This is a genomic window from Yoonia sp. (assembly GCF_036770585.1).
In the GTDB taxonomy this organism is placed as follows: domain Bacteria; phylum Pseudomonadota; class Alphaproteobacteria; order Rhodobacterales; family Rhodobacteraceae; genus Yoonia.
In genome coordinates this window covers 7,180-60,940 of sequence record NZ_DAIPIW010000005.1, presented here as the reverse complement: position 1 = coordinate 60,940, position 53,761 = coordinate 7,180, and the positions used below count along the sequence as shown (strand labels likewise).

Below are 53,761 nucleotides of genomic sequence, written 5' to 3'. Positions count from 1 at the left end.
TCGCCCGCGGTCATGGCGATCACATTCCCGATAGCGACGATCAGGACATGGCCCATCACCGCCGCTCTTTCGACCTCTTGGCCTTTTTTGCCTTGCGGGCGTCGCGCGCCTCGCGCAGGCGGCTGGAGTTGATCATCCAGATCACCAGCCCGCCCGCCACGACAAGGGCGGCGAGGAAGCCGGACAGATTGCCCAGAAGGGTCGAGATCGCGGCGATGTTATCCGCAAAGAGATATCCCAGACCGACATAGGTGCAGACCCAGACAATCTCGCCCGCCATGCTCCAGACGACGAAGCGGTGCCATGGGAAACCGGCAAGACCGGCGGCGTAGTTCATATAGGGCCCCAAGGGGGCGACCAGCCAGCGCGTGAAGAACACGCTGACCCCGCCGTAGTGATCCATATAGTCCGCCGCCCGCTTGCGCAGTGCGGCGCGTTTGGGGTTGCGATCAAGCAAATCGGAAAACCGCACGTTGAAGCGATAGGCGATCCAGTAGCCAAGGTTGTCGCCAAGCACCGCGCCCACGAAGGCCGCCAGCATCACCGCCCAAAGCTGCAGGTCCCCCGCAGCCGCGAACCCGCCCGACGCGATCATCAAGAGCGACGACGGCACCGGCACCGCAAGGCAACTGAGAAACGTCACCACCAGCAAAAGCGGGATGCCGTAGTCGGCGGCGAATTCGAGGATCAGTTCGGTCATGGGCGGCGCGTCGATCGAAAGTCCGCCACGGCGGCATCAAGGCGGGCCTGCAATTCTTCCAGTGTGGACCCTTGCGCATCCATGATCGCATCAAGCGAGATCCGCTGCGGCACATCCGGACGTTCCAGACCAAAGGCGCGCTGCACGACTTCGGCCGGGACACTGTAGGACCGCCCCACATAGCGTGGCGTCATCCACTCTTGCAGCGGCTGGTCCGCTCTTGCGGGGTTCGACCAGTAGATCATCTGCGAGACGGACCGCGTGCCGAAGACGCCCGCGAGCGTGCCCACGATGACAAGGGCCATCACGGCGATCTTGTGATGCCTCCAGATATCCTTGATCCGATGCCACATGGCTTTTCACTTTCCATTGCGCTTCCGCGACCGCTACCGCCAAACTGTGACGTCTGTGCGATGATCACACGCATTTAGCGGCCCAGCACCCGCATTCCCGCGTCGATACCCGCAAGCGTCATCGGGACCATCCGGTCGGCCCCGAAAATCTGACTGATCATGCCAATGCTTTGGGTGTAGGGCCAGTAACGTTCCTGTAGGGGATTGATCCAGAGGTTGTCCGGCCACTGGTGACGGGCGCGTTCCAGCCAGACCTGTCCGGCTTCGGGGTTCCAGTGTTCATTGGCACCGCCTGCAAAGGCGATCTCGTAGGGGGACATGCTGGCGTCGCCCACAAAGATGCATTTGTAATCCGCCCCATAGGTCCGCAACACGTCCCAAGTCGGGGTCTGCGCGTTCCAGCGGCGCCGGTTGTCTTTCCAGACGCCTTCATAAAGGCAATTGTGAAAGTAGAAGTGTTCAAGGTGCTTGAACTCGGATTTGGCGGCGCTGAACAATTCCTGCACCACCTTGACGTGCGGGTCCATCGAGCCGCCGACATCGAGAAACAGCAGCACCTTCACGGCGTTGCGGCGCTCGGGCCGGGTTTGTACGTCCAGATAGCCCTGTTCGGCGGTGGCGCGGATCGTGCCGTTCAGGTCCAGTTCCTCTTGTGCGCCATCCCGCGCCCAGCGGCGCAGGCGTTTCAGGGCGACCTTGATGTTGCGCGTCCCCAGTTCGACCGTGTCGTCGAGATTGCGGAATTCGCGCTTGTCCCAGACCTTGACCGCGCGCTGGTGGCGGCTTCCGCTCTGGCCGATGCGCACCCCTTCGGGATTGTAGCCATAGGCCCCGAAGGGCGAGGTGCCCGCCGTGCCGATCCATTTGTTGCCCCCCTGATGGCGGCCCTTTTGGTCCTCTAGCCGCTTCCTGAGGGTCTCGATCAGCTTGTCGAAACCGCCCAAAGCCGCGATCTCGGCCTTCTCGGCATCGGAAAGGTGTCGCTCTGTAAGCTTTTCCAGCCAGTCGGCGGGGATATCGACCGCGGTCAGAACCTGATCGGCGGCGATGTCTTCAAGACCGGCAAAGCTGGCGGCGAAGGCGCGGTCGAACTTGTCCAGATGCCTTTCGTCCTTGACCATGACGGTGCGGGCCAGAAAGTAGAAAGCGTCCACATCATAGGTGGCCAGCCCCGCCTTCAGGCCTTCGAGAAACGACAGAAACTCGCGCAGCGAGACCGGAACACCGGCTTTGCGCAGATTGTCGAAGAAGGGCAGGAACATGGCCTAGACGACGGACCTCTGGATGAAGATCAACACGAACAGGCCGATCAGGCCGAAGATGATCGCAAAGACCGCGGCCCATTGCACCATGTCCTTGCCCTTGCCGCCATTCGATCTGGCGCGCCAGGCCCCCAAGGCGGCCCCGAACAACATACCGGCAAGAGGAAAGATCATCGGGTCACCCTGGATTGGATATTCGCCGCAAGTGGCGGCAACGAGGCGATTTCATTGAGGCGCGCAACCACCTCTTCGCGGCTGCCGAAGCCATAGAGCGCATAGCCCAGACTGTCCAGCCGCAGCGCCATGCCCGCGTCGGTCTGTCCCTTGAGGTCCAGCGCCTCGGCCTGGAACATCATCAGCAGCGACAAAAGCGCTGCATTCTCGTGGCGGCGCGCCTGAGGGATCGCGGCCTGCGTGATCGCGATGGTGGCGTCGGCATCGCCCGAAATCAGGGTATAGGCGGCAAGCTGCATCGCGATGAAGGCGCGATGGATGCGCGTGTCTGGAATCGCATTGTAGATCCGGCTGGCGGTATTGAAGGCCTGCAATGCGCGCGAGGGGTCGTTTTCGATCTGCAAACGGCCATAGGCATAATGCGCGAAGGCAAGCCGGATATCCGTCCAGCCCTGATCCTCGGCAATGGCGATGGCGCGCTGCGCTGCGACACGCCGCACCCGGTTGGGGCGACCGTCCGAGAGGGCGCGCTCGATCTCGGCTTTCCACAGGGGGGTGGTGCGGGGCACGATCTGCGCCGGCCGGCCCTCGCCTGCGGGGTTGAGACGGCGCAGGATCGCCGGAAGCCGCTCGGCCACGGCCGCGCGCGTCATGCCGTTTTGCAGTTCGGGTGCGTAGTAGACCCGCAGCATCAGCATGTCGAAACCGGTGAGGATCGTTTGGATGTTGTCGTCGTTGAAGACGCTGTCGGGCAGGCGGTAAAGGTCATTGATCGGCCCAAGCGCCTGTGCCAGTTCCTCGTGCAGGCAGTCCCGCGTCTCTTGTGGGGTGACATCGAAAGGGATGAACATCGCGACGCGGTCGCGGCGGTCGAGCGTCGCCCAGTCCAGCGTGGGGGTCCCGCGTGCCGCGCGCAATTGGGCCCATGTCTGGACGCGCGGCACGACAAAGCAGGCGGCATTCGGGGCCAGCCGTTGCAAGGCATCGGTCGGCACGGCCTGCACCACGATATTTGCGCTTTGCGCGGTGGTCAGGCGAATGTCGATGCCCGCCTCGTTGCGCAGGCGCGCCAGCAGCCGGTCCAGATCGCGCCGCGAAATCGGGTTGATCGGCCCCGAGACGCGCACGGTGATCGGCCCCTCGAACCGCGTCAGGATCGGCAGCGACCGGCCATTTTCCATCTCGAAGGCCAGATCGAGAAAATCCCGCGCCATTTCCGCATTCGACCGTGTCGCAGGGCCGGGGCTTGCGCCCGCAAACCCTTGCGGCGCCGGAAAATCAAGCCGGACGGGGGTGACCGCCGCACGGTCCACCTGCGGCGGGGCGGCGCAGGCCGTGGCGACGGCAAGCAGGAGAAAAGCAAGAGCTCTCATGCGGGCTGGAAGGGTTTCATGATCTGGGAGGTCGTCATGGTGCGCTGGCTTTCGTTGTCATGCCGGGACTTTAGCGCCCCGCGCGGTCCATACCAGTCACTTCGTCGTTTGTGTGCGATTATCGTTGCGCCCGCGCCATGAAGGCCAGCCGTTCGAAAAGATGCACGTCCTGTTCGTTCTTCAGCAGCGCCCCGTGCAGCTTGGGCAGGGCGTTGGCGCCATCGCGCCGCAGGTCTTCGGGTGACAGATCCTCGGCCAGAAGCAGTTTCAACCAGTCGAGCACCTCGGAGGTCGAGGGTTTCTTTTTCAGGCCCGCCGTCTCGCGCACCTCGTAGAACTGGGTCAGGGCTGTGGTCAGCAGCGCCTCTTTGATGCCGGGGTGATGCACCTCGACGATCCGGCGCAGCGTGTCGATATCGGGAAAGCGGATGTAGTGGAAAAAGCAGCGGCGCAGGAAGGCGTCGGGCAATTCCTTTTCGTTGTTCGAGGTGATGATCACGATGGGGCGGTGGATCGCGCGGATCGTCTCGCCGGTCTCGTAGACGTGAAACTCCATCCGGTCGAGTTCCTGCAACAGGTCATTGGGAAACTCGATGTCGGCCTTGTCGATCTCGTCGATCAGCAGCACGACCTTGCCCTCCGCCGCGAAGGCCTGCCAAAGTTTGCCGCGCTTGATGTAGTTGGCCACGTCATGGACCCTTGCATCACCCAGCTGGCTGTCGCGCAGACGGCTGACCGCGTCGTATTCGTAAAGGCCCTGCTGCGCCTTCGTGGTCGACTTGATGTGCCATTCGATCATCGGCAGCCCAAGGGCGGCGCTGACCTGCCGGGCAAGCTCGGTCTTGCCGGTTCCCGGCTCGCCCTTGACCAGCAGGGGACGTTCCAGTGTGACGGCGGCGTTCACGGCCATCGTCAGCTCTTCGGTCGCGACATAGCTTTCGGTGCCGGTGAATTGCATGTGCTTTCCTTGCAGTTTTGCAGGACACTATCAGGTCGCAAGGTATCATCAACCTTGCGTTTTCGACGATTTATTGGGGGGTGACAGCCTTGTTTGGACAGAGTAAACCCCGCCCTACAAAGGGGATGTCGTTTATGGCCCGATTCCTTAAGCGACATGAGCGAAAGGAAAAAAGAATGAAGGCAGAGACCTTTCTCGCCGATGATTATCGTCCGGCCGACGATGAGCCATTCATGAACGAGCGCCAGACCGAATACTTTCGCAGAAAGCTGTTGAACTGGAAAGCCGAGATCCTCGAAGACAGCCGCGATACCGTCGCCGGCATGAAGGACACGACCCGCAATATCCCCGACATCGCCGACCGCGCCTCGGAAGAGACCGACCGCGCGCTGGAACTGCGCACCCGTGATCGCCAGCGCAAGCTGGTCAGCAAGATCGATGCCGCCCTGCGCCGCATCGAAGAGGGTGAATACGGCTATTGCGAGATCACGGGCGAGCCGATTTCGCTCAAGCGGCTGGATGCACGCCCGATCGCGACCATGAGCCTCGAAGCGCAGGAACGCCACGAGCGCCGCGAGAAAGTCCATCGCGACGACTGAGGTGCAGCGCAACGCCCATCGTGATGTCGCCATTATCGGCGGCGGCATCGGCGGGCTGACAGCCGCGCTGGCCTTTGCCCGCATGGGCGCTGGCGTGACCGTCTATGAACAGGCACCTGCCCTGACCGAGGTCGGCGCAGGCCTGCAGATCACCCCCAATGGCGCAAGGGTGCTTGACCGCTTGGGCGTGGGCAAGGCCCTTGCCGCATCAGGGATCGCGGCCGAGGCCGTTGTGCCGATGGACGCGCTGACCGGTCATCAGATCGCCCGCTTCGATCTGACCCGCCAATCCCCGCGCTACCGCTTTTTTCACCGCGCCGTCCTGATCGACATTCTGGCGCGCGGCTGTGCGGCGGCTGGCGTGAAGGTGGTGCTGGATGCAAAGGTGTCGGCTCTGCGCCCCGATGGCGGTTTCATCGTCAACGGTGAAGCGCGCGGGGCCGATCTGACGGTCGGGGCCGATGGGCTGCATTCCATCGTGCGGCCTGCGATGAACACCCCCGGCAAGCCTTTCTTTACCGGGCAGGTCGCATGGCGCGCGCTGACCTTTGTAGAGGCTGCCGATCCCGTCGCGCGGGTCTGGATGGCCCCGGGGCGGCATCTGGTGACCTATCCGGTCGCGAAGGATCGCCTGAACATCGTCGCCGTGCAGGAACGCAGCCAATGGGCGGACGAGGGCTGGCACCACGCCGATGATCCCGGCAATCTGCGGCGGGCCTTCAGCGACTGCGGATGGCAGGTGAAGGCGATCCTCGGCGCGGTAGAGCGGGTGAACCTCTGGGGTCTGTTCCGGCATCCCGTGGCGCAACGCTGGCAGACGGGATCGGTCGCGATCCTGGGCGATGCCGCCCATCCGACGCTGCCGTTTCTGGCACAGGGGGCGAACCTCGCGATCGAGGACGCCTATGTGCTGGCGCGCTGTTGTGATGAAAGCGACGACCTGCCGACAGCCCTGCGGCGGTATCAGGATATCCGGCGCCCGCGCGTGGTGCGGGCCATCGAAGCCGCCAATGCCAACGCCCGCAACTACCACCTGCGCGGCATCAAGAGGCAGGTCGCCCTTCTGGGTCTGCGCGGGATGGGCCGGCTGGCCCCCGATGCCTTCCTGAACCGGCTTGGCTGGCTTTACGATCACGATGTGACGGCCTAGGGGGAAGACGACATGAATGCTCCGACCAGTGTCGCGACACTCGATGCGCTTGGGCGCATCCGTCTTTCGCCATCCTTCTGGATGCGCGAGTTTTTGTATTCAGAAGTCGCGAACTTCCATGGATTGTCAAATATGCCGGATGATCCCGAACTGGCGATAGAGGTAGGGAAGCGGCTTTGCGTGGACTTGCTTGAGCCGCTCCAACAGACCTTTGGCAAGGTCCTTATCCGCTCTGCCTACCGCTCACCCTTGGTCAACGGGTTCTGCAATGAACAACAACGGACGGGGAAGGCCGGATACAGCTGTGCAGCGAATGAAGCCAATTTTGCGGGCCACATCTGGGATAGGCGTGATGCAAACGGACATATGGGGGCGACAGCCTGCGTTGTAATTCCTTGGTTCGCGGATCGTTACGCGGCTGGTGAAGACTGGCGTGCTCTCGCATGGTGGATACACGACCATCTGCCTTACTCCGAAATGTATTTCTTTCCGAAACTCGCCGCCTTCAACCTCACCTGGCACGAGAGACCTAGACTCCGGATCGACAGCTATGTCGCGCCGAAAGGTTGCCTGACCAAGCCCGGAATGGATAATCATGCTGGCGATCATTCCGAGTGGTATCCGCACTTCCCTGGGATTTCTCGATAACCTCCTGATCCTGACGCTCACACGACTTCGCTTGTGACAGTTGCCTTTACGAACGCCCCCTGTTGAGGCGCACCCTCTATGGCGATCCTTGCCGCCCCCAGCCGCGGGTGCAGCCTTGCCGCCAGTCCGAGTGTCGCCAGCAGACCCGCTCCGCCTGCGATGAAAACCCCCGAGAGCGGCGCCACCAGCAAGACCAGCCAGGCAACCCCCGGCGTCACGATTCCCGAGACATCGCGGAAGCTGGAATAGATCGCCGACATCTCGGTCCGTTCCGACGGTTTGACCGCCAGCAGGAAGGGCAAGCCTGCCGAGACATCCAGCAGGATCAGAAAGAAGGACCCGCACATCAGGCTGACCACCGCAACATAGGGCACCCCATGCGGCGCGCCTGCCAGCAGGAACAGCACTCCCGACATCACGAACCCCGTCATCACGGCAAATCGCACCGATGTGCGCTGCATGAAGCGCAGCATGACCGGTGTGAGAAACAGCGCCCCGTTCGAGAGCGACAAGGCGATCCCGCCCAGCGTATCGCCCAGCCCGTTCTGCACCGCATAGATCGGCAGGTAGACCACATAGACCCACCAGCCGCAGGACCGGACAACGGCGAAGGTCCAGCCCGCCACAAGGCGCGGCTGGGCGAAGAAGCGCGGGAAATAGGCGAAGGGGTTGGGCGGTGGGCGGCGGCTTTTGGTGATCAGCTTGCCGTTGCCCAGCCGCAGATAGACAAACAGCCCCGTCATCGCCAGCGCCGCCATCGCGGCAATCACGAACGGTGCCGGCGGCCACCAGCGATAAAGAAAGACACCCGCCATCGGCCCGATGGTCCAGCCCGCCGCACTGTAGAACAGGCGCGAAGTCTCCAGTCGGCCCAGTTCGATCTTGGCGATGTAATCCAGCACATAGGCATTGAAGCAGACAAAGGTGATGACAACGGCAAAGGTCGTCAGCGCAAGGCCCGCCGCCACGGCAAGGGGCGAGGATGTCGCCGCAAGGATCGCGCCGCCTGCAAAGGTCAAGGTGCCCGCCACATAGACGACCCGCCGCGGAATGAAGCGGATCACGTAGGGCACCAACAGCCCGATCAGCAGTGAGACAACTCCGATGCCGAAGTAAATGGCCGAGACCACCTGCGCATCGCGCAAGGCCTGATACATCGCCAGCGGAAAGACCGAGATCAGGATGCCGCGCGCGACCGCCTCGGTGCCTGCGAGAATGGCAAAGCCGCGCACGCTTGGCGCTGGGGCGTGGCGAAGCCATTCGGGGATGCGGCGGTCATGCATGGGGTGGTCAATTCCTTGACCCTAACGACACCAGCTTGGCACGAATGTCTCATCCGTGACCGACGCGGCGTGTCGATTTTGGCCGAAAGCCTGCAAGGCGCGCGCCATCGGACTTACCAGTTCCGGCCCGCCTGATCGGTGACCCGTTCCAGAACGGTATGCGTGCGCCAGTCGACGCGGTAGATATCATCCGCGATCCGCATGTAGACCCAACCATCGCTGACCGGCGGCAGGCCGTAGTAGGTGGCGTTCATCAGCATCTGATACTGCCCGCGTTCCAGAGTGTCGCCCGCCTGCACGGGGTCGGCCTTGGGCGCAGAGGTCTGCGGGACGGTGACACAGGCCGTGCCCGCGATGGCGACGCGGCACTGGGCCTGCGCGGCAAGGGGCAGGGCGGTTGCCAAGGCGGCGATCATCCATAGCTGGCGCATCTGCTGGCCTGATCAGTGATCTACCGCATCAGTCTGCCCGGGATCAGGCCGCCAGGTCAACCCAGACCGGCACGTGATCCGAGGGCTTGTCGCCCGCGCGTATGTCCTTTTCGATCCAGCACGACCGCAGCAGATCCGCGCATTGCGGCGTGAGCAGGAAGTGGTCGATCCGGATGCCGTTGTTGCGCTCCCATGCGCCGGCCTGATAGTCCCAGAAGGAATAGTGGCCCGCACCGCCCTCGCAGGCGCGGAAGCCTTCGGTATAGCCGAGATTGGCGATCCGGCGGAATGCGGCGCGGGTCTGGGGCAGGAACAGCGCATCCTCGCGCCATGCGTCGGGGCGGGCGGCGTCTTCGGCCTGCGGAATGACGTTGAAGTCGCCGGTGATCAGGGCGCAGGTTTCGTCGGCGATCAGCCCGGCCGCGCGGGCGTGCAGGCGGTCCATCCAGCGCAGTTTGTAGTCGTATTTCGGACCGGGTGCGGGGTTTCCGTTGGGCAGATAGAGGCCGCAGATGCGCACGGCCTTGTCCCCGACCACCGTGGCCTCGATATAGCGCGCCTCGTCGTCGTCCGCACCATCGCGGCCCGCACCGGCACCGCCCGGCAGGCCGCGCGTCACATCCTCGAGCGGGAGTTTCGAGATCAGGGCGACGCCGTTGAAGCTTTTCTGCCCGTGGGTTTCGACATGGTATCCCTTGTCCTCGAAAAGATCGCGGGGGAAGTTTTCGTCCTGCGACTTGATCTCTTGCAGAACGGCGACATCCGGTTGCGCGGCATCGAGCCAGTTCAGAACGGTCTCGATCCGCGCCTTGACGCCGTTGATGTTGAATGTCGCTATTTTCATGGGCGGCCCCGCTGTCTGGCAAGCTTTGTGCCGCAGCCGCGGCGGGGGCGCAAGCTTACATCGAAAACGACGTGCCGCAGCCGCAAGAGGATGTGGCGTTGGGGTTGTTGATCACGAACCTTGCGCCGATTAGTTCCTCGCTGAAATCGATCGTGGCATCGGCCAAAAACGGCAGCGAGACACTGTCGATCACGACGGTTTCGCCCTGTTCGGACAGCACCAGATCATCGTCCTTCGGGTCATCGAGGTCGATTTCATACTGAAAGCCGGAACAACCGCCGCCCTCGACCGCGATCCGCAAGGCCTTGCCTTGGGCTGCGGCGCCGATCTCGGCAAGGCGTTCGAAGGCGCGCGGGGTGACTTTGGGGGGGATGGTGAACATCGCTGGCCCTATCGGTTCTGTTACAATTCGAATATAGGGATGGAAGGCAAAAGCGACAAGACAGGCAAATCGATGGCAGCGCCTTACGCGACCGATCCCGCGAACCCGCGGGGGCGGCTATACCCTGAGGAAGAAAGCACCTTCCGCTCGCCCTATCAGCGCGACCGCGACCGGATCATCCATGCAAGCGCCTTTCGGCGTCTGAAACACAAGACCCAAGTCTTCATCGAGCATGAGGGCGACTATTTCCGCACAAGGTTGACCCATTCGATCGAGGTGGCGCAGGTGGCCCGCACGGTGGCGGCGGCGCTGGACCTGAATGTCGAACTGACCGAGGCCGTGGCGCTGGCCCATGATCTGGGTCACACCCCCTTCGGCCATACCGGGGAAGAGGCGCTGGATGCCCTGATGCAGCCTTACGGTGGGTTCGATCACAATGCGCAGGCTTTGCATATCGTGACCAGTCTTGAACGTCATTACGCCGAATGGGACGGTCTGAACCTGACATGGGAGACGCTGGAAGGCATCGCCAAGCACAATGGACCGGTGACGGGCGATATCCCCTACGCGCTGGCGGCCTATAATGCGCGCCATGATCTGGAACTGCATACCCACGCCAGCGCCGAGGCGCAGGTCGCCGCCTTGGCCGACGACATCGCCTACAACAACCACGATCTGCATGACGGTCTGCGTGCCGAGCTGTTCAGCACCGACGAACTGGCCGAATTGCCGATCCTCAAGGGGTGCTTTGCGCGGGTCGATGACAGATACCCCGGTCTCAACTACTATCGTCGCCGCCACGAGGCGCTGCGCCGCTTCTTCGGTATTCTGGTCGAGGATGTCATCGACGTCAGCCGCGCCAACCTTGCCGCCTTCGCGCCCAAGACCGTGCATGACATCCGCCATGCCGGCCGCATGATGATCCAGTTTTCGCCCGATCTGTGGACCGACCTCAAGGTGATCCGGCAGTTTCTGTTCCAGCGCATGTATCGCGCGCCTGCCGTCGTGCAGATGCGCGAGGTCGTCACACAGATGATCAACGAACTCTTCGTCTTCTTTCTGGAAAACACCAACGAACTGCCCAAACAGTGGCGCAAGGATGTCGAGGACGCACCGGATCAGACGGCTCTGGCGCGGATCGTCGCGGATTACATCGCAGGCATGACCGACCGCTTCGCGATACAGGAACACAAGCGCCTGATCGGCGGGGCCGAGGTTCCTGACGGCGTTCTGGCGGGCAACTAGCGGGGGCGGGGGGTCAAAAAGTCTGCTTGCCCCTTTGGCAGAGGGTGGTAAACCGCAGCAAACCTTAGTTGGACGCCGAAAAATGAACCTCTTTGCCGATATCCGGACCCGTGTGCTTGCCTGTCTTGATGCGCTTGTCGCCGAGGGCGCGCTGCCTTCCGGCCTCGATTTCGCGCAAGTGGCGGTCGAGCCGCCGCGCGATGCGGCGCATGGCGATATGGCGACCAACGCGGCGATGGTCCTGGCGAAACCGGCGGGCATGAACCCGCGGGAGATTGCGCAAGCGCTTGCGGCCAAGCTGATCGAGGATGCCGACATTCTGGTGGCCGAGGTCGCAGGCCCCGGGTTTCTGAATATGCGCCTTGCACCCGCGCTTTGGCAGGGCGTGGTGAAAACCGCACTGTCCGATCCCGCTTTCGGTCGGTCGACCATGGGTCACGGGCAGAAGGTCATTGTCGAATATGTCTCGGCCAACCCCACTGGTCCGCTGCATGTCGGCCATACGCGCGGGGCGGTCTTTGGCGACGCGCTGGCGCGGCTGCTGGACTACGCGGGCTATGACGTCACCAAGGAATACTACATCAACGACGGCGGCGCGCAGGTCGATGTGCTCGCGCGGTCTGTCTATCTGCGGTATCTCGAGGCCCATGGGCAAGACGTGGCATTCGAGGACGGAACCTATCCAGGTGACTACCTGATCGACGTGGGCGAGGCGCTGAAGGCCAAGGTGGGTGACGCCTATGTCGGCAAGCCAGAGCAAGACTGGCTGGAAGAGGTGCGCGATTTCGCAACCGACGCGATGATGGACCTGATCCGCGCGGATCTGGCCCAGTTGGGCGTGGTCATGGACAGTTTCTTCAGCGAAAAGTCGCTTTATGGCACCGGATTGATCGAGGCGGCGATTGCCGAATTGGATCGCAAAGGCCTGATCTATCGCGGCGTGCTTGAACCACCCAAAGGCAAGATGCCCGAAGATTGGGAACCGCGCGAACAGACGCTTTTCAAATCCACTGCCCATGGTGACGACGTGGACCGGCCGGTCAGGAAATCGGACGGATCATGGACCTATTTCGCCCCCGACATCGCCTATCACTATGACAAGGTGCAACGCGGCTATGATCAGCTGATCGATATTTTCGGCGCCGACCACGGCGGTTATGTCAAACGGATGAAAGCGGCGGTTTCGGCCCTGTCGGATGGCCGCGTGCCTCTCGATATCAAGCTGACGCAGCTTGTGAAGCTTTACAAGGACGGCGCGCCGTTCAAGATGTCCAAGCGGGCAGGGACCTTCGTGACCTTGCGCGATGTGGTCGATCAGGTCGGCGCGAATGTGACGCGGTTCCACATGCTGACGCGCAAGAACGACGCCCCGCTGGATTTCGATTTCGACAAGGTGCTGGAACAGTCCAAGGACAATCCGGTCTTTTACGTCAATTATGCCTATGCACGGGTGAATTCGGCGCAAGCCAAGGCGGCCGAGTTCACGGATGTCTCGGATGCGACGCTGGCGGGGGTGGACCTGTCGGGCCTGACCCATGATGCGGAACTGGCACTGATCAAGAAACTGGCCGAATGGCCGCGTCTGGTCGAGATTGCCGCCTCGGGGCATGAACCGCACCGGATCGCCTTCTACCTCTATGATCTGGCATCCGCGTTTCACGGGCTTTACCATCAGGGCAACAGCGACGACAGACTGCGGTTCGTCCAAGAGGGTGACCCTGAAGTCACACAGGCGAAAATCGCGCTCATTCGGGCCGTAGCGATTGTCATTTCGCACGGTTTGGGTATTCTCGGCGTCACTCCGGCAGAAGAGATGCGCTAACGCACGGGACTGCCGGCGCCGACAAACGACAGACCCCGAAAAGCCATCAAGGCATGGGGCGGAGTGAGGCAGAGATGGCAGTATACGAAGAGGGCTATGGCCCCGACGCGACGCAATCGCGTCTTTCCCATGTGATGAACTACGCGGGCGCGGCCTTGTCGCTTGCGCTGATCCTCGGCGTCGGTGTCTGGGGTTACAAGCTGGTCGTCCGCGACGTCAGCGGCATTCCCGTCGTGCGCGCCATGGAAGGCGAGATGCGGGTCCTTCCCGACAACCCCGGCGGCGCGGTCGCCTTGCATACCGGACTGGCGGTGAACGAAGTCGCCGCCTCGGGCGAGGCTGGCGGCCCCGAGGATGTGCTTTTGCTTGCCCCGACCGATGCCGGTCTGGCGCAGGAGGACCTTGTGGTGGAACTGGCCCCCGAGGCCGCGCAACTGCCCGATGCGGTTGCAGCCCCGCTTGACGACACCGCCGCCCTCGATGTGCTGGAGGATGGCGCCGCCGCGACCTCTGCCGAGGCAGCAGAGGTGGATGAGATCGCACTTCTGACGCAGATGCTTGCGGCCAATCCGGCCAGCCTTCCCGAGGGCACGGTGACCGACAGTCTGCCCGCCTCGGTTCCGGGGGTCAGAACCTCGATCCGGCCGATCGGGCGGCCTGCGGGCTTGTCGACACTTCAGGCAACGCCGGTGTCCCTGACCACCGACGAGGTCATCGTCGCCGCCACCGAATTCCCGCCGGGGACCAATCTGATCCATCTTGGCGCCTATGCGACACCGGCCGAGGCGGCGGAAGCCTGGACGCTGCTGGAAGGTCAGATGGGGCAGTATCTGTCGGGCTATGGGCGCGTCATTCAGGTCAGCAACCAAAGCGGCGGCACATGGTATCGCCTGCGGGCCAGCGGTTTTGCCGATCGCGCCGAGGCGCGGCGTCTCTGCGCCGTCCTGCAGGCGGAAAATGCCGAATGTATCGCGGTGGTCACACCCTAAGTGCAGCGAACAGCCGCGATTTTCGGGGTCGAAGGTATCGCCCTGACCGATTGGGAGCGCGGCTTCCTGCATGAGGCACCGCCCTTCGGCTTCATTCTTTTTGCTCGCAACATCGACATGCCCGACCAGTTGCGGCGTCTGACCGACAGCCTGCGCGAGATCACCACAGCGGCCACGCCCATCCTGATCGACCAAGAGGGGGGGCGCGTCCAGCGCATGCGGCCACCGCATTGGCGCGACTACCTGCCTGCGCTGGATCAGATGGCGCGGGCGCGCGATCCCTTGCGGGCGCTGTGGGTCCGCAACCGTCTGATTGCGGCGGACCTGATGGCGGTCGGGATCACGGCGAATTGCGCGCCTCTGGCCGATATCGCCACGCCGCAGACGCATCCGGTCCTGCGCAACAGGCTATACGGCACCGATCCGCAAACCGTGATTGCCGCAGCACGGGTCTGCGCCGAGGCGCATCTGCACGGCGGTGTGCTGCCGGTGCTCAAACATATTCCGGGCCATGGCCGCGCGACGATGGACAGCCATCTGGACCTGCCGCGGGTGGATGCGTCCCGCGCCACGCTCTCCCAGACGGATTTCGCAGCCTTCCGTGCGCTGGCCGATCTGCCGATGGGCATGACGGCGCATGTTGTCTTTTCGGACATCGACCCGCGCGGACCGACCACGACCTCTGCCAGCATGATCGAAGTGATCCGCAAGGACATCGGTTTCGATGGTCTTTTGATGACGGACGATCTGTCGATGCAGGCGCTGTCGGGCACGGTCACGGAACGGTCGCAGGCGGCATTGGCTGCGGGCTGCGACGTGATCCTGCATTGCAACGGCGATCGGGCGGAGATCGAGGCGGTGACGGTCGCAGCCGGCCCGCTGTCACCGCAGGCCGAGCGCCGCGCAACACATGTCCTGACCTATGCAAAGGCACCCCGGCACATTGACATCCCCGCGCTGGAAGCCGAACTTGAGACGCTACTAGCCTAGGGGCCCCATGCAGGACGACGCATTTCAGGAAGACACGGTCAGTGTCAGCGAACGTATGGCCGCTGAAGCCTTGATCGTGGACGTCGGCGCCTTTGAAGGGCCGCTTGATCTGTTGCTGACCCTGTCGCGCACGCAAAAGGTGGACCTGCGCCAGATTTCCATTCTGGCGCTGGCCGAACAATATCTGGCCTTCGTCGAAAAGGCCAAGCAGCTGCGCCTTGAACTGGCGGCTGACTATCTGGTCATGGCGGCCTGGCTTGCCTTTCTCAAGTCGCGGCTCTTGCTGCCGCCCGACCCTTCCGAAGAGGGGCCCTCGGGCGAGGAACTGGCCGCGCATCTGGCGTTCCAGCTTGAACGCCTGCAAGCCATGCGCGAGGTCGCGGCGAAGCTTATGGCCCGCGACCAGTTGGGGCGTGATTTCTTCGCGCGCGGCATCACCGAAGACGTGCAGCGCGTGCGCCGTGTCAGCTATACCGCGACGCTGCTGGACCTGATGCAGGGCTATGCGCGCATCCGCACCCGCGACGATTTCCGCCCCTTCGTTTTCGACCGCCAGCACGTCATGACGATGGACCAGGCGCTGGAACGGATGCGCGGGCTGATCGGCTTTGCGGGCAACTGGACCGATATCTCGCAATATCTGCCCGACGGTTGGGACAGCGATCCGCAGCGGGTGCGCTCGACCACGGCGGCGACCTTTGCGGCGTCATTGGAACTGGCCAAGGAAGGCAAGATCGAGATCCGGCAGGGCGAGACATTCGCCCCCATCCAAATCCGCAGGAAAGCCCCACGCGATGAGTAAACCCCAGAACGACAGCCTGTTCGAGGCCCCGCCGATGGGCGAGCAGGAACGCATGGTCGAAGCGATCCTCTTTGCCACCGCCGATCCGGTCACCGTGACCGAATTGATCGGCCGTATGCCGCATGGCTGCGATCCGGCCGAGGCGCTGGCCCACCTGCGCAAGCGCTATGAGGGGCGGGGGGTCAATATCGTCAAGGTCGGCGACGCCTGGGCGATCCGCACCGCCCCCGATCTGGGTTTCCTGATGCAGAAGGAAACGGTCGAGACGCGCAAGCTGTCCCGTGCCGCCATCGAAACCCTTGCGATCGTCGCCTACCACCAGCCCGTTACCCGCGCCGAGATCGAGGAAATCCGTGGCGTCAGCGTCAGCCGTGGCACCATCGACCAGTTGATCGAACTGGAATGGATCCGCTTCGGTCGCCGCAAGATGAGCCCCGGTCGCCCCGTGACTTTCGTTGTCACGCAAGGGTTCCTTGATCACTTCGGCTTGGAAAGCGCCCGTGATCTGCCGGGGCTGAAGGAACTGCGCTCTGCCGGATTGCTCGAAAACCGCCCACCGCCGGGGGCGCTGGCACAGGGCGAAGACCCGGAGGACGGCGAAGAGGATGACAATCAGACCGAGATGTTTGAAGAGTAGCCCGCAACGATTATCTAAGCAGCAGTGCAAACGGGGATCGCATCATGAACATGAACAGACTGATCAACATGGGGCTGCGGATGCTGACCGACAAAGGCGTCGCACTGGCCGCGCGCAAGGGCAAACGCCCCGAAGACATGACGCCGGAAGAACGCAAGGCGTCCAAATCCGCGCAGCAGACCGCGACCAAGGCGCGGCGCGGACTGGGGCTGGCGCGCCGCTTCATGCGCTGATCGGGTCAGGCTTGGCGGAAATGCTTTGACAGCTTCAGCCCCTGTCCTTGGTAGTTCGACTTGATCTCGCGGCCATAGAGCGCCTCGGGCATGGCGGCCATGTGTTCATAGACCAGCCGACCCACGACCTGCCCATGTTCCAGCACAAAGGGCGCTTCGTGACAGCGCACCTCAAGCACGCCGCGTGATCCGGCACCCCCCGCATCGGCATAGCCGAACCCGGGGTCGAAGAAGCCTGCATAATGCACGCGGAATTCGCCGACCATCGCCAGATAGGGCGCCATTTCCGCAGCCTGCATTGGCGGGATCGCAATCGCCTCGCGACTGACAAGGATGTAGAACGCGCCGGGATCGAGGATGATCCAGCCTGCGTCGGTGTGCACCGGCTCCCAGAACTCGGCCGGGTCGTAGTGGTTCAGCTTTGACAGGTCCACAACACCGGTATGGGGCTTGGCGCGATACCCGACAAGACTGCCCTGCGCAGGTTTCAGATCGACCGAGAAGCCCAGACCATCGGAAATCACCGGCGTGCCCGAGACGATGGGCGTGACGGCATGAAGCGCGCGCAAGGCATCATCCGACATGAAGGTCTTGCCTTGCCGGAAAATGATCTGGTTCAACAACTGCCCGGGCTGGGCCACGACCGAGAACGAGCGGGGGCAGATTTCCACGTAGAGCGGACCGTCATAGCCTTCGGGCACGCGGTCGAATTCGACGCCCTGATCGGTGATGATCCGTGTCAGCAGATCAAGCCGCCCGATCGAGGATTTCGCACTGGCTGCCGCCGTCATGCCTTTGGGCAGAGCCAGCCGTTCCATCAGCGGCACAACATAGACGCAGCCTTTTTCCAGCACGGCACCGCCGGTCAGATCCACCGCATGCATCTGGAAATCGGCCAGCCGGTCCCTGACGGTGCGGTTGCGTCCGGCAAGGAAAGAGGCGCGGACGCGGTAGGCGTTTTGCCCCAGCCGCAGGTCGAGCGAGGCAGGCTGAATCTGCTCTTTGGTGATCGGGGTCGCGGCGGTGATCTGCCCGGCGGCGATCATCGCCCTGATCTGATGGTCGGCCTGAACGCCCGGACCTGTCATCGCACCCCTCCGGATAGCAGAACGCCCGCTGTGCTGACGCACAAACGGGCGATTGTGTTTGGTCGGGCTAGCAGGACTTGAACCTGCGACCTTCCGTCCCCCAGACGGACGCGCTACCAGGCTGCGCTATAGCCCGACTGAAGCCGTTCTTACCGGATTCCCCTCTGGGGACAAGCCCGAAAAGCAACGCTCTCACCCCGCCATCCGCGCGCGCAACACCTCGAGCCGTCGGACCAGCGGCGCGATCTCGGCGGCTTTGGCGCGAAGTGCGGTCATATCGCTTGGCAGAAGGCCCAGCAAGCGCGCCGCAGCGGGGGCGGGGGCGGGCGCCGGGGGCGGCGCATCGAAGGCCATGGCGGTCTGTGCAGGCTGGACTGGTGGCACCGGCTGCGGTTCTGCCGCAGGTGTCGGTGCGGCGGCCTTTGGCGGCGGTGCCTCGGTCGGTGCGGGTGTCTCTGCCAGCGTCTGCCCCAGGGTCGCGACGTATTTGACGCCCTGCTCGCGCAGGATCTTCTGCGTGCCTTTGATCGTCAGCCCGTCCACATGCAAAAGCTGTTTGATCCCCCCCAGCAGTTCCATATCCTCGGGGCGGTAATAGCGTCGGCCGCCGGCACCCTTGACCGGCTTGATCTGCGCGAACTTGCTTTCCCAGAACCGCAGGACATGCGTCGGGGTGTCCAGCCATTCGGCCACTTCGCTGATGGTGCGGAAGGCGTCCTTGGCCTTGGCCATGGTCTAGCGTTTGTTGCCCGCGGCAACACGGTCTTTCATCAGATGCGACGGGCGGAAGGTCAGCACACGGCGCGGCAGGATCGGCACCTCTTCGCCGGTCTTGGGGTTGCGGCCCACGCGCGCGGCCTTTTCACGGACCGAGAACGTCCCGAAAGATGAAATCTTGACGGTATCGCCGGAAACCAGACTGTCAGAGACATGCGACAGGACACTTTCCACAAGGTCGGCGCTGTCGTTGCGGGAAAGTCCGACCTGATTGTGCACAGCCTCGGCAAGATCCATACGGGTCAATGTCTTGTCAGTCATTCCAGTTCCCCTCAGCATTGCCCGTGACAATAGGCGCGGGGCAGAATTGGAGTCAATAACAACAGACTGGACGCGGCTTTGCGCGCAATCCCAGACCTGCCTACCAGCGGATCACCACCGCACCCCATGCCAGTCCGCCGCCGATCGCCTCGGTCACCAGCAGGTCGCCCTGCTTGATCTGGCCGTTTGCGACCCCGACCGACAGCGCAAGGGGAATCGATGCCGCCGAGGTATTGCCATGGTCCTGCACCGTCACGACAACGCGGTCCATCCCGACACCCAGCTTCTTGGCCGTCGATTGGATGATCCGGATATTCGCCTGATGCGGCACGACCCAGTCCACGTCATCCGCGCCCAGCCCGACCTTCGCCAAGGCATCATGCGCCGTCTGGGCAAGCTTTTCGACCGCGTGGCGGAAGACCTCTTTGCCCTCCATGCGCAAGACGCCGGTGGTTTGCGTCGCAACGCCACCATCGACATAGAGCAGGTCCTTGAAGCGCCCGTCGGAATTGAGATCGGTGGACAGGATACCACGGTCGGAACTGTCGCCCTTGCCCTCTTCGGCCTGCAGCACAAGGGCACCGGCCCCGTCGCCGAACAGCACGCAGGTGCTGCGGTCGGTCCAGTCCATGATGCGGCTGAAGGTCTCCGCCCCGATGACCAGCACGCGGTCGGCCTGACCCGACACGATCAGCGCATTGGCCGTCGACAGCGCATAGACGAAACCGGCGCAGACCGCCTGCACATCGAAGGCAAACCCCGAGGTGGATCCGATGGCGTTCTGCACCATGGTCGCGGCGGAGGGAAAGGTCAGATCGGCGGTCGATGTGGCGACGATGATCGCGTCCACCTCTGCGGCGTCCATATCGGCCATGGCGAGCGCCGCCTTCGCCGCATTTGCGGCAAGTTCGGATGTGGTCTGGCCTTCGGCTGCGAAATGGCGGCGTTCAATACCTGAGCGGGCCCTGATCCATTCGTCCGAGGTGTCCAGCGTCTTTTCGAATTCGATGTTGGGGACCACGCGTTCGGGGAGGTAATGTCCCACCCCTTTCACCACTGCGCGCCGTGTCATTCTATTTGCCCGTTTCCTGTCCGAGGCGGTCTGCCTCGACCTGACCTGCCGCATCTTGGGCAAGGGAGGCAGCAGATGCAACCCGCGCTGCAAGTTTATCGGAGAAGCCGATCTTCGCAAGCCGGTAGGCAAGATGCAGCGCGGCGGCGACACCGGTTTCGTCAGCCGAGCCGTGGCTCTTGATCACGGTCTGGTTCAGGCCCAGAAAAACGCCCCCGTTGACGCGGCGCGGGTCGATGCGCTTGCGCAACCGGCCAAGCGAGCCGCGCGCGAAGAAGGCACCGATCATCGACAGCGGATTGCCAAGCAGCGAGGCGCGCAACAATTCCCCGATCAGCGTCGCGGTACCTTCGCCGGTTTTCAGCGCGACATTGCCGGTAAAGCCGTCGGTGACGATCACGTCCACCTTGTCCGAAGGCAGATCACCGCCTTCGACAAAGCCCACATATTCGAAATCGCCGATCGCGGCCGCGCTGGCGATCAATTCATGGGCGACCTTCAACTCGGCCCGGCCCTTGTGTTCCTCGGTGCCGACATTCAGTAGGCCCACGCGGGGGTGAGCGATTTCCAGCCCGTTGCGGGCATAAGAGGCACCCATCAGCGCGTAGGTCAGCAGATCGTCCTGATCGGCCCGGATATCGGCGCCCGCGTCCAGCATGACGTTGAAACCGGCGGCATTGCGCGACGGCCAGAGACAGGCGATGGCGGGGCGGTTCACACCTTCGGCCTTGCGCAGGCGCAGCATCGACATCGCCATCAGCGCGCCGGTGTTGCCGCAGCTGACCGCGACCGAGGCCTCTTTCTCGCGCACCGCCTCGATGGTGGACCACATCGAGGTCGTCTTGCCGTGCCGCAGCGCGTGGCTGGGCTTGTCGGACATCTGCACGACATCATCGGCGGCGCGGATCGTCACGCGGTCGGCGATGCCGAATTTCTGGACGTGTTTTTCAAGCTTGGCCTGCGGCCCGTGCAACAGCACATGCGCCTCGGGCACCTTGCGCAGGAACTTTGCGACGCCACCGACAATCGTCTTGGCGCCCTTGTCGCTGCCCATGGCATCCACGGACAGCACATGCTGGATGTTTCCCGATGGCGGCACTTGGGTCACAGATCGCGCCTCCGGCATGCCTCGGGCCCCGCGCTTGGCTTAAGCCGCGTCCTCGTCGAGATCGATCTCGGTCGTGTCGGCAACCACTTCTCGGCCTGCGTAGTGGCCGCATGAGGGGCACACGTGGTGCGGACGCTTGAGTTCGCCGCAGTTCGCGCATTCGTTGGGGTTCGCCGCGACAAGCGCGTCATGCGCGCGCCGGTTGTTGCGACGTGATTTCGATACTTTGTTCTGCTGGACAGCCATGTCTCAACCCTATGATTCCAAGGGCCCATGGCCCGATTTCCTTGCATCTGGCGGGGTCCTACGCCATTGCGGCAGCCCTGTCGAGACGCGATGTAAAAGAGGCCGCGAACATACTGCGATTCCCCATATGTGCAAGCCTTTTTCGGGCCGTCTGCCGGATGGGTTATTCGTCTTTCATTTCAAGGTTTTCGCGCAGTCCGGCAAGGCCCGCGAAGGGCTTGGCATCTTCATCGCGCATCGGCACGACGCCGCCTTGCGCGAAAACCGCCTCGCCCAGGGCCGCACCTTCCTTGCGCGGATAAAGGGGCAGGGCAAGCGCCAGCGCCTCGATCATGACCGCCGCCAGATCGAGCGTTTCGGGCAAGGCATCCTGGGTGTCGTCCTCGGGCATTTCGATCTCGCCGGTCAGGTCGTCGGGCATTTCGGCAAGATAGGACCGCGTGACCGTCTCATCCAGCCGGGTGGTGACCGGATCAAGTGTCACGACACAGGCCTGCACCACCGTCGCCCCCAGATCGGCCGTCAACCGCCAGTCGCGTTTGCCCAAAGGCGCAAGGCTGCCCGCAAAGCGCAGTTTCCTGATCCCCTCGATGCCCAGTTGCGCCGCGACCGCCGCCCGCTCTGTCGTCGAGGGCTGAAGATCGAATGTGGTCTCTCGTCTGTTCGGCAGGTCAGCCAACCGGATGAGGTGATGTGGCAAATCGGTCAATGTGTGATCGTTTCTTGAACAGGTATGTCAGGTGATATACTCGGGATAAAAGGCCCGCGGGGCCAAGGCAAGAGGGTGGATTGATGGGTGTCGGGCCGGTGAGAAATGGCAAACTGCGCGTGACAATGGCAGGGTTGGTCCTCGTGGGGGTCGTCGGGGCCTGTTCACCGATCGTGCGTCACCATGGATTTGTCCCCCCCGAAACAGAGGTCGCGGCCCTTGAGGTCGGCGTCACCACCAAGGATGAGGTGATCAGCCTCTTTGGTGTCCCCGCCGCCGAGCGCGCCTTGCAGAACAACACGATCTACTATGCGGCCAGCACCTTCGAAAGGCTGGGGCCTTTCGCGCCCAACGAGGTGGAGCGGCAAATCCTTGCCGTCGCCTTTGATGCCGACGACCGCCTGCGCAACGTGTCGCGTTACACGCTTGCCGACGGGCGCGTTGTCGCGCTGGATCGGCGCGTCACGGATGACGGGATCGCGGATGTGTCCTTCCTCAGCCAGTTGTTCGGCTCTTTCGGGCGGATCGATGCGGGGACGCTTTTGGGCCAGGAGCCGTAGCGTCCCGCGCAGAGATCAGTCTTTCGGGGCGAATTCCAGCGCCACACCATTGATGCAATAGCGCAAGCCGGTCGGCTGTGGTCCGTCCGGAAACACATGGCCCAGATGCGCCTCGCAGCGGTTGCAGTGCACCTCGGTGCGTTTCATGAAAAAGCTGCGATCGACGCTTTCGCCGACCATCTCGGGGTCAAGCGGCTGGTAGAACGACGGCCAGCCGGTGCCGCTTTCGAACTTGTGGTCCTGATCAAAGAGCGGTGCACCGCAGCAAACGCAGGCGTAGGTGCCCGCCTCCTTGGGAAAGTTATCATGCGTGCCCGCGCGTTCCGTCCCATGCTTGCGGGTGACCTTATAGGTCAGATCGGACAGCTGCGCGCGCCATTCGGCGTCGGATTTCACTACTTTTTCCATGTCGTACCTTTGTCACGTTGATGCGCTTTACCTCAGGTAGTCGTATTATGCCTTTGCGCCAGTAAGGATAAAGATGACAATTCCGTTCACAGCCGGGTGCCTGAGCGCCAGACTTGCCGAGACCCCGGCAGATATCCTTGCCTGTCAGCGGCTGCGGCAAAGGTGCTTTTTCGGCACCGAAGGCCTCGATCAGGATCGCTTCGATCTGCGGTGCAAACACCTGATGGTCCTTGATGGGCATGGCGCGCTTGTCGCCACGGCGCGCGTGATGCTTTTCGCCAGCGGCGCCGAGATCGAAGCCAGCTATGCCGCCCAATACTATGATCTTGCGGGACTTGCCACGCAGCGGACCCCGATCATGGAGGTCGGGCGCTTCTGCATTGCCCCGACCGCGCAGGGTGCCGATGTCTTGCGTCTGGCATGGGCGGTGCTGACACATCTTGTGGACAAGGCCGGGGCCACGGTCCTGTTCGGTTGCACCAGCTTTCAGGGCATCGACCCGCAGCCCTATGGTGCGGGCTTTACCCGTCTCTTCCAGCGCTATCAGTCCCCCGCAGACCTGCGCCCGCGCGCCCGCGCCAAAGAGGTGATTCCCTTCGCCACGATGACGGACACCGGATCGGCACCTCTGCCGCCGCTTTTGCGGACCTATCTGGCGATGGGGGGCTGGGTCAGCGATCATGCCGTCGTGGACCGCGCCATGAACACGCTGCACGTCTTTACCTGCGTGTCGCTGGATCAGATCCCGCCCGCCCGCGCCCGCGCGCTGCGTGCCCTTGCACAAGGCATCGCCGTGGCCTAGCAGGCGGTATGGCCAGACCTCCGCTTTTGCAGCTTTCCGATATCAGCCTCACCTTTGGTGGAGACCCGGTCTTCGCCGACCTCTCGCTTGTGGTGCAGCCCGGCGACAGGGTCGCGCTGGTCGGGCGGAACGGATCGGGCAAATCGACGCTGATGAAGGTGATGGCCGGTCTGGTGCTGCCCGACGCGGGGACGCGTGTCGCAACCCCCGGCGTGCAGGTCGGCTATATGGAACAGGACCCCGAGATGGCCGGTTGCGCGACCTTGGGCGACTATGCCGCCAGCGGCCTGCCCCCTGAAGAGGCCTATAAGGTCGAGATGGTCGCCGAGGGTCTGAAATTCGATCCCGCAGGCGATGTCGCGACCGCATCGGGCGGCGAACGCAGGCGCGCCGCGCTGGCCAAGCTGATGGCCGAAGCCCCCGAACTGATGCTGCTGGACGAGCCCACCAACCACCTCGACATCGAGGCGATCGGCTGGCTGGAAAGCGAATTGAAACAGACCCGCGCGGCTTTCGTGCTGATCAGTCACGACCGCAGCTTCCTGCGCAACCTGACACGCGCGACGCTTTGGATCGACCGTGGCGAGGTGCGGCGGGTCGAAGAGGGATTCGAACATTTCGAAAGTTGGCGTGACAGGCTCTGGGAAGAGGAAGACGCGCAACGTCACAAACTCAACCGCAAGATCAAGGCCGAGGCGCGATGGGCGGTCGAAGGCATTTCCGCCCGCCGCAAGCGCAACATGGGGCGCGTGCGCGCGCTACAGGACTTGCGGGCGGAACGGGCCGCACAGATCAGGCGGCAGGGGACGGCCGCGATGGCCTTCGAGGGCGGGGCGACGTCCGGAAAGAAGGTAATCGAGGCGCAGGGCCTGTCCAAGGCCTTTGGCGGCAAGGACATCCTTCGCGATTTCGACCTGACCGTGCAGCGCGGCGACCGGATCGCGCTGGTGGGGCCCAATGGCGTCGGCAAGACGACGCTGGTCAAGATGCTGCTGGGGCAGCTTGCACCGGACGCAGGAACGGTCAAGCTGGGGACCAATCTGGACATCGCCGTCTTCGATCAGGCCCGCGCGGCACTGAACCCCGAGATGTCGCTCTGGGAAAACCTTGCCAATGACCCCGAGATCGGGGCCTCGGGCAAATCCGATCAGGTCATGGTGCGGGGCAGTCCGCGGCATGTGGTCGGCTATCTGAAAGATTTTCTCTTTGACGAAACGCAAGCCCGCGCGCCGGTGCGGGCGCTGTCGGGGGGTGAAAAGGCGCGGCTTTTGCTGGCGCGGCTGATGGCGCGGGAAAGCAACCTTCTGGTGCTGGACGAACCGACGAACGATCTGGACATCGAGACGCTGGATCTCTTGCAGGACATCCTTGGCGATTACGACGGCACCGCGATCATCGTCAGCCACGACCGCGATTTCATCGACCGCGTCGCAACGACCACCATCGCGATGGAAGGCAACGGCCGCGCCACCGCCTATGCCGGCGGATGGAGCGACTATCAGGCACAGCGCGGGGCGCCTCCGACACCAGAGAAAGAGACGCCGAAACCGGCCACAAGGGCCGAAAAGCCGCCCTTGCCCAAGGCGGGCAAATCGGGCCTTTCCTTTACCGAAAAGCACCGTCTGGACGCACTGCCCGGGCTGATCGACCGCCTGACCGCCGAAATCGGCAAGCTGGAGACGCTGCTGGCGGACCCTGAGCTGTTTTCGCGCGAACCCCTGAAGTTTCGCAAAGCGACCGAAGCACTTGCCCAGCGGCAGCAGGCGCTGTCCGAGGCCGAGGATGAATGGCTGATGCTGGAAGAAAAGGCGGCGGAATAACGCAGCCTAGGCGCCCGCTTTCTCTGCCGCTTTGACCTGATCCCAAAGTGCATCCATTTCCGCCAGATCGCTTTGCGCCGGGGTTTTGCCGCGTTTCGCCAGCGCATCCTCGACCGCTGCGAAACGCCGCGTGAATTTGGCGTTGGCGGCGCGCAGCGCCTCTTCGGGGTCGACGTTCAGATGTCGGGCGAGGTTGGCCACGACGAAAAGCAGATCACCGAATTCTTCCGCGATCTCGGTCTGGCCGAGGGTTTCGCGCGCTTCGACCAACTCGCCCGCTTCCTCGACGATCTTGTCGAGGACGTGGCCGGTGTCGGGCCAGTCGAACCCCACCCGTGCCGCGCGCTTTTGCAGCTTGACGGCCCGCATCAGCGCAGGCAATCCGATCGCCACACCGTCGAGTGTGCGTATCTGTGCCTTGCCCGCGCGCTCGGCGGCCTTGATCTTTTCCCAGTCCTGCACCTGATCGGCGGCACTCTTGTCGCGGGATTCGTCGCCGAAGACATGCGGGTGCCGCGCGACCATCTTGTCTGCGATGTTCCGCACCACGCTGGCAAAGCTGAAATGCCCCGCCTCTGACCCCATCTGGGTGTGATAGACCGTCTGCAACAGCAGATCGCCCAACTCGCCCTCCAGCTCGGGCCAGTCCTTGCGGGCGATGGCATCGGCGACTTCGTAAGCCTCTTCAATGGTATAGGGGGCGATGCTGTCAAAATCCTGTTCGATATCCCAAGGGCAGCCGGTGGCGGGGTCACGCAGGCGGCGCATGATCTCCAGCAGGCGCGGCATCCCGCCATTCGGATCGTGGATCAGCGCATCATCAGCCATTGCAAGCCCCTTGGGTTTTCGTGTTCACTGCCACCCTAAGCCGACCCCAGCCGGAGTGCCAGTGATGCCCGTCATCAACCGTATCGCAGAGTTCGCCGAGGATATGACCGCCTGGCGCAGGCATCTGCATGCGCATCCCGAACTGGCCTTCGATTGTCATGAAACGGCGGCTTTCGTCGTCGCACGTCTGCGCGCTTTCGGGGTGGACGAAATCCACCAGGGGATTGCGACCTCCGGCATCGTGGCCATCATCGAGGGGCAGGGCGCAGGCCCGACCCTGGGCCTGCGTGCCGATATGGATGCCCTGCCGATGCAGGAAACGACGGGGCTGGACTATGCCTCGACCGTCGGGGGACGGATGCACGCCTGCGGCCATGACGGGCATACCACGATGCTGCTGGGGGCCGCGCGCTACCTTGCCGAGACGCGGAAATTCGCGGGGCGCGTGGCGCTGATCTTTCAACCGGCCGAAGAAAACGGCGGTGGCGGGGGTGTCATGGTCGATGAGGGGATCATGGACCGCTTCGCCATCCGCGAGGTTTACGCCCTGCATTGCGCACCGGGGGCGCCGGTCGGGTCGTTCTATACCACGCCCGGCCCGATCATGGCGGCGGTCGATTCCTTTCACATCCATATCAAGGGCAAGGGCGGGCACGGCGCCTTTCCGCATGAGACCGCCGATCCGGTGGTGGCCGCCGTCGGGATCGCCAGCGCCATCCAGACGATCGTCAGCCGCAACACCTATGCCGAAGACGCGCTGGTGATCTCGGTCACGCAGATCCACACCGGCTCGGCCGACAACATCATCCCCGATACGGCCTATATCAACGGCACGGTGCGCACCTTCGATCCCAAGGTGCAGGCGCTGGTGCAGCGGCGGTTGCAGGCCATCGTGGATGGTCATGCGGCGGCCTATGCGGTGAAAGCCGACCTCGACTACGAGATCGGCTATCCCGCGACCGTGAACGACGCCGCCAAAACCGCCTTTGCCGTCGATACCGCGCGCGAGGTATCCGCGCATGTGACGGGTGACGCCATGCGCGAGATGGGCGCCGAGGATTTTTCCTATATGCTGAACGCGCGCCCCGGGGCCTATCTGTTTCTCGGGATCGGCGAGGGGGCCACATGGCATCACCCCGATTTCGATTTCAACGACGCGGCGGCGCCAGCGGGTGCCAGTTTCTTTGCGCGGGTGGTCGAACGGGCCTTGCCGCTTGGTTGATGCGCCGGATGCCTTCGGCGAGAGTTTCTTGGGAGAAAGAAGAGGTGGGCGATGACGCTCGATAAAGCGAAACAGGCGATTGACCGCGCCTTTACCGCGACCGAGAGGCGCGGGCTGGCCTATGAAAACGCCTTTGCGGGGGCGACATCCTTTCTGCGCCGGACCTATACCAAGGATCTGGCGGGGTTCGATCTGGCGGTGACGGGCGTGCCTTTCGATCAGGCGGTCACGCACCGGCCCGGCACGCGATTCGGCCCGCGCGCGATCCGCGAGGCCTCGGCCCTGCAACCCTATGATCCGCCTTACGGCTGGGACGGGTTCGATCCCTTGGGGGAATTCGCCATCGCGGATTACGGCGATGTGGCCTTTGATTATGCCGATACAAGCACCCTGCCGGTGGCGGTGCAGGCGCATATCGCGGGCATTCTGGCGCAGGGGATCGGCACCGTGACCTTGGGCGGGGATCATTTCATCACCCTGCCGATCCTGCGCGCCTATGCCGAAAAATACGGGCCGTTGTCGGTGATCCAGTTCGACGCCCATTCGGACCTCTGGCCCGACGACGACATGAACCGGATCGATCACGGCACTTTCATGTACAAGGCGGTCAAACTGGGTCTGGTCGATGTGACGCGATCCATCCAGATCGGGATCAGGACCGATTGTGCCGATTATCTGGGGATGCCCTTCATCGACGCGCGCACCTGCCACGAAAAAGGCAGCGCTTGGGTGACTGACCGGATCAAGGCGGCGGTAGGTGATCATCCGGCCTATCTGACCTTCGATATCGATGCGCTGGACCCGGCCTTTGCGCCCGGCACCGGCACGCCGGTCTGGGGTGGGCTTGCGACCTGGCAGGTGGCCGCGATCATGCGCGATCTAGCGGGGATCAATCTGGTGGGGGGCGATATCGTCGAAGTCTCGCCGCCTTACGATACCACCGGTGCCACAGCCATTGCCGGTGCCCATGTCGCGATGGAGCTTTGCTGCCTTGCGCTCTGGAATAAAAGGAAAACCTGATGCCGAACCAACCGATATCCGGCAATGATCTGGCGCGGTTCTCGGGGCCGCAGACCTTCATGCGGTTGCCGCAGACCGACTCTCCCGAGGGGTTGGATGTCGGGTTCATCGGAATTCCGATGGATATCGGGACAAGCTGGCGGTCGGGGACAAGGATGGGGCCGAAGCAGATCCGCGAGCAATCGGCGATGATCCGGCCCTATAATATCCAGACGGGGGCGGCACCATTCGATGCTTTGCAATGTGCCGACCTTGGGGATGTGGCCATAAACACATTCTCGTTGGCCGAGACAATACGCATCATTACAGAGACTTACGCGACGTTTCTGAAGCATGATTTCATCCCGATGACGCTGGGTGGGGATCACAGTCTGACGCTGCCGGTCTTGCGGGCGGTGGCGGCGAAGCATGGGCCCCTCGCGCTGGTGCATGTGGATGCCCATGCGGATGTGAACGACGAGATGTTCGGGATGCGCGAGACCCATGGCACGGTCTTTCGCCGCGCCCATGAGGAAGGGATCATCACGCCCGACAAGGTGTTCCAGATCGGTTTGCGCGGGTCGGGATATACGGCAGATGACTTCAACGAGGCGGCGGGTTGGGGGTTCAACCAGTATCTGGCGCCTGATCTGTGGCACAAGTCATTGACCCCGTTAGCTGCTGAAATCAAAGCGAAAATCGGGGATCAGCCCTGCTATGTTTCCTATGACATCGACAGTCTCGACCCGGCCTATGCGCCGGGCACGGGCACGCCGGAAATCGGCGGGCTGACCACGCCGCAGGCGATGGAACTGATCCGCGGATTGCGGGGGCTGAATGTCGTCGGCTGCGATCTGGTCGAGGTCTCGCCGCCCTATGATCCCTCGGGCAATACCGCGCTGACCGGGGCGAATCTGATCTTCGAGATGCTGTCGATTTTGCCCGGGGTGCCCTATCGTTAGGGGTGCACCGCGCATGCACATCGCGTACACAGCCTGTACACCGAACATCTGCACCGCTGATCGCGCAAAGGAGAGGCATCGATGCGCATACTGATCGCTATTTTGACCCTCATAGTGGCGTTGATGCTTTATGTCCGGCTCGCGCCGACACAGGTCGAGCGCTGGCACACGCGCCCCGTCGCGACAGACCCCATCGACCGGCAGGAAGAGGGCGGGTTTCTTGCAGCGCGCCGCATCACAGCACCGCCGGCCGAGGTGTTGCGGGCGCTGGAACAGCGCGCCCTTGCCACCCCGCGCACGCGGTTGCTGGCCGGCAGCGTCGATGAGGGTCTGCTGACCTTCCAGACCCGGTCGCTGCTCTGGGGATTTCCCGACCACACCAGCGTCACGGTCGCGGATGATCTGCTGATCATCCATGGCCGCTTGCGCTTTGGCCGGTCGGATATGGGGGTGAACAAGGCCCGCGTGCTGGGCTGGCTGGCAAGTCTTGGCCCCTTGACCGAGCCGCTTTGATCGGCCAATGCCTGCCCCATGATCGCCGCAGACAAAATCGAGACCCTGATCGACCGTTTCCAGTTTCTGGAGGCGAAGATGGCCGATGGCAGCGTGGGCAGTGACATCGCGAAACTGGGCCGCGAATATGCCGAACTGCGACCCGTGGTCGAAACGGTCACCGCCTACAAGGATCTGTTGCAGCAGATCAAAGATGCCGAGGCGATGCTGAAAGACCCCGAAATGCGCGAACTGGCAGAGATGGAACTGCCGGACTTGCGCGACAGGCTGGAAGCGTCCGAGCATGAGGTGCAACTGGCGCTGTTGCCCAAGGATGCCGCCGATGCGCGGCCCGCATTGCTGGAAATCCGGCCCGGAACGGGGGGCGACGAGGCCTCGCTTTTTGCCGGGGACCTGTTGCGGATGTATCAGCGCTATGCCGAGGCGCAGGGCTGGACGTTCGAAATCCTCGAACAATCCGAGACCGAAGTGGGCGGCATCAAGGAAGTCGTCGCCCGGGTCGCGGGCGAGGGTGTCTTTGCCAAGCTGAAATACGAAAGCGGCGTGCACCGCGTGCAGCGTGTGCCCGAAACCGAAAGCGGCGGGCGTATCCATACGTCGGCGGCGACGGTGGCGGTGCTGCCAGAGGCGGGGGATGTGGATGTGCAGATCAACCCCGCCGATATCCGCATCGACACGATGCGGGCGTCAGGGTCGGGCGGGCAGCACGTCAACACCACCGATTCCGCCGTGCGCATCCTGCATGTGCCGACAGGGATCATCGTGGTCAGTTCCGAAAAGTCCCAGCACCGCAACCGCGAGATCGCGATGCAGGTTCTGAAGACCCGCCTTTTCGATCTGGAACGGCAGCGCATCGACAGTGAACGCTCGGCCGATCGCAAAAGCCAGGTCGGATCGGGCGACCGGTCGGAACGTATCCGCACCTACAACTTTCCGCAGGGCCGGATGACCGACCACCGGATCAACCTGACGCTTTATGCGCTGGGGCAGGTGATGCAGGGCGATCTGGACGAGGTCATCGGCGCATTGCAGGCGGATGCGCAGGCCACGCTGCTGGCGGAAATGGGCGCCTGATGCGCGTCGCCGACGCGCTGGGGCTTGCCACGCAACGACTGAACGCGGCGGGGATCGCAGGCGCGGCGCGCGATGCGCGGCGGATCATGGCGGCAGCGCTGGGGGTCGCGCCGGACCGGATCACGCTGATGTCGCAGGAGCCATTGGCAAGCGCTGCCGAGGCGGTCTTTCTCGATCTGGTCAACCGGCGCGCGGCCGGGCATCCGGTTTCGCATCTGGTGGGCGGGCGGCTGTTTTGTGACCGCTGGTTCAAGGTGACACCCGATGTGCTGGACCCGCGCCCCGAGACCGAGGGTCTGGTGGCCGCGGCGCTGAAGGTCCCGTTTGCGGATGTGCTGGACCTTGGCACCGGCTCGGGCGCGATCATTCTGACCTTGCTGGCCGAGCGACCGCAGGCGGTGGGTGTGGCGGCGGATCTCTCGCAGGCGGCACTTGGTGTCGCCGCCCAGAACGCGCGGGCGCTTGGTGTCGCCGAGCGTGTGCAATTCGTGGTCTCGGACTGGTTCGACGCGGTCGGGGGGCATTACGACCTGATCGTCGCGAACCCGCCCTATATCGCGGCGGACGAGATGGCGGCCTTGCAGCCCGAGGTGCGCCTGCATGAGCCGCGCATGGCCCTGACCGACGAGGCGGACGGGCTGACGGCCTATCGCAAGATCGCGGCGGCTGCGCCCGCATATCTGCGCGACGGTGGTCATCTGATGGTCGAGATCGGACCGACGCAAGGTGGGCCCGTGGCGCGGATGATGCAATCGACCACTTTGTCCGATGTCAGGGTGATTCCCGATCTGGACGGGCGGGACCGTGTCGTGGTTGCTCGAAAGCGGTGAATCACCTGCGCTTATGGGCCAAAATGCGCGGAAATGCCGTGTTTGCCTGTTTTGGACTTGTCTTGGCGCGCGTCTCATGTTTATTCAGACCCACCGTCAGGGATGCGGCACGTTATGCAAGCCCCCTCCGGTCAGTCGCCAAAACATCGTCAGGCTACAGACTATCGCGCGGAAGTTCGCGCATTATGGCCAACGCAACGACAGCCAAAGGCTCCAGTACAGCTCATGAGATCATCGAAGTCACGGTCGCGGAACAAGAACCGCAACAACCGTCCATCGGGCGGAAATATCATCAATCGGGTCTTCGACAGCTCGGGTCCGGACGGCAAGGTGCGTGGCACGCCGCAGCAGATCATCGAGAAATACAATCAGCTGCATCGCGACGCCTTTCTGTCGGGCGACCGTGTCGATGCCGAGAATTTCGCCCAGCACGCCGAACACTACACCCGCTTGCTGGCCGAGGCGCAGCGCGAGGTGGACGCCAAGCGTGAGGAACAGGAAGAGGAAAACCGCCGCCGTCAGGCCGAGCGTGACCGCGAGCGCGCCGAGCGTCTGAAGGCGCAGGAAGAGGCCTCGAACGATCCCGCGCAGGCGGATCAGCCGGACACGGATGACGGCGACAGCGGGCTGGTGGACACGCCCGAGGAAAAACCCCGCCGCGAGCGCAAGCCACGCGGCCCGCGCAAGCCCAGACAGGCGCAGGGCGAGATGCCCGAGGCCTCGGAAGCTGCGGAATGACAAATCCCCCCTCCATCGTGAGGGGGTTTTTGTTGGTGGGCCCTGGATGCCTCCGGCGGGAGTTTCCCGGGAGAAAGAAGCCCTAGGCCGCGTCAAGCGCGCGGGCGAGGGCGCAGAAGGCCTCGAGCCCGACCTGCTCGGCGCGTTCCGTGGGGCTGACGCCGGCGCTGGTCAGGATGTCCTCGATCGCCGGATGCAGGGATTTCAGCGCCGACCGCAGCATCTTGCGCCGCTGGTTGAAGGCGGTGCCGACGACGCGGTTGAGGGTTGCGGGATCGGCGGGGAAGCGCGGGGCGGGCAGGGCCGTCAGATGCACCACGGCAGAGTGCACCTTGGGCGGTGGGCTGAAGGCCTCGGGCGGGAGTTCCAGAACGATGCGCGGATCGCTGCGCCATTGCGCCAGCAGCGCCAGCCGCCCGTAGGCCTTGCTGCCGGGGCGGGCGGTGATGCGGTCGGCGACCTCTTTCTGGAACATCAGCGTCAGGCTGTCCCAGAAGGGTGGCCAATCGGGCGGCGTCAGCCAGCGCACCAGAAGTTCGGTGCCGACGTTATAGGGCAGGTTGGCCGCGATCTTGATCGGCGGGGTCAGATGGGCCAGCGGGTTCACCGTCAGCGCGTCGCCGCCGATCACCTGAAGCCGTCCGGGGTAGCGGGCGGCGATTTCGGCCAGTGCGGGCAGGCAGCGGGGGTCTTTCTCGATGGCCAGCACCTTGCGGGCGCCTTCGGCCAGCAGACCGCGCGTCAGCCCGCCGGGGCCGGGGCCGATTTCCAGCACATCCGCATGACGGAGATCACCCGCCAGCCGCGCGATCTTGGCGGTCAGGTTCAGGTCCAGAAGGAAGTTCTGGCCGAGAGACTTTTTGGCGGCAAGCCCATGGGTCGCGATCACCGCGCGCAGGGGCGGCAGGTTGTCGATGCCGCTCATGTCCGGGGCTCGCGGGCGTCGGCCATGGTGGCGGCCATGCGGAGTGCGGCGATCATCGAGGCCGGATCGGCGATGCCCTTTCCCGCGATATCGAAGGCCGTACCGTGATCGGGTGACGTGCGGATGAAGGGCAGACCCAGCGTGATGTTGACCCCGCCCGCGAAATCCAGCGTCTTGATCGGGATCAGCGCCTGATCGTGATACATGCAGACCGCAGCGTCATAGCCCGCCCGCGCGCCTGCGTGAAACATGGTATCGGCAGAGAGCGGCCCAGTGATCGCCAGCCCCTCGGACCGCAGGGCATCGAGAACGGGGGTGATGAGGTCCTGCTCTTCCTGTCCCATCTTGCCGTTCTCGCCCGCATGGGGGTTCAGACCCGCCACAGCGATGCGCGGGGCGGCGATGCCGAAGTCGCGTTTGAGTGCGGCATGGGTGATCAGGATCGTATCCGTCAGCAGGCTGGCCGTCAGCTGTTGCGGCACATCCTTCAGCGGGATGTGGATCGTCGCGGGCACCACCCGCAGCGCGTCGCAGGCCAGCATCATCACCACCCGATGCCGGCCCGCCAGCGCGGCGAGATATTCGGTATGGCCGGGGTAGGCGAAAGCGGCCCCCTCGATCAGCGCGGCCTTGTGGATCGGTGCGGTGCAGAGCGCGCGGGCCCTGCCGTCCTGCACCAGCGCGACAGCATCGGCAATCGCGTCGATCACGCCCTGGGCATGGGCGGGATCGGGCTGGCCGGGGATTGCGGGCGGGCCGAAATCGCGCGCCAGCACGGTCAGCTTGCCAGGGCGCTGATCGGCGGGGTCATCCGTTTCGTGAACCGGCGTGCCCTTGGGCAGGTGGCGCGGGTCACCCAGCCAGACCAACGGCAGGTCATCCCCCAGTGCATGCCATGCCGCTGCCGCGATTTCAGGGCCGATCCCCGCCGGTTCGCCGCAACTGACCGCGACAGGGCGCATCAGGGCCGGATATCGGCGGCGGCCCGAAGGTCGGCGATCAGCGCATCGGAGAGCGCGCCCAGCCGCTGGCTGCGGATCTGGTTGGCGATGGCGGTGCGGTTCACCGCCTCGCTGCCCGTCTGGTTGCGCGCGCAGAGCATCAGGAACACCAGCGTTTGTCCGTTGTTGGTGGTCAGGTTGGTCGAGACCTCGCCCGGGTCAAGCCGGGCGAGTTCAAGCGCGATATCCGCGGCGATCTCGTCGGGTGGCAGCACCACACGGTCCAGCACCTCGCGCGGTTGGTCGCGGGCGATGCCATAAAGGTCATCGCAGGTGTCGGTGTCCGCCGCGACGTCAGCGGCGATGGCCAGGGCCTCGGGCGTGCGCCCGCCGGGTATGTAATAGGCGGCATAGTCGATGCTGGCGAGGGTGGTGTCGGGGCGGCGCGCCTCGCGCTGGCCGCGCTTCTGGAAGAAGGCGATACCGTTGGGAATCTCGATCGGCTCGGTCACCTCGCCGATATCGAGGTCCAGAAGCAGCGATGCGATCTGTGGCGGATAGTTCGACGCAGGCACCCAGTCGATCCGGCCGCCGTTTTCCCGCGAGGGCAGGGCCGAGGCCTGGCTGGCGGCGGTCGAGAATTCGTCGAAGCTGCGGATCCGTGAAATCCGCTGGGCCACTTCGCGCGCCCGCGCTTCATTCTGGGGGGTGACGACGATAATGATTTCGGACAGCAGGACTTCGATCTGGGTCGGGGCTGCGCCGGCCTGTGCAATGGCGCGGTCCACGTCCGCCTCGGTCACTGTGACTTCGCGGTTGAAGCGCCCGCGCACGAAATCGCGCCAGAGCGCGCCGATCTCGACAAAATCGCGCAAGGTTTCCGGGGCAATCCCGCGCGCGGCAAGGACACGCTCGAATTCGGGCAGGGTCAGGTTGGCGCGTTCGGCGAAGGAATCAAGTTCGGCCTGCAAGGCACCGGGGGCGATTTGCAGGTTGAAACGGGACATTTCCTGCTGTTTGAGCCGGTCCTCGATCAACCCCTCGCGGGCGATTTCGCGCAGATCGCCGGGAGTGTTGAAGGCTTCCAGCAAGAGCATCCGCTGGTTCAATTCAAAGTTCGTCACCGCGCGGTCATTGACCACGATAGCGACACCCGTCTGTCCCTGCGCCGCGGCGGTCACAGGGGCCAGCACCATCAGGGCCAATCCCAGAACGCCTGCCAAAGCTTTTGCGCAGCACCTTGTTCTACTTGTCATGCTTCTTAGTTCCCGCATCCTGTTGTCAGACCGCCCGCCGCGCGTCCGGTGGAAAAGCCGCCGATGCTGCCGCTGATCCCGAATGTCGTCGTCGGATCGACTGTATCGGAGGAAGCAAAGCGGCGCGAGGCGGAAACGTCAACCGTCACGCATTCGTTCTGCCAAGTCACGCCCAGATCAGCGCTGACGGGGCGGTCGGCGGCGATGTCATAGCGCCCGCCGACGTCCAGCGTCCATGTCTGGTTGATGGCGAAGACGGATTCGACGGTCCATTCCGAGATCGTTCCGGTCCGGCCCTCGCTCATGTCGGGACTTTGCCAGATGTAATTCGCCCCGAGCGTGATCCAGTCGTTGCGCCAGCTGATCCGGCTGTCGGCCACGTTCAGCCCGTCGTCGGCGTCCCAGAGACTGCGGGCGTCGAAGAGAAAGCCGCCAAGCCCGCTGATCTGTCCCGCCACCAGCCAGTCGGAGGCATCGCCATCAAGGCCCGAGGATGGGGTAAAGTCGGGGTCAGGCTCTTGCCGGATGACACGTCCGACCACCAGCGTGGTTTCCAGCCCTTCGGCGCCGAAGCGTGACCACGACAGACCGGCGGCCACTTGCGGGCCGGTCTGGACCGCGTCTTCACCGGCAAAGCGCGACAGGGCGAAAAGATTGGCGCGGTCCAGCTCGGTGCGGGTGCTGTCCTCGTTGGGCGGGGTGGCGCCATAGCTTTCGGCCCAGGCGACCTGGATCACCGGCTCGATCACCTGCGTGGCACCCGAGGCGCTGGTGGCGATCAGGGGCCAGCGCAGCGTCAGGCCGGCCGCGGGTGCGAACCGCAGGTCGGTGGCCGGATAGGCGCTATCGTCGGCCACGGCGAAAAGGTCGGCGCGGGCGGTCAGATCAGCCTCGGCCAGCACGCCTTGCGGCAGGATCCACGTGCGCGCCCATCGGCCCTCGCCGCCGCCGCGCAGGACGTCGCGGCCCTCGTCGCCGTCGGTGTTGCTGGTGCGGTAGGCGGCGTCGAGACTGGCGGTGTAGTGCAGGCGTCCGCCAAAGGGGCCGGCGCTGCTGCGGCTGTAGCTGAGGTCGGCCACCACCGGCGGCAGCGAGTCGCGGCTTTCGTCATTGCGCAGCGTTTCGTAGAAGGTCAGCCGGGTCTTGAAGAGCGTCCCGTCGCGGACCCGCAAGAGCGAGACGGCACTGTCAAGCCGGTCCTTGTCGGAATAGCCATAGGCGCTGAGATAGCCGGGGTCGCTGCTGCTCTCGACGTCGAAGTCAAGCTGGTAGCCATCGCGCAGGTCGAAATCCCCCGACATGAACAGATAAGCGCGGGTGCCGTCGAGAAGGGTGTCCTGGCTGATCGCGCCCTCGGCCTGAAAGGTTCCGTTGCGGAAAGCCTGCCGGTAGCGCAGTTCCAGCGTGCGGGTTTCCGGCGAGACATAAGGTGTCACGGTCAGATCGCGGCTATCGCCCAGCGTGAAGAAATAGGGCAGTTTCAGCCCGAACCCCAGACGGTTGGTATTGCGCTGCTGCGGCACCAGAAGGCCGGTCGCGCGGTCCAGCGTCGGATCGGGCAGGCGCATCCGTGGCACCCAGAGAACGGGGATGCCGCGAATGCGCAGGCTGGCGTCCTGAAAGTAGAGCTGGCGTTCGACATCGTCGTGGATCACGCGCGCGGCGCGGATTTCCCACAACGGCGGGCCATCGCCGCAGACGCGGCAGGCGGTGGCTGCGGTGTTGTAAAGCTGGGAATAGCGCCCCTCTTGCCGGTCGATCTGGTTGGCGACCAGTTGCAGTTGCTGATCCAGCACGATGCGGGCCCCCAGAAGGATGCCGTTCTCCAACTGCGGGTCGAGGTCGGCCCGCGACGCCGTCAGAAGCGTGCCATCGGCAAGCCGGATGACGATGGGGCCGGTGATCTGCAGCGTATCGTTCGCCTGATCGTAGAGGATCTCCGATGCCGAGAGTTCCGCGCCGTCATAAAAGGCCGTGACGTTGCCTGTCGCGATCAACTGGCCTGCGCCGTTCAGGATCACGCGGTCCGCGATCAGCTGCGCCGCCTGCTGCGCGCCAAGGCCAAGCGGCCAGAGCAAGGCCAGAACGAAGGCGAAAAGCCGCATCAGCCGTCCTCGTTGTGCAAAAGAAAGCCAAGCGACAGGCCGATGGCGGCGACCGGTGGCGCCCATGCCGCAAGAACGGCGGGCAGCTGGCCGTTCTCGCCCAGCACCATTGCGAAGTTGCGGATGAAATAGACCACAAAGGCCAGCACGATGGCGAAGAGCACCATCAGCCCCGTGCGTCCGCCCCTTTGGTGGCGCAGCGTGAAGCTGGCCCCGATCATCACCATGGACAACAGAAACACCGGCAGCGCCAGTTCGCTGTGAAACCAGACCAGATGGCGCTGTGCGGACAGTCCCGCCCGTTGCAGCCGTTCGATGAAGGCGGGCAGTTCCCAGATCGGGATGGATGAGGGCGCGCCAAAGCTGTTGCGGATCTCGTCCACGGTCAGTGTCGAGGGGATCTGGAAGACCTCGTGCAGGGTTGCTTGCGCTTCGGGGATGGCCACATCCGACAGCGGCCAGAGCTTCGCTTGAGTCAGCTCCCAACTGCCGGGCCGCAGGACCGCGCGCGCCGCCTCGATGCGCTGCACGGGATCGCCTGTGGTGGTGTAGGTCAGGAAGGTCACGTCGCGCAGTTCGGTGCCGTCGAGATTGGCGCTTTGCGCGCGAATGACCGTCTGGCTGACCTCCGACCCCTGTCTGAGCCAGAGGCCGGTGGACCCGATCGACAGGACCGAGGCATTGCCGCGCAGCGCATCGACGCGCGCCTCGGACTGCTTGGTCGTGCCCGCGACGATCGGGTTGAACACCGCCACGCTGACAAGGCCGATGATCAGGGAAACCGCCAAGGGCCCGGTCAGTGCGCGCAAGGCCGAACGCCCCGCCGCACGGGTCACCACCATTTCAGAGGACCGCGCAAGCCCCAGAAACAGCGCGATACTGGCCAGAATGACGATCAGCGGCATGATCTGGTAGACCGCCGCGGGCAGATTGAAGAGGGTCAGCACAAGAAGGTCACCGAAGGCCGCCTCACTTCCGCCAAAGCGCCGCAACTGGTCCACAAGGTCGATAAAGAGGATCATCATGAAGAAGATCCCCGTGATCCCCAGAAAGGTCCGCAAAAAGCGCCGGGCGAAATAGCGGTGCAGGATCATGTCGCAGGCCCCGCATCCCTGCGACGGCGCAACAAGTCGGGATGCGCGGCCCAGACCAGAAGTCCGGTCACGATCAGGGCCCCTGCGATGGTGGGAAGGTAGGCAGCGAACCACAGCCGCGCGTCCCCCCGCGAGGCGGTCAGCCCGACCGACTCGAACGCCTTGACGAGAATGATCAGGAAGATCGCCCCGACGATCTGTTTCCAGACGCCAAAGCGGCTGTAGCCGCCCACCATCAGCGCGGCATAGCCCAGCAGGGCCGCCATGATCCCCAAGAGTGACTGATTGATCCGGTCGTGCCCACGGCTGAGCAATTCCGCTTCGGTCTTGCGGGTTTCGGCGATGATGTCAGGTGTCGGGTTGATCAGCTCCCATGTGCTCAGATGGCTGTCCCTGCGCCCGCCTGCTGTCGGTGCCTCGATCAGGCTGCCGATGTTGTAGGCGAAATCGTCGAACCGCGTGGTAAAGAGCCGTCTGTCCTCTTTGCGCAGGGTCTGCACCATGCCGTTGATCATCACCAGTTGCGTCGTCTCGCCCTCGCGCAGCAGAAAGGCGCGGGAGGCGGTATAGATGATTTCCTCGCGCGCGGCGCGGTCATCGGACAGGAAGATGTCCAGCAGCTCGCCCTGCGGGGTGATTTCGCGGATGTAGAAGGTGACGCCGTCGATGGGCTCGATGAACTGGCCTTCGGTCAGCAGCCGCGTGGACAGGTTGGCGGCGATCTCGGATTGTCTTTCGGACAGTCGCGCGGCACTGAGCGGCACAAGGACGTGCATCAGAAGCGACATCATCACCGCCACGATCAGCCCGAAGTAAAGCACCGGCCGCGCCAGTCGCCATGGCGAATAGCCGGTCGCCTGCACCACGGTCAGCTCGCTTTCGGTGGACATGCGGTTGGTGACGTAGACGGCAGCGGCAAAGGCCGCGATGGGCAGGGCCAGCCGGATCACGCCGGGCAGCGAAAGGGCCGTGAATTCCAGAAACACCGCCGCCGACTGGCCGTCGGCGATCAGCCGGTCGAATAGGATCACCGCGCGGTTGATCCAGTAGATCAGGATCAGCACCAGACTGAAGAAGCCGAAAAGCACCATCAGTTGCGACAGCATGTATCTGTCAAATCGGGCCAATCCTGCCGCCTTTCCCTTACGCGCGTTGGCGGCAAACTAGCCCATGCCTGCGGCGGATTGAACCGCTATCTGTTCATCCCATCGGCAGTTGATAAGGTAGGCCGAAGATCAGCCGGAAAATGCCGAGGAGCCCGCAATGCCGACACCCGCCGAAATCCAGTTCAAGGACATCTCGCTCGATACGCTTGCCGATGCGGCGGGCGGGATCGTCGTCTTTGTGGGCGCAGACGGCAAGCTGGATCAGGGCGCGCGGCGGATCAACGCGCTAAGCCGCAAGGCGGTCGCGCGGTGCGTGGCCAGCCCGGCCTTCGAGAAGATGGCCGAGGGTGATCTGGTCTCGCTGGGGTATCCCTCTGGTCTGTCGGCCGAGGCGGTCTGCGTGGTCAAGCTGGGCCGCCGTCCATCGGTCAGCGCCGCGCGCAAGGCCGGTGCGCAGATCGCCAAGGCGCAAGGCAATGCCGATTTTGTGGTTCTGGCAGGCAATATCCAGCGCGCCGAGGAAATCGCCTTGGGTCTGGCCCTGCGCGGCTACAGCTTTGACGACCACAAGACCGCCGATCCCAAGCCCAAGGGCAAGGTCACCTTCATGGTCGCACGCCCCGAGGCGGTCGCCAAGGCGGCCGGTCCGCTCGCCGCCATCGCGGAAGGTGTGTTCTTCACCCGCGATCTGGTCAATGAACCGGCCAATATCCTGACCACCGATGATTTCGCCGCGCGGCTGGCGGCGATGCAGGAATTGGGTCTCGATGTGGAAATCCTCGAGGAAGATGACCTCAAGCGACTTGGGATGCGCACATTGCTGAGCGTCGGGCAGGGGTCCGACAGCCCGTCCAAGGTCGTCGTGATGTCATGGAAGGGCGGCGGCGACGCGGCCCCCTTTGCGCTGGTCGGCAAGGGTGTGGTTTTCGATACCGGCGGGATCAGCCTCAAGCCTGCGGGCGGCATGGAAGAGATGACGATGGACATGGGCGGGGCCGGTGTCGTGGCGGGGGTGATGCGGACGCTGGCGCTGCGCAAGGCCAAGGCGAATGTCGTCGGGCTGGTGGGGCTGGTGGAAAACATGCCCTCGGGCGGGGCGACGCGGCCGGGCGATGTGGTCAGGTCGATGAAGGGCGACACGGTCGAGATCATCAATACCGACGCCGAGGGGCGTCTGGTGCTGGCCGATGTGCTTTGGTACGCGCAGGAGCGGTTCAAGCCGGTGGGCATGATCAACCTTGCGACCCTGACGGGGGCGGTCATCACCGCGCTGGGGCATGAGAACGCGGGCGTGTTTTCCAATTCCGATGCGCTTTGCGACAGGTTCCTCAAGGCCGCTGCCGCCGAGGGCGAGGGGGCCTGGCGTCTGCCGCTGGCACCGGCCTATGACGCGCTGCTGAAATCGCGGATTGCCGATATGAAAAACGTGGGCGGCCGAACGGCGGGAGCGATCACGGCGGCGCAGTTCCTGCAACGGTTCGTGAAGGAAGACGTGCCGTGGATTCACCTTGATATCGCGGGCACGGCGGCGGTGAAGAAAGAGACGGCCCTGGCCCCGGCGGGTGCGACGGGATGGGGCGTTCTGGCGCTGAACCGGCTGATCGCCGACAATTACGAGGGCTGACAGGCAGACATGGGCGCGGTCTATTTCTACCACCTGACGGAAACGCCGCTCGAGGTGACCCTGCCCGTCCTTCTGGGCAAGGCGCGCGAGGCAGGCTGGCGCGTGCTGGTGCGCGGCACTGACCGGGCGGTGATGGACCGGCTCGATGCGGTGCTCTGGGAGCGACCCGAGGACGGTTTCCTGCCGCACGGGCAGGCGGGCGGGCCGCATGATGCCGCGCAGCCGATCCTGCTGGGGGATGCGCCGGCTGACGGTTTTGCCTGCGTGATGAGCGTGACCGGTGCCGCCGTGACCGCCGACGAGGTCGCGGCCTGCGCGCGGGTCTGCATCATCTTCGACGGGCAGGACGGCGATGCGGTGCAGCAGGCGCGCGACCAGTGGAAGAACCTGACCGCTGCCGGATGCCCCGCGCAATACTGGGCGCAGGATGGCGGGCGTTGGGTCAAGAAGGCCGAGACGCCCTCAGAAAGCGAAGCTTGAATCGAAATCGTCCGGCAGGGCCTGCGGCTGCGGCGCACAGGCGGCCAGAAGCCCGATCAGCACAAGAACGCGGATCATCGTTGCAGCACCAGTTGATTGCCGGACATCTCGATCCGGTCAAAGCGGGACAGATAGCTCATCCCCAGAAGCGAGCCCTCCATCGCGCCGCCGTTCACCACGGCGCTGACATCGCGGTCGACGATGCCTTCGAGGCTGACGGTTTCCAGGGTCACGGGGGCCGTGCGCACCTCGCCGTTGGCGGTGCGGGCGAAGCCGGAAAAGCGCAAGCTGTCGGGGTCAAGGCCGATGCGCACCGCGTCGCGTTGCGACAGCACGACTTGCGTGGCGCCGGTATCGACCACGAAATTGACAGGCGTTCCGGCGATATCGAGCGTCAGGTGAAAATGCCCGTCAGGGCTGCGCGGCACGGCGATGGTGCCGGCATCGACCAGCGATTGCTGCGGGGCGACATCGCTGCGGATATCTTCCCACAGGCCGTAGGCGGCAATGACGCCGACAAAGATCAGGGCCCAGATCGCCGCTTGCTGGGCCATCTTGCCCCACTCCTTGCGGCCCGCGACGATGGCCGACCCGCCGATGGCGGCGGCCAGAAGGACAAGATAGGTCAGTTGCAGGATCTGATCGGTGCTCATGGTCTGGATATAGGGCCTATCCGCCGATACCAAAGCCCCGCAGGCCATCAAGAACGAATTGCACCGCCAATGCGGCCAGCAGCATCCCCAGAACACGGGTCACGATATTGAGGCCGGTCTTGCCCAGCGCGCGTTCGATGGCGGGGGCGGCAAGGAAGGCCAGAAGGACGATCAGCAGCACCGAAAGGACCACCGCGGCAATGGCGACATGGCTGGCCGCCGTTTGCGACTGACCGGCCAGCAGGATCACGGTCGTGATCGCCCCCGGTCCCACGATCAGCGGCAGGGCGAGCGGGAAGACCGACGGATCCTCCTGATGTTCGGCCTGACCTTCTGCTGCGTTTTCCTCGCGGCGGGCCTGTCGTTTCTGGAACAGCATGTCGAGCGCCGTCAGGAACAAGAGGATGCCGCCCGCGATGCGGAAAGCGTCCATCGAGATGCCGATGAAGTTCAGGACCGCCTCGCCGGTAAAGAGAAAGAGCATCATCAGCGCCAAGGCCACAAGGAAGGCACGAATGGCGATGGCCCGGCGTTGGCCCGCGTCCATCCCTTGGGTCAGCGCGATGAAGACCGGCGCCAGTCCCGGCGGGTCGATGATGATGAAGAGCGTGGTAAAGGCTGTGATCAGCACGGGAAGTTCGGTCATTTTGCGTGCCCTTGTGATGTGACGATCAAATTTCTCGAAATTTGATGCCCTCCGGGGGGGATATTTTTGGCCAAAAGAAGCAAGGGGCCCGTCATGCCTTTTCGGCCTTTTCCAGCTTTTCCAAGGCCGCCATCCAGAGTGCCTCGGCCCTTTCGAGCCCTTCCATCACTTCGGCGTATTTCTTGTTCCATGTGGCCAGCTCGCCCGCCTTGCCGTCTTCATAGAGCGCAGGATCAGAGAGCTTCTTGGCAAGTTTGTCGCGCATCGCGTTGATTTTATTGACGCGCTCTTCGCATTTGCGCACCTCTGCCCGCAGGCTGAGGATCTCGTCACGGCTGGGTTTCGGCGCCTTGGGGGCGGCAGGTTTTTCCTTTTCGGCGGGCTTGTCGACCGACAGCAGCATCTTGCGGTAGGCTTCGAGGTCGTCCTCATAAGGCTTCACATGCCCGTCTTTCACCAGCCAAAGCCTGTCCGCGACCATCGACAGAAGGTGCATGTCGTGGCTGACAAGGATGACGGCACCCGAATAGGCGGTCAGCGCCTCGACCAGCGCTTCGCGGCTTTCGATGTCGAGGTGGTTTGTCGGCTCGTCGAGGATCAGCAGATGCGGCGCGGGCAGCGTGGCAAGCAGTAGCGACAGCCGCGCCTTTTGCCCGCCCGAGAGCCTGCCGACCTCGGTTTCGGCCTGATCGGCACCCAGGCCGAAGCCCGCCAGACGGGCGCGCAGTCTGGCCTGTCCTTCCTCGGGGCGTTCGCGCAAGAGATGCTGCAGGGGTGTTTCCTCGACCCGCAGTTCCTCGACCTGATGCTGGGCGAAAAAGCCGATGCGCAGCTTGTTGGACCGCACCATCTTGCCGCGCGCGACCGGCAGGCGGTCCGAGAGCATCTTGGACAGGGTCGATTTGCCCTCGCCGTTGCGGCCCAGCAGCGCGATCCGGTCGTCCTGATCGATGCGCAGGTTCAGATCGTGCAACACGATGTGGTTGCCATAGCCGACGGCGGCCGCTTCGGTGGCGATGATGGGGGGCGAGAGTTCCTCGGGTTCGGGGAAGGTGAAGACGGTGCGCGCGGCATCTTCGGGGGCGCGGATGGTTTCCATCTTTTCCAGCATCTTGACGCGGGATTGCGCCTGTTTCGCCTTCGAGGCCTTGGCCTTGAAGCGGTCGACGAAGGCCTGCAGGTGTTCGCGCTGCGCCTGTTGCTTCTTGGCGGCGGCGGCCTGCACGGCGCGGTTTGCGGCGCGTTGTCTGGCGAAGGTGTCGTAGGGGCCGGTATAGTAGATCAGCCCCTTGTTTTCGAGATGCAGGATACCACCCACCGACCGGTTCAGCAGTTCGCGGTCGTGGCTGACGATCAGGACCGTGTGGGGGTATCGGACCAGATAGGCTTCAAGCCAGAGCGCGCCTTCCAGATCGAGGTAGTTGGTGGGTTCGTCCAGCAGCAACAGATCAGGTTCGCTGAAGAGAACCGCCGCCAGCGCCACGCGCATCCGCCAGCCGCCCGAGAAGGCCGCGCAGGGCATGCGTTGTTCGTCCGGCGTAAACCCCAGCCCGCGCAGGATGGTGGCGGCGCGCGCCTCGGCCGACCATGCGTCGATATCGGCAAGCCGCGTCTGCACCTCGGCGATGCGGGTGGGATCGGTGGCGGTTTCGGCCTCGGCCAGCAGCGCTGCCCGCTCCTTGTCGGCCGCCAGCACGGTATCGATCAGGCTCACGTCATTGCCCGGCACCTCTTGGCTGACGCCGCCGATCTTCCAGCCCTTGGGGATGCTGACGCTGCCGGTATCCAGCACCATCTCGCCGCGGATGATCTTGAAAAGTGTCGTCTTGCCGGACCCGTTGCGCCCCACAAGCCCGACCTTGTGGCCGGTGGGGATCGTGACGGTGGCGTTTTCGACCAGTGTGCGGCCTTCGACGGAATAGGTGATGTCGGAAATCTTGAGCATGTCCCGCGCTATGATGGATCACCGCAGCGCGGTCAATGGGGCAGGGATGGCCTTCGGCATCGCCCCTCGCTACTGGTCTGTCATGGAATCATCGCGCCTGTCATTGCTTGCATCCCTGGTCGTTTTTCTTGCGGGGGCCTTCTGGGGCCTTTACTGGCTGCCCGTGCGCGGGATCGCGGGCCTGGGGCTGAGCGGCGCATGGGGAAGTGTTGCGGCGGGGCTGGCCGGGACGCTGGTTTTGTTGCCCTTCGCATGGCGCGCGCGGGCGGCCTTGCGGCGGGCGGACAAACTGGCGCTGGCCGCCACCGCCTTGGGCGGCTTTTCGTTCTTTCTCTATTCGGTCAGCTATATCTACGGACAGGTCGCCATCGTGGTGATCCTGTTCTTTCTGGCGCCCGTCTGGGCCACGCTGCTGGGCCGCTGGTGGATGGGCTGGCCGATCACCCGCATCCGCCTGCTTGTTCTGGTCTGCGGGCTTGCGGGGCTGGCGATGATGCTGGGCGGCGACGGGGCCTTGCCGGTTCCGCGCGCCTTGGGCGAGTGGCTGGGGCTTCTGGCAGGTCTCTTTTGGGCGGTGGCGAGTATCGGCATCCGCGTTCGCCCGACGATGCCGCCCGTGGCGGGGGCCTTCGTTTTCGTGGGCGGTGCCTTTGGCGGGGGGCTGGTGCTTGCACCTTTTCTCAGCGGCTGGCCGGGCCTTGCGGGACCGGCCGGTCTGGCCGGACTGGTGGGCGGGGTTGTCGTCACGGGGGCTTTCTGGTGGGCCTGTCTGCTGATCGGGATCATGTGGGCGACACCAAAGCTTGATCCGGCGCGCACCAGTATCCTGCTTATGGTCGAGGTGCCGGTCGCCGCCCTGTCAGCCGCGATCCTGATCAGTGATCACCTGACCGCGCCGCAGATCATTGGCGGGGCACTGGTGGTCGCGGCGGGCTTGCTCGAGGTGGTGCCAGCCAGACGCGCGCGCGCCATTAGCCATGTGTCGGCCAGACGTGGTGTTCATCGTCGATGATCAGGGCGTGCGTGTGCGTGTGCCCTTTGCCGGCAAGATGCGGGTGGTTGTCCGGCAGATCGGGGTGAGAGTGTGTCACCACGACCGGATCGCCCTCGGGCCAGACCCAAAGCGTCATACCGATGCCAAAGAGGCCGACCGCCGCGAGGATGCCCATGGATGCGGCCATGCCCCAAGCCGTCATCGTCGACCCCGCCAAGGGATAGGTGATCAGCCAGCAGACATGGCTGAGGGTGAATTGCGCGGTGAAGGCCGCCTGACGGTCCTCGCGGTGGGCAGAGCGTCGCAAGAGGCGGCCGCTGGGGGTGATGATGGCCGCATAGCCCAGACCCATCAGCGCCCAGACGATCAGGAACAGCGGCCATGACGGGGCCAGAACTGCCAAGAGCAGCATCAGCGCCGTCATCAGGGCCGCGCCGCCGATCATCACCGGACGGTCAGAGAGCGACCGCAAAAGCGCAGGCAGTGTCAGCGCGGCGGCCATCGAGCCTGCTCCAAAGCAGGCCAGCGCAAGGGCCACATCCCTGTCGGCAAGGCCAAAGCCCTCGCGCACGACCACGACGGTATTCACGATCACGAAGGCGCTGCCTGCGGCGGCGGTCAGCGTCAGGAACCACAGGCCGCGCAAGCGCGGCGTCGCGATATAGATACGGATGCCCCGTGTCAGCCGCGCGCGGAAGGGGCGGTCCTTGGGCGTGCTGCGCGCGGGCAGGGCGGTCCGCGCGATGATCAGCGCCGACAGCAGAAAGCCAAGAACGGTCCCCCCGAAAAGCCAGTGATAGCTGATCACCAAAAGCAGAAGGCCCGCGATTGCGGGGCTGAGCAGGTTTTCCAGATCATAGGCAAGACGCGACAGGGACAGGGCCTTGGCGTAGTCGTCTTCATCGCCGAGGATATCCGGGATCGTCGCCTGAAACGTGGGCGTGAAGACCGCACTGGCGGTTTGCAGCAGGAAGATCGCCAGATAGATCTGCCAGACCTCGGTGATGAAGGGCAGGGCAAGGGCGACGCAGGCACGGATCAGGTCGGCGGTGATCAGCACCAGCTTGCGCGGCACCCGCGCCACAAGCGCACCGGCGACGGGCGACAGGCCGACATAGGCCACCATCTTGACGGTATAGGCCGTGGCAAGCACGGCCCCGGCAGCGGCGCCGGCCAGATCGAAGGCCAGCAGCCCAAGCGCCACCGTCAAGAGCCCCGTCCCGACAAGGGCCAGCACCTGCGCGGCAAAGAGCCTGCCGAAGACCGGATGAAAAAGAAGCGCGACCATATGCGCAAGCTATCCAACTGATATCCGCCGCGCAATTTGGGTTTTCATGGCAAATCGCCCGTGGTAGGGCGCAGCCATCACATGAAAGGGCACGTCGCCCGACCGCAAACATGAGGCTCACATGGCTATCCAACGCACATTCTCGATCATCAAGCCGGACGCGACCAAGCGCAACCTGACCGGCCAGATCATCGCCAAATTCGAAGAGGCCGGCCTGCGCGTCGTCGCCTCCAAGCGCATCCAGTTGACGCTGGCACAGGCGCAGACCTTCTACGGCGTCCACAAGGACCGCCCCTTCTTCGACGAGCTTTGCGAATTCATGATCTCGGAACCGATCGTCGTGCAGGTTCTGGAAGGCGAAGACGCCATCACCAAGAACCGCGAAGTCATGGGCGCGACCAACCCCGCCGATGCCGCCCCCGGCACGATCCGCAAGGAATTCGCCCTGTCGATCGGTGAAAACTCGGTCCACGGGTCCGATGCACCCGAGACCGCAGCCGAAGAGATCGCCTTCTTCTTCTCGGGTCTGGAACTGGTGGGCTAAGTCGGGGTGAACCCCGACCTACGGGTCACGACATAAACCGCCCGCATCACCCCGATGCGGGCGGTTTTTCTTTTGGTGCGGCGATCACACCGATCTGGTCGAGGATCCGTTCCAGCTCTGACCGGCCCTGATCGAAACTGCCCGCCTTCAGCGCATCGAACCGCGCGCGCAGGGCTTTCTTTTCCTCGCCCTTGCAGTCGTTCCACGGGCGACCCTGCAAGGCCATGTGCAGCACATAATAGCCGATGAAATGCGGCCGCTCGCCGTTTTCCAGAAGCCTGGCATAGGCGGCGTCGGCGCCGATCTCGCGCAACTCTTCTGCGCTCATGATGCCTGCGGCGTTGAGGGATTTCTCGAACGCCGGACCGATGTTTCTGATCGTGCTGACTGCTGCCATGGGCCAAGATTATCCAAGGCCAAAAAAAGAGGCCAGTGAGGGCAAACCGAGGGTCTGGGAGGAGGACCCTGCGGTCTATCGGGCCTCACTGGCCCAGAAGGTGGTGCGCCGTCAGATGCTTGCGTAGTCGCGGAAGATGACGGACGATGTCGGCTGGGCGGGGATATCCTGCGTCTGCGTTGTCTGGGCAGGGGCAGGCGTATGCGCGCCGGGTTGCTGTGGTTGTTGGGTCTGTGGTGCATTGGCCATTTTGCTGGTCCTTTTGCGTGCTCGTGAAGACAGGTTACGTCGGGTCATGTGTTTCTGGCGAGATGCTATTTTCTTCAACACAGCCGACGCGTGACAAAAATGTAACCGGTGGTTGTCCGGTCAGGGCTTGCCGCGCCTTGGCGGCGCATGCGCCCCTTTGGCCAAGCCCTTGCGGGGCTTGGCTTTTCCACCCGGCGGGGTAAAGCGCTTGGAGGTATCCTTGGCATCTGTCTTGGGCCGGCTGTCGGCTGCAGGGCGGCTGTCGTGGCGGGGCTTGCCGTCAGGTTTGCCTGCGGATTTGCCCTTGAAAGGCGGTTTCTTGCCGTCCGCCTTGCCCTTGTAAGGCGGTTTGGCATCGCCGGACTTGCCCTTGTAGGGTGGCTTCGCATCGCCAGCTTTGCCCTTATAGGGCGGCTTCGCGTCGCCAGCTTTGCCTTTGTAGGGCGGCTTGCCGCCTTCGGGCTTGCGGTAGGGTTTGACACCTTCTGCCTTGGATTGATCGGCGGGACGTCCGGTGCCCTCTGCTTGTGCAGGTTTTTGACGCGGCTTGCGGGCCTTTTCGGCACCGCTTGAAGGCTCGGCACGCGCGGGGCGCTCTGGCCGCTCCGGTTTGCCGGGGGCAGCGGGCCGGTCGTCATAGTCGCGCTTGGTCTTGCGTGGACCGCGCGCCCCCAGTTGCGGCGCACCGTCCAGCGCGGTCAGTGTCGCCTGATTTTCGAGCGACATGTCAGGGCCGATCGCGCGCAGGAAACCCGCGACCGCAGGTTCTGCGATTTCGACGAAGGTTTCGGTGTCCTGAATCCGGATCGCGCCGATCTCGCGCTTGGTGATGTCGCCCGCCTTGCAGAGCATGGGCAAAAGCCAGCGCGCCTCGGCCTTGCCTTCGCGGCCGATGTCGATGCGGAACCAGCGGGACGGGCCGAAGGGCTGGGCCTCGCGTTTGCGATCGCTAGGCGGGGGTGTGGCGATATCGTCCGACAGGTCCTCGGGGGCCGAGACCTTGCCTGCATAGAGGCGCAGATAGGCGGCGGCGATCTTGTCGGGGGCGTGCTGGGCGAGCAGTTTGGCGGCGAAGGCGGTTTCGGCCTCGGTGAAGTCTTCCGACCAGACCGGATCGGTCAGCAGGCGCTCTTCATCACGGGCGGTGATCTCTTCGGCGGAGGGCGGCGTCGTCCATTCCGCCGAAAGCTTGCCCCATTTCAGCAGGTTCTCGGCGCGTTTGCGCATCTTGGGCGGCACGATCATCGCCGAAATGCCCTTGCGCCCCGCGCGGCCCGTGCGCCCCGACCGGTGCACCAGCGTCTCGGGGTTGGTCGGCAGTTCGGCATGGATGACCAGTTCGAGGTTCGGCAGGTCGATCCCGCGCGCGGCGACATCCGTGGCCACACAGACCCGCGCGCGCCCGTCGCGCATCGCCTGCAATGCGTTCGAGCGTTCCGATTGCGTCAGTTCACCCGACAGCGCCACAACCGAGAAGCCCCGGTTCGACAGGCGCGTCGTCAGCCGCGTGACCATCGCGCGGGTATTGGCGAAGACGATGGCGTTCGGCGCATCGTGAAACCGTAGCGTGTTGATGATCGCGGCATCGACGTCATGGTTGGCCACCTGCATGGCCAGATAGGCGATATCCTTGTGCTGGCTTTCCTTCGCGGTCGTCGTCACCCGCAGCGCATCGGTCTGGTAGCTTTCGGCCAGCTTGGCGATCGCAGGCGGCACCGTCGCCGAAAACAGCAGGGTGCGGCGGTCGTCCGGGGCGCTTTCGAGGATGAATTCGAGATCCTCGCGAAAGCCGAGGTCGAGCATCTCGTCCGCTTCATCCAAGATGACCGCGCGGATCTGCGACAGGTCGATGGTATTACGCATGATGTGGTCACGCAGGCGGCCGGGGGTGGCCACCACGATATGCGCCCCGCGTTCCAGCGCGCGCCGTTCGTCGCGGAAATCCATGCCGCCGACACAAGAGGCCAGCTGCGCGCCTGCATCTGCATAGAGCCATGCAAGCTCGCGTTTGACCTGCATCGCCAGTTCGCGCGTGGGCGCGATCACCAGGGCCACGGGTGCTGTCGTCGGCGCGAACAGCCCATCCGCGGTCAGGATCGTCGGCCCGATGGCCAGACCGAAACCGACGGTCTTGCCCGAGCCGGTCTGCGCCGAGACCAGCAGATCACGGGTCTCCAGCCCTGCCGCTGTCACCGCCTCTTGGACGGGGGTGAGGGTGTCGTAGCCCTGTTTTGCAAGGGCGTTGGCAAGGGTGGTGATCATCGGGGAATGTGGCTTTCGGTCGTTCGTGGGGGGCACTACGCTTGTGCGCGGGGTTTGTATAGGGGCAATCGCTGCAATGGGGGCTTTGCCCCCGTCCCGGATGGGATCCGGGCCTCCCCCAGGATATTTTCGGGCCAATAATGGAGCAAGAGCGCCGCGGGCCTTGCAGCAGGCCGCGTTGCGCTGTCGTTACCGCTGGACGCGGCGGGGCATCCCGATGCCGGCGCGTTTGAGCTTGTCGAGCGCCTCGTCGGTGGCGGCCTTGCCGTCATCATCGGGGCTTTTGGCCGGTTCGGGTGCCACGTCCTGCGGTTCAGTGGCGGTGTCGGATTTCTGCGGTGTCGTGATTGCCGGAAGTTCGATGGCCACGTCTTCGGCCGGCGCGTCCTCTGCCGAGGGGGTTTCCACGGTGACGTCCGCGTAGCCCGTCTGCGCGCGCTTTTCGAGCATGGCGCGCGCGCGGGCTTCGGCCTTGCGGACACGGACGGCGGTCAGGAACGCCTCTTCCAGGGTCTGCGAGGAGGATCCCAGCACCTTGGCGATCTTGTCGACGATGGTGATGTCGCCCGATGCGATCTCATCGGCGATGGCGAGATCGGCGATCTCGCCTGCAACCCGTTCGACATAGCTGTCGGCCATGGCTACCTCGTGCTTTCGGTCAGGCGGCGGCGGACGTAGGCGCGGACGTGGTCGATCATCGGGTCCATATGCGGGTCCTCGAAGAAGTGCCCGGCCCCGTTCATCACCTCATGCGTGATGGTGATGCCCTTCTGCTCGTGCAGTTTGTTGACGAGGCTGACGGTATCCTGTGGCGGCGCGACGCGGTCGTTGCTGCCGTTGATGATCAGTCCCGACGAGGGGCAGGGGGCGAGGAAACTGAAGTCATACATGTTCGCGGGCGGGCTGACCGAGATGAAGCCGGTGATCTCGGGGCGGCGCATCAGAAGCTGCATGCCGATCCAAGCGCCGAAGCTGAACCCGGCCACCCAGCAATGCTTGGAGTTGGAGTTCATCGATTGCAGATAATCCAGAGCCGAGGCGGCATCCGAAAGTTCGCCCACGCCCTGATCGTATTCGCCCTGGCTGCGCCCCACGCCACGGAAGTTGAACCGCAGAACGGTGAAACCCATGTTGTAGAAAGCATAATGCAGGTTGTAGACGACACGGTTGTTCATCGTGCCGCCGAATTGCGGATGCGGGTGCAGCACGATCGCGATCGGGGCGTCGCGGTCCTTTTGCGGATGATAGCGGCCTTCGAGGCGGCCTTCCGGTCCGGGGAAAATGACTTCGGGCATTGTTTGTCCGTTTATGGTCGTGTGGCGAAATTCTTGACGAAAACGCTCAGGCACCTTAGAAAGATTCTAATCTGGGCGATTGCCCAAATGTCGCAGGCCTTTCAAGTAAAGTCGCAGGTCTGCGGCGTCAATGCCGTTCGGCGGCGGAATGATCGGGATGGGCGATGAAACTGAGCACCAAAGGCCGCTATGCGATGGTGGCGCTGGCTGATCTGGCGTTGCAGGACGCCGAGGGCCCTGTGAACCTGACCGAGATTTCCAGGCGTCAGGATATCTCGCTGCCCTATCTGGAGCAGCTTTTCGTCAAGCTGCGCCGGGCGGGGCTGGTGGTTTCGGTGCGCGGTCCGGGGGGTGGTTACCGGCTGGCGCGGCCCGCCTCGGCGATCCGTGTGTCCGAAATTCTGGGTGCGGTGGATGAAACCGTCTCGGCCATGCACAAGGGGGCGGGGGCCTCGGGTGCGGCGTCGGGAAGCCGCGCGCAGTCGATGACCAACCGCCTTTGGGAAGGGCTGAGCGCCCATGTCTATGTATTTCTGCATCAGGCGCGCCTGTCCGATGTGGTGGGCAATGAACTGGCGCCCTGTCCGGCGGTGCCTGCGCTTTTCGAAGTGATCGATGAATAGGGGTGCTGCCCCGGGGACCAAATGGCAGGATGATGCGCACCTATCTGGATCATAACGCGACCACCCCCCTGCGCCCACAGGCGCGGGCGGCGATGCTTGCGGCGATGGATCTGTTGGGCAACCCCTCGTCCGTGCATGCCGAGGGGCGGGCGGCCAAGGCGCTGATCGAGACAGCGCGCGCGCAGGTGGCGGCGGCCGTGGGCGCGTCGAATGCCGATGTGGTCTTTACCTCGGGCGCGACCGAGGCGGCGGCCCTCGCGCTGGCGGGGCGCGGGTTGCAGGCGGGTCCGATCGAACATGATGCGGTCCATGCCTGGGTTGATCCGGTCTTGCCGGTTGTCGCGGGCACGGTGCAGGTGGCGGACCCCGCGCGGTCGGTGCTGCAACTGGCCAATTCCGAGACGGGGATCGTGCAGGACCTGCCGCAGGGGCTGGCGGTCAG

General features: G+C 64.0%; 61 protein-coding genes and 1 tRNA gene. 26 read left to right on the top strand and 36 right to left on the bottom strand.

Going from position 1 to position 53,761, the window contains the following annotated elements:
• Nucleotides 1-55: 55 nt before the first annotated feature.
• The 6 genes from V7N12_RS02130 to V7N12_RS02105 form a co-directional block, all read right to left on the bottom strand.
• Nucleotides 56-700 carry a DedA family protein gene (locus V7N12_RS02130; protein WP_333712334.1) on the bottom strand — a complete coding sequence of 215 codons (645 nt, stop codon included), beginning with the start codon at nt 698-700 and terminating at the stop codon, nt 56-58.
• Nucleotides 697-1,053 carry a hypothetical protein gene (locus V7N12_RS02125; RefSeq protein WP_333712332.1) on the bottom strand — a complete coding sequence of 119 codons (357 nt, stop codon included), beginning with the start codon at nt 1,051-1,053 and terminating at the stop codon, nt 697-699. The genes V7N12_RS02130 and V7N12_RS02125 overlap by 4 nt, the downstream gene beginning before the upstream one ends.
• 74 nt (nt 1,054-1,127) lie before the next feature.
• Nucleotides 1,128-2,315 (bottom strand): vWA domain-containing protein, encoded by a 1,188-nt coding sequence (locus V7N12_RS02120; RefSeq protein WP_333712330.1) that lies wholly within the window; start codon nt 2,313-2,315, stop codon nt 1,128-1,130.
• Between the two features lie 3 nt (nt 2,316-2,318).
• Complete coding sequence (locus V7N12_RS02115; protein ID WP_333712329.1) at nt 2,319-2,489, bottom strand: hypothetical protein; 171 nt, start codon at nt 2,487-2,489, stop codon at nt 2,319-2,321.
• The gene (locus tag V7N12_RS02110; protein WP_333712328.1) at nt 2,486-3,862 is read right to left on the bottom strand and encodes a DUF2927 domain-containing protein; all 1,377 of its coding nucleotides are present in this window, start codon (nt 3,860-3,862) and stop codon (nt 2,486-2,488) included. Before V7N12_RS02110 ends, V7N12_RS02115 begins: the two co-directional genes overlap by 4 nt.
• Nucleotides 3,863-3,980: 118 nt before the next feature.
• A complete protein-coding gene (locus V7N12_RS02105; protein ID WP_333712327.1) occupies nt 3,981-4,820 on the bottom strand; it encodes an AAA family ATPase in 840 nt (279 codons plus the stop codon).
• A 176-nt stretch (nt 4,821-4,996) separates the two neighbouring features.
• Between V7N12_RS02105 and dksA the strand changes: the two genes are divergently transcribed.
• Genes dksA through V7N12_RS02090 form a run of 3 tightly spaced genes read left to right on the top strand, consistent with a single transcriptional unit; the run spans nt 4,997 to nt 7,217 of the window.
• Nucleotides 4,997-5,419 (top strand): RNA polymerase-binding protein DksA, encoded by a 423-nt coding sequence (gene dksA / locus V7N12_RS02100; RefSeq protein ID WP_333712325.1) that lies wholly within the window; start codon nt 4,997-4,999, stop codon nt 5,417-5,419.
• 1 nt (nt 5,420) lies between these two features.
• Entirely contained in the window at nt 5,421-6,569 is a 1,149-nt protein-coding gene (locus tag V7N12_RS02095) for an FAD-dependent monooxygenase (protein WP_333712324.1), read from the top strand.
• A gap of 12 nt (nt 6,570-6,581) precedes the next feature.
• Nucleotides 6,582-7,217 (top strand): hypothetical protein, encoded by a 636-nt coding sequence (locus V7N12_RS02090; RefSeq protein ID WP_333712322.1) that lies wholly within the window; start codon nt 6,582-6,584, stop codon nt 7,215-7,217.
• 17 nt (nt 7,218-7,234) lie between these two features.
• Here the strand turns inward: V7N12_RS02090 and V7N12_RS02085 are convergent, their stop codons facing one another.
• From V7N12_RS02085 to V7N12_RS02070, 4 genes are all read right to left on the bottom strand, one after another.
• On the bottom strand, nt 7,235-8,500 hold the full coding sequence (locus tag V7N12_RS02085; protein WP_333712321.1) for an MFS transporter: 1,266 nt from the start codon (nt 8,498-8,500) through the stop codon (nt 7,235-7,237).
• Nucleotides 8,501-8,613: 113 nt separating this feature from the next.
• Nucleotides 8,614-8,931, bottom strand: a complete 318-nt coding sequence (locus V7N12_RS02080) for a hypothetical protein (RefSeq protein ID WP_333712320.1) — start codon at nt 8,929-8,931, stop codon at nt 8,614-8,616.
• A gap of 43 nt (nt 8,932-8,974) precedes the next feature.
• On the bottom strand, nt 8,975-9,775 hold the full coding sequence (gene xth, locus V7N12_RS02075) for an exodeoxyribonuclease III (protein ID WP_333712319.1): 801 nt from the start codon (nt 9,773-9,775) through the stop codon (nt 8,975-8,977).
• A 55-nt stretch (nt 9,776-9,830) separates the two neighbouring features.
• Nucleotides 9,831-10,157 (bottom strand): HesB/IscA family protein, encoded by a 327-nt coding sequence (locus tag V7N12_RS02070; protein ID WP_333712317.1) that lies wholly within the window; start codon nt 10,155-10,157, stop codon nt 9,831-9,833.
• Between the two features lie 72 nt (nt 10,158-10,229).
• Between V7N12_RS02070 and V7N12_RS02065 the strand changes: the two genes are divergently transcribed.
• From V7N12_RS02065 to V7N12_RS02035, 7 genes are all read left to right on the top strand, one after another.
• Nucleotides 10,230-11,402, top strand: coding sequence for a deoxyguanosinetriphosphate triphosphohydrolase (locus V7N12_RS02065; RefSeq protein ID WP_333712315.1), 1,173 nt, complete (start codon nt 10,230-10,232; stop codon nt 11,400-11,402).
• 82 nt (nt 11,403-11,484) lie between these two features.
• Entirely contained in the window at nt 11,485-13,224 is a 1,740-nt protein-coding gene (gene argS / locus V7N12_RS02060; protein ID WP_333712313.1) for an arginine--tRNA ligase, read from the top strand.
• Nucleotides 13,225-13,298: 74 nt separating this feature from the next.
• Nucleotides 13,299-14,213, top strand: a complete 915-nt coding sequence (locus V7N12_RS02055; protein ID WP_333712311.1) for an SPOR domain-containing protein — start codon at nt 13,299-13,301, stop codon at nt 14,211-14,213.
• Nucleotides 14,214-15,203: a glycoside hydrolase family 3 N-terminal domain-containing protein gene (locus V7N12_RS02050; protein ID WP_333712310.1), complete on the top strand. Its 990-nt coding sequence runs from the start codon at nt 14,214-14,216 to the stop codon at nt 15,201-15,203.
• A gap of 7 nt (nt 15,204-15,210) precedes the next feature.
• Nucleotides 15,211-16,005: a segregation and condensation protein A gene (locus V7N12_RS02045; protein WP_333712308.1), complete on the top strand. Its 795-nt coding sequence runs from the start codon at nt 15,211-15,213 to the stop codon at nt 16,003-16,005.
• Nucleotides 15,998-16,642 carry an SMC-Scp complex subunit ScpB gene (gene scpB, locus V7N12_RS02040; protein WP_333712306.1) on the top strand — a complete coding sequence of 215 codons (645 nt, stop codon included), beginning with the start codon at nt 15,998-16,000 and terminating at the stop codon, nt 16,640-16,642. Before V7N12_RS02045 ends, scpB begins: the two co-directional genes overlap by 8 nt.
• Nucleotides 16,643-16,686: 44 nt before the next feature.
• Nucleotides 16,687-16,875 carry a hypothetical protein gene (locus tag V7N12_RS02035; RefSeq protein ID WP_333712304.1) on the top strand — a complete coding sequence of 63 codons (189 nt, stop codon included), beginning with the start codon at nt 16,687-16,689 and terminating at the stop codon, nt 16,873-16,875.
• 5 nt (nt 16,876-16,880) lie between these two features.
• Here the strand turns inward: V7N12_RS02035 and V7N12_RS02030 are convergent, their stop codons facing one another.
• The 8 genes from V7N12_RS02030 to V7N12_RS01995 all read right to left on the bottom strand — a co-directional run bounded on the left by V7N12_RS02030 (nt 16,881) and on the right by V7N12_RS01995 (nt 22,136).
• On the bottom strand, nt 16,881-17,963 hold the full coding sequence (locus V7N12_RS02030) for a 2'-deoxycytidine 5'-triphosphate deaminase (RefSeq protein ID WP_333712303.1): 1,083 nt from the start codon (nt 17,961-17,963) through the stop codon (nt 16,881-16,883).
• A 59-nt stretch (nt 17,964-18,022) separates the two neighbouring features.
• Nucleotides 18,023-18,099, bottom strand: a tRNA-Pro gene (locus tag V7N12_RS02025).
• A gap of 56 nt (nt 18,100-18,155) precedes the next feature.
• Complete coding sequence (locus V7N12_RS02020; protein WP_333712301.1) at nt 18,156-18,695, bottom strand: MerR family transcriptional regulator; 540 nt, start codon at nt 18,693-18,695, stop codon at nt 18,156-18,158.
• 3 nt (nt 18,696-18,698) lie between these two features.
• A complete protein-coding gene (gene ihfA, locus V7N12_RS02015; RefSeq protein ID WP_333712299.1) occupies nt 18,699-19,001 on the bottom strand; it encodes an integration host factor subunit alpha in 303 nt (100 codons plus the stop codon).
• Nucleotides 19,002-19,101: 100 nt separating this feature from the next.
• Nucleotides 19,102-20,073: a beta-ketoacyl-ACP synthase III gene (locus tag V7N12_RS02010; protein ID WP_333712297.1), complete on the bottom strand. Its 972-nt coding sequence runs from the start codon at nt 20,071-20,073 to the stop codon at nt 19,102-19,104.
• 1 nt (nt 20,074) lies between these two features.
• On the bottom strand, nt 20,075-21,199 hold the full coding sequence (gene plsX, locus V7N12_RS02005) for a phosphate acyltransferase PlsX (protein ID WP_333712295.1): 1,125 nt from the start codon (nt 21,197-21,199) through the stop codon (nt 20,075-20,077).
• A gap of 21 nt (nt 21,200-21,220) precedes the next feature.
• Complete coding sequence (rpmF, locus tag V7N12_RS02000) at nt 21,221-21,427, bottom strand: 50S ribosomal protein L32 (protein WP_333712294.1); 207 nt, start codon at nt 21,425-21,427, stop codon at nt 21,221-21,223.
• A gap of 163 nt (nt 21,428-21,590) precedes the next feature.
• Nucleotides 21,591-22,136 carry a YceD family protein gene (locus V7N12_RS01995; RefSeq protein ID WP_333712292.1) on the bottom strand — a complete coding sequence of 182 codons (546 nt, stop codon included), beginning with the start codon at nt 22,134-22,136 and terminating at the stop codon, nt 21,591-21,593.
• Nucleotides 22,137-22,261: 125 nt separating this feature from the next.
• On the opposite strand from V7N12_RS01995, the gene V7N12_RS01990 reads away from it, so the two are divergent.
• Entirely contained in the window at nt 22,262-22,696 is a 435-nt protein-coding gene (locus V7N12_RS01990; protein ID WP_333712290.1) for an outer membrane protein assembly factor BamE, read from the top strand.
• A gap of 15 nt (nt 22,697-22,711) precedes the next feature.
• Here the strand turns inward: V7N12_RS01990 and msrB are convergent, their stop codons facing one another.
• Entirely contained in the window at nt 22,712-23,104 is a 393-nt protein-coding gene (gene msrB / locus V7N12_RS01985; RefSeq protein ID WP_333712287.1) for a peptide-methionine (R)-S-oxide reductase MsrB, read from the bottom strand.
• Nucleotides 23,105-23,177: 73 nt separating this feature from the next.
• On the opposite strand from msrB, the gene V7N12_RS01980 reads away from it, so the two are divergent.
• Both V7N12_RS01980 and V7N12_RS01975 read left to right on the top strand, forming a co-directional pair.
• Nucleotides 23,178-23,906 carry a GNAT family N-acetyltransferase gene (locus V7N12_RS01980; protein WP_333712285.1) on the top strand — a complete coding sequence of 243 codons (729 nt, stop codon included), beginning with the start codon at nt 23,178-23,180 and terminating at the stop codon, nt 23,904-23,906.
• 8 nt (nt 23,907-23,914) lie between these two features.
• Nucleotides 23,915-25,726: an ABC-F family ATP-binding cassette domain-containing protein gene (locus V7N12_RS01975; protein ID WP_333712284.1), complete on the top strand. Its 1,812-nt coding sequence runs from the start codon at nt 23,915-23,917 to the stop codon at nt 25,724-25,726.
• Nucleotides 25,727-25,732: 6 nt separating this feature from the next.
• Here V7N12_RS01975 and mazG read toward each other — a convergent pair whose 3' ends face one another.
• The gene (gene mazG, locus V7N12_RS01970; protein ID WP_333712282.1) at nt 25,733-26,554 is read right to left on the bottom strand and encodes a nucleoside triphosphate pyrophosphohydrolase; all 822 of its coding nucleotides are present in this window, start codon (nt 26,552-26,554) and stop codon (nt 25,733-25,735) included.
• A 64-nt stretch (nt 26,555-26,618) separates the two neighbouring features.
• On the opposite strand from mazG, the gene V7N12_RS01965 reads away from it, so the two are divergent.
• The 7 genes from V7N12_RS01965 to V7N12_RS01935 all read left to right on the top strand — a co-directional run bounded on the left by V7N12_RS01965 (nt 26,619) and on the right by V7N12_RS01935 (nt 32,892).
• Nucleotides 26,619-27,776 carry a M20 aminoacylase family protein gene (locus V7N12_RS01965; RefSeq protein WP_333712280.1) on the top strand — a complete coding sequence of 386 codons (1,158 nt, stop codon included), beginning with the start codon at nt 26,619-26,621 and terminating at the stop codon, nt 27,774-27,776.
• A 51-nt stretch (nt 27,777-27,827) separates the two neighbouring features.
• Nucleotides 27,828-28,796, top strand: a complete 969-nt coding sequence (gene speB / locus V7N12_RS01960; RefSeq protein WP_333712278.1) for an agmatinase — start codon at nt 27,828-27,830, stop codon at nt 28,794-28,796.
• Nucleotides 28,796-29,737 (top strand): agmatinase, encoded by a 942-nt coding sequence (gene speB / locus V7N12_RS01955; RefSeq protein WP_333712277.1) that lies wholly within the window; start codon nt 28,796-28,798, stop codon nt 29,735-29,737. The genes speB (V7N12_RS01960) and speB (V7N12_RS01955) overlap by 1 nt, the downstream gene beginning before the upstream one ends.
• A gap of 81 nt (nt 29,738-29,818) precedes the next feature.
• Entirely contained in the window at nt 29,819-30,250 is a 432-nt protein-coding gene (locus V7N12_RS01950; RefSeq protein WP_333712276.1) for a DUF1499 domain-containing protein, read from the top strand.
• An 18-nt stretch (nt 30,251-30,268) separates the two neighbouring features.
• Nucleotides 30,269-31,324, top strand: coding sequence for a peptide chain release factor 1 (gene prfA, locus V7N12_RS01945; RefSeq protein WP_333712274.1), 1,056 nt, complete (start codon nt 30,269-30,271; stop codon nt 31,322-31,324).
• Nucleotides 31,324-32,154, top strand: coding sequence for a peptide chain release factor N(5)-glutamine methyltransferase (gene prmC / locus V7N12_RS01940; RefSeq protein WP_333712272.1), 831 nt, complete (start codon nt 31,324-31,326; stop codon nt 32,152-32,154). Before prfA ends, prmC begins: the two co-directional genes overlap by 1 nt.
• Before the next feature lie 225 nt (nt 32,155-32,379).
• Nucleotides 32,380-32,892, top strand: a complete 513-nt coding sequence (locus V7N12_RS01935) for a DUF4167 domain-containing protein (protein ID WP_333712271.1) — start codon at nt 32,380-32,382, stop codon at nt 32,890-32,892.
• Nucleotides 32,893-32,974: 82 nt separating this feature from the next.
• Here the strand turns inward: V7N12_RS01935 and rsmA are convergent, their stop codons facing one another.
• From rsmA to lptF, 6 genes are read right to left on the bottom strand one after another with little or no spacing between them, the layout of a single operon-like run.
• Nucleotides 32,975-33,817 carry a 16S rRNA (adenine(1518)-N(6)/adenine(1519)-N(6))-dimethyltransferase RsmA gene (rsmA, locus tag V7N12_RS01930; protein ID WP_333712269.1) on the bottom strand — a complete coding sequence of 281 codons (843 nt, stop codon included), beginning with the start codon at nt 33,815-33,817 and terminating at the stop codon, nt 32,975-32,977.
• Nucleotides 33,814-34,779 carry a 4-hydroxythreonine-4-phosphate dehydrogenase PdxA gene (gene pdxA, locus V7N12_RS01925; protein ID WP_333712268.1) on the bottom strand — a complete coding sequence of 322 codons (966 nt, stop codon included), beginning with the start codon at nt 34,777-34,779 and terminating at the stop codon, nt 33,814-33,816. The genes rsmA and pdxA overlap by 4 nt, the downstream gene beginning before the upstream one ends.
• Entirely contained in the window at nt 34,779-35,981 is a 1,203-nt protein-coding gene (locus V7N12_RS01920) for a peptidylprolyl isomerase (RefSeq protein WP_333712266.1), read from the bottom strand. The genes pdxA and V7N12_RS01920 overlap by 1 nt, the downstream gene beginning before the upstream one ends.
• Nucleotides 35,982-36,019: 38 nt before the next feature.
• Complete coding sequence (locus tag V7N12_RS01915; RefSeq protein ID WP_333712264.1) at nt 36,020-38,119, bottom strand: LPS-assembly protein LptD; 2,100 nt, start codon at nt 38,117-38,119, stop codon at nt 36,020-36,022.
• Nucleotides 38,119-39,213, bottom strand: coding sequence for an LPS export ABC transporter permease LptG (gene lptG / locus V7N12_RS01910; RefSeq protein WP_333712263.1), 1,095 nt, complete (start codon nt 39,211-39,213; stop codon nt 38,119-38,121). Before lptG ends, V7N12_RS01915 begins: the two co-directional genes overlap by 1 nt.
• The gene (gene lptF, locus V7N12_RS01905) at nt 39,210-40,340 is read right to left on the bottom strand and encodes an LPS export ABC transporter permease LptF (protein WP_333712262.1); all 1,131 of its coding nucleotides are present in this window, start codon (nt 40,338-40,340) and stop codon (nt 39,210-39,212) included. The genes lptG and lptF overlap by 4 nt, the downstream gene beginning before the upstream one ends.
• A 136-nt stretch (nt 40,341-40,476) precedes the next feature.
• Between lptF and V7N12_RS01900 the strand changes: the two genes are divergently transcribed.
• Both V7N12_RS01900 and V7N12_RS01895 read left to right on the top strand, forming a co-directional pair.
• Nucleotides 40,477-41,943 (top strand): leucyl aminopeptidase, encoded by a 1,467-nt coding sequence (locus V7N12_RS01900; RefSeq protein WP_333712261.1) that lies wholly within the window; start codon nt 40,477-40,479, stop codon nt 41,941-41,943.
• A 9-nt stretch (nt 41,944-41,952) separates the two neighbouring features.
• Complete coding sequence (locus V7N12_RS01895) at nt 41,953-42,423, top strand: DNA polymerase III subunit chi (RefSeq protein ID WP_333712259.1); 471 nt, start codon at nt 41,953-41,955, stop codon at nt 42,421-42,423.
• Here the strand turns inward: V7N12_RS01895 and V7N12_RS01890 are convergent.
• The 4 genes from V7N12_RS01890 to V7N12_RS01875 form a co-directional block, all read right to left on the bottom strand.
• Nucleotides 42,406-42,501 carry a DNA polymerase III subunit chi gene (locus V7N12_RS01890; RefSeq protein WP_333712258.1) on the bottom strand — a complete coding sequence of 32 codons (96 nt, stop codon included), beginning with the start codon at nt 42,499-42,501 and terminating at the stop codon, nt 42,406-42,408. The two genes, V7N12_RS01895 and V7N12_RS01890, sit on opposite strands and share 18 nt — an antisense overlap.
• Nucleotides 42,498-43,076 (bottom strand): retropepsin-like aspartic protease family protein, encoded by a 579-nt coding sequence (locus V7N12_RS01885; RefSeq protein WP_333712256.1) that lies wholly within the window; start codon nt 43,074-43,076, stop codon nt 42,498-42,500. Before V7N12_RS01885 ends, V7N12_RS01890 begins: the two co-directional genes overlap by 4 nt.
• A gap of 16 nt (nt 43,077-43,092) precedes the next feature.
• A complete protein-coding gene (locus V7N12_RS01880) occupies nt 43,093-43,722 on the bottom strand; it encodes a MarC family protein (RefSeq protein ID WP_333712254.1) in 630 nt (209 codons plus the stop codon).
• 91 nt (nt 43,723-43,813) lie between these two features.
• Nucleotides 43,814-45,667: an ABC-F family ATP-binding cassette domain-containing protein gene (locus tag V7N12_RS01875; RefSeq protein ID WP_333712252.1), complete on the bottom strand. Its 1,854-nt coding sequence runs from the start codon at nt 45,665-45,667 to the stop codon at nt 43,814-43,816.
• Here V7N12_RS01875 and V7N12_RS01870 point away from each other — a divergent pair.
• A complete protein-coding gene (locus tag V7N12_RS01870) occupies nt 45,648-46,679 on the top strand; it encodes a DMT family transporter (protein WP_333712251.1) in 1,032 nt (343 codons plus the stop codon). The two genes, V7N12_RS01875 and V7N12_RS01870, sit on opposite strands and share 20 nt — an antisense overlap.
• On the opposite strand, the gene V7N12_RS01865 is transcribed toward V7N12_RS01870, so the two are convergent.
• Nucleotides 46,639-47,949 carry an MFS transporter gene (locus V7N12_RS01865; protein ID WP_333712249.1) on the bottom strand — a complete coding sequence of 437 codons (1,311 nt, stop codon included), beginning with the start codon at nt 47,947-47,949 and terminating at the stop codon, nt 46,639-46,641. The genes V7N12_RS01870 and V7N12_RS01865 overlap by 41 nt on opposite strands.
• 121 nt (nt 47,950-48,070) lie before the next feature.
• Between V7N12_RS01865 and ndk the strand changes: the two genes are divergently transcribed.
• A complete protein-coding gene (ndk, locus tag V7N12_RS01860) occupies nt 48,071-48,493 on the top strand; it encodes a nucleoside-diphosphate kinase (RefSeq protein WP_333712248.1) in 423 nt (140 codons plus the stop codon).
• A 46-nt stretch (nt 48,494-48,539) separates the two neighbouring features.
• Here ndk and V7N12_RS01855 read toward each other — a convergent pair whose 3' ends face one another.
• The 5 genes from V7N12_RS01855 to V7N12_RS01835 form a co-directional block, all read right to left on the bottom strand.
• Entirely contained in the window at nt 48,540-48,890 is a 351-nt protein-coding gene (locus tag V7N12_RS01855; RefSeq protein WP_333712247.1) for a TfoX/Sxy family protein, read from the bottom strand.
• A 111-nt stretch (nt 48,891-49,001) separates the two neighbouring features.
• Nucleotides 49,002-49,139 carry a hypothetical protein gene (locus V7N12_RS01850; protein ID WP_333712246.1) on the bottom strand — a complete coding sequence of 46 codons (138 nt, stop codon included), beginning with the start codon at nt 49,137-49,139 and terminating at the stop codon, nt 49,002-49,004.
• A gap of 120 nt (nt 49,140-49,259) precedes the next feature.
• On the bottom strand, nt 49,260-51,401 hold the full coding sequence (locus V7N12_RS01845) for a DEAD/DEAH box helicase (protein ID WP_333712244.1): 2,142 nt from the start codon (nt 51,399-51,401) through the stop codon (nt 49,260-49,262).
• Nucleotides 51,402-51,590: 189 nt separating this feature from the next.
• Nucleotides 51,591-52,040: a hypothetical protein gene (locus V7N12_RS01840; protein ID WP_333712242.1), complete on the bottom strand. Its 450-nt coding sequence runs from the start codon at nt 52,038-52,040 to the stop codon at nt 51,591-51,593.
• Nucleotides 52,041-52,042: 2 nt separating this feature from the next.
• A complete protein-coding gene (locus tag V7N12_RS01835) occupies nt 52,043-52,696 on the bottom strand; it encodes an alpha/beta hydrolase (RefSeq protein WP_333712240.1) in 654 nt (217 codons plus the stop codon).
• Between the two features lie 164 nt (nt 52,697-52,860).
• On the opposite strand from V7N12_RS01835, the gene V7N12_RS01830 reads away from it, so the two are divergent.
• Both V7N12_RS01830 and V7N12_RS01825 read left to right on the top strand, forming a co-directional pair.
• The gene (locus tag V7N12_RS01830; RefSeq protein ID WP_333712238.1) at nt 52,861-53,319 is read left to right on the top strand and encodes an Rrf2 family transcriptional regulator; all 459 of its coding nucleotides are present in this window, start codon (nt 52,861-52,863) and stop codon (nt 53,317-53,319) included.
• Nucleotides 53,320-53,348: 29 nt separating this feature from the next.
• A partial coding sequence (locus V7N12_RS01825) for an aminotransferase class V-fold PLP-dependent enzyme (RefSeq protein WP_333712236.1) occupies nt 53,349-53,761 on the top strand: 413 nt, incomplete at its 3' end.

Excerpts from the sequence above, each read along its gene's own strand:
- V7N12_RS02130 (WP_333712334.1), bottom strand. The coding sequence starts at position 700 with ATGACCGAACTGATCCTCGAATTCGCCGCCGACTACGGCATCCCGCTT.
- V7N12_RS02125 (WP_333712332.1), bottom strand. The coding sequence starts at position 1,053 with ATGTGGCATCGGATCAAGGATATCTGGAGGCATCACAAGATCGCCGTG.
- V7N12_RS02120 (WP_333712330.1), bottom strand. The coding sequence starts at position 2,315 with ATGTTCCTGCCCTTCTTCGACAATCTGCGCAAAGCCGGTGTTCCGGTC.
- V7N12_RS02115 (WP_333712329.1), bottom strand. The coding sequence starts at position 2,489 with ATGATCTTTCCTCTTGCCGGTATGTTGTTCGGGGCCGCCTTGGGGGCC.
- V7N12_RS02110 (WP_333712328.1), bottom strand. The coding sequence starts at position 3,862 with ATGAGAGCTCTTGCTTTTCTCCTGCTTGCCGTCGCCACGGCCTGCGCC.
- V7N12_RS02105 (WP_333712327.1), bottom strand. The coding sequence starts at position 4,820 with ATGCAATTCACCGGCACCGAAAGCTATGTCGCGACCGAAGAGCTGACG.
- dksA (WP_333712325.1), top strand. The coding sequence starts at position 4,997 with ATGAAGGCAGAGACCTTTCTCGCCGATGATTATCGTCCGGCCGACGAT.
- V7N12_RS02090 (WP_333712322.1), top strand. The coding sequence starts at position 6,582 with ATGAATGCTCCGACCAGTGTCGCGACACTCGATGCGCTTGGGCGCATC.
- V7N12_RS02085 (WP_333712321.1), bottom strand. The coding sequence starts at position 8,500 with ATGCATGACCGCCGCATCCCCGAATGGCTTCGCCACGCCCCAGCGCCA.
- V7N12_RS02080 (WP_333712320.1), bottom strand. The coding sequence starts at position 8,931 with ATGCGCCAGCTATGGATGATCGCCGCCTTGGCAACCGCCCTGCCCCTT.
- xth (WP_333712319.1), bottom strand. The coding sequence starts at position 9,775 with ATGAAAATAGCGACATTCAACATCAACGGCGTCAAGGCGCGGATCGAG.
- V7N12_RS02070 (WP_333712317.1), bottom strand. The coding sequence starts at position 10,157 with ATGTTCACCATCCCCCCCAAAGTCACCCCGCGCGCCTTCGAACGCCTT.
- V7N12_RS02065 (WP_333712315.1), top strand. The coding sequence starts at position 10,230 with ATGGCAGCGCCTTACGCGACCGATCCCGCGAACCCGCGGGGGCGGCTA.
- argS (WP_333712313.1), top strand. The coding sequence starts at position 11,485 with ATGAACCTCTTTGCCGATATCCGGACCCGTGTGCTTGCCTGTCTTGAT.
- V7N12_RS02055 (WP_333712311.1), top strand. The coding sequence starts at position 13,299 with ATGGCAGTATACGAAGAGGGCTATGGCCCCGACGCGACGCAATCGCGT.
- V7N12_RS02045 (WP_333712308.1), top strand. The coding sequence starts at position 15,211 with ATGCAGGACGACGCATTTCAGGAAGACACGGTCAGTGTCAGCGAACGT.
- scpB (WP_333712306.1), top strand. The coding sequence starts at position 15,998 with ATGAGTAAACCCCAGAACGACAGCCTGTTCGAGGCCCCGCCGATGGGC.
- V7N12_RS02035 (WP_333712304.1), top strand. The coding sequence starts at position 16,687 with ATGAACATGAACAGACTGATCAACATGGGGCTGCGGATGCTGACCGAC.
- V7N12_RS02030 (WP_333712303.1), bottom strand. The coding sequence starts at position 17,963 with ATGACAGGTCCGGGCGTTCAGGCCGACCATCAGATCAGGGCGATGATC.
- V7N12_RS02020 (WP_333712301.1), bottom strand. The coding sequence starts at position 18,695 with ATGGCCAAGGCCAAGGACGCCTTCCGCACCATCAGCGAAGTGGCCGAA.
- ihfA (WP_333712299.1), bottom strand. The coding sequence starts at position 19,001 with ATGACTGACAAGACATTGACCCGTATGGATCTTGCCGAGGCTGTGCAC.
- V7N12_RS02010 (WP_333712297.1), bottom strand. The coding sequence starts at position 20,073 with ATGACACGGCGCGCAGTGGTGAAAGGGGTGGGACATTACCTCCCCGAA.
- plsX (WP_333712295.1), bottom strand. The coding sequence starts at position 21,199 with ATGCCGGAGGCGCGATCTGTGACCCAAGTGCCGCCATCGGGAAACATC.
- rpmF (WP_333712294.1), bottom strand. The coding sequence starts at position 21,427 with ATGGCTGTCCAGCAGAACAAAGTATCGAAATCACGTCGCAACAACCGG.
- V7N12_RS01990 (WP_333712290.1), top strand. The coding sequence starts at position 22,262 with ATGGCAGGGTTGGTCCTCGTGGGGGTCGTCGGGGCCTGTTCACCGATC.
- msrB (WP_333712287.1), bottom strand. The coding sequence starts at position 23,104 with ATGGAAAAAGTAGTGAAATCCGACGCCGAATGGCGCGCGCAGCTGTCC.
- V7N12_RS01980 (WP_333712285.1), top strand. The coding sequence starts at position 23,178 with ATGACAATTCCGTTCACAGCCGGGTGCCTGAGCGCCAGACTTGCCGAG.
- V7N12_RS01975 (WP_333712284.1), top strand. The coding sequence starts at position 23,915 with ATGGCCAGACCTCCGCTTTTGCAGCTTTCCGATATCAGCCTCACCTTT.
- mazG (WP_333712282.1), bottom strand. The coding sequence starts at position 26,554 with ATGGCTGATGATGCGCTGATCCACGATCCGAATGGCGGGATGCCGCGC.
- V7N12_RS01965 (WP_333712280.1), top strand. The coding sequence starts at position 26,619 with ATGCCCGTCATCAACCGTATCGCAGAGTTCGCCGAGGATATGACCGCC.
- speB (WP_333712278.1), top strand. The coding sequence starts at position 27,828 with ATGACGCTCGATAAAGCGAAACAGGCGATTGACCGCGCCTTTACCGCG.
- speB (WP_333712277.1), top strand. The coding sequence starts at position 28,796 with ATGCCGAACCAACCGATATCCGGCAATGATCTGGCGCGGTTCTCGGGG.
- V7N12_RS01950 (WP_333712276.1), top strand. The coding sequence starts at position 29,819 with ATGCGCATACTGATCGCTATTTTGACCCTCATAGTGGCGTTGATGCTT.
- prfA (WP_333712274.1), top strand. The coding sequence starts at position 30,269 with ATGATCGCCGCAGACAAAATCGAGACCCTGATCGACCGTTTCCAGTTT.
- prmC (WP_333712272.1), top strand. The coding sequence starts at position 31,324 with ATGCGCGTCGCCGACGCGCTGGGGCTTGCCACGCAACGACTGAACGCG.
- V7N12_RS01935 (WP_333712271.1), top strand. The coding sequence starts at position 32,380 with ATGAGATCATCGAAGTCACGGTCGCGGAACAAGAACCGCAACAACCGT.
- rsmA (WP_333712269.1), bottom strand. The coding sequence starts at position 33,817 with ATGAGCGGCATCGACAACCTGCCGCCCCTGCGCGCGGTGATCGCGACC.
- pdxA (WP_333712268.1), bottom strand. The coding sequence starts at position 34,779 with ATGCGCCCTGTCGCGGTCAGTTGCGGCGAACCGGCGGGGATCGGCCCT.
- V7N12_RS01915 (WP_333712264.1), bottom strand. The coding sequence starts at position 38,119 with ATGCGGCTTTTCGCCTTCGTTCTGGCCTTGCTCTGGCCGCTTGGCCTT.
- lptG (WP_333712263.1), bottom strand. The coding sequence starts at position 39,213 with ATGATCCTGCACCGCTATTTCGCCCGGCGCTTTTTGCGGACCTTTCTG.
- V7N12_RS01900 (WP_333712261.1), top strand. The coding sequence starts at position 40,477 with ATGCCGACACCCGCCGAAATCCAGTTCAAGGACATCTCGCTCGATACG.
- V7N12_RS01895 (WP_333712259.1), top strand. The coding sequence starts at position 41,953 with ATGGGCGCGGTCTATTTCTACCACCTGACGGAAACGCCGCTCGAGGTG.
- V7N12_RS01890 (WP_333712258.1), bottom strand. The coding sequence starts at position 42,501 with ATGATCCGCGTTCTTGTGCTGATCGGGCTTCTGGCCGCCTGTGCGCCG.
- V7N12_RS01885 (WP_333712256.1), bottom strand. The coding sequence starts at position 43,076 with ATGAGCACCGATCAGATCCTGCAACTGACCTATCTTGTCCTTCTGGCC.
- V7N12_RS01880 (WP_333712254.1), bottom strand. The coding sequence starts at position 43,722 with ATGACCGAACTTCCCGTGCTGATCACAGCCTTTACCACGCTCTTCATC.
- V7N12_RS01870 (WP_333712251.1), top strand. The coding sequence starts at position 45,648 with ATGTCGGAAATCTTGAGCATGTCCCGCGCTATGATGGATCACCGCAGC.
- V7N12_RS01875 (WP_333712252.1), bottom strand. The coding sequence starts at position 45,667 with ATGCTCAAGATTTCCGACATCACCTATTCCGTCGAAGGCCGCACACTG.
- V7N12_RS01865 (WP_333712249.1), bottom strand. The coding sequence starts at position 47,949 with ATGGTCGCGCTTCTTTTTCATCCGGTCTTCGGCAGGCTCTTTGCCGCG.
- ndk (WP_333712248.1), top strand. The coding sequence starts at position 48,071 with ATGGCTATCCAACGCACATTCTCGATCATCAAGCCGGACGCGACCAAG.
- V7N12_RS01855 (WP_333712247.1), bottom strand. The coding sequence starts at position 48,890 with ATGGCAGCAGTCAGCACGATCAGAAACATCGGTCCGGCGTTCGAGAAA.
- V7N12_RS01850 (WP_333712246.1), bottom strand. The coding sequence starts at position 49,139 with ATGGCCAATGCACCACAGACCCAACAACCACAGCAACCCGGCGCGCAT.
- V7N12_RS01845 (WP_333712244.1), bottom strand. The coding sequence starts at position 51,401 with ATGATCACCACCCTTGCCAACGCCCTTGCAAAACAGGGCTACGACACC.
- V7N12_RS01840 (WP_333712242.1), bottom strand. The coding sequence starts at position 52,040 with ATGGCCGACAGCTATGTCGAACGGGTTGCAGGCGAGATCGCCGATCTC.
- V7N12_RS01835 (WP_333712240.1), bottom strand. The coding sequence starts at position 52,696 with ATGCCCGAAGTCATTTTCCCCGGACCGGAAGGCCGCCTCGAAGGCCGC.
- V7N12_RS01830 (WP_333712238.1), top strand. The coding sequence starts at position 52,861 with ATGAAACTGAGCACCAAAGGCCGCTATGCGATGGTGGCGCTGGCTGAT.